The organism is Sphingomonas sp. S-NIH.Pt3_0716, assembly GCF_003950715.1.
GTDB lineage: Bacteria > Pseudomonadota > Alphaproteobacteria > Sphingomonadales > Sphingomonadaceae > Sphingobium > Sphingobium yanoikuyae_A.
In genome coordinates this window covers 57672-114146 of sequence record NZ_QLJK01000001.1, presented here as the reverse complement: position 1 = coordinate 114146, position 56475 = coordinate 57672, and the positions used below count along the sequence as shown (strand labels likewise).

At 65.2% G+C, this 56475-nt stretch carries 54 protein-coding genes (2 of these 54 running past the window's edge); 33 read left to right on the top strand and 21 right to left on the bottom strand.

The features are described 5' to 3' along the window. Together groL and BRX37_RS00500 are read left to right on the top strand one after the other, a co-directional pair. A protein-coding gene (gene groL, locus BRX37_RS00505; protein WP_004211302.1) for a chaperonin GroEL crosses the window boundary here: on the top strand, nt 1-1395 show its 3' portion. The gene continues 249 nt to the left of window position 1, outside the view; only the last 1395 of its 1644 coding nucleotides appear in the window; the start codon falls outside the window, past its left edge; it ends in the stop codon at nt 1393-1395. Between the two features lie 276 nt (nt 1396-1671). Further along, on the top strand, nt 1672-3663 hold the full coding sequence (locus BRX37_RS00500) for a putative bifunctional diguanylate cyclase/phosphodiesterase (RefSeq protein ID WP_125985137.1): 1992 nt from the start codon (nt 1672-1674) through the stop codon (nt 3661-3663). A 3-nt stretch (nt 3664-3666) separates the two neighbouring features. On the opposite strand, the gene BRX37_RS00495 is transcribed toward BRX37_RS00500, so the two are convergent. Continuing rightward, nucleotides 3667-4602, bottom strand: coding sequence for a crotonase/enoyl-CoA hydratase family protein (locus tag BRX37_RS00495; RefSeq protein WP_125985136.1), 936 nt, complete (start codon nt 4600-4602; stop codon nt 3667-3669). Nucleotides 4603-4837: 235 nt separating this feature from the next. Here BRX37_RS00495 and BRX37_RS00490 point away from each other — a divergent pair, with 235 nt between their 5' ends. Both BRX37_RS00490 and tgt read left to right on the top strand, forming a co-directional pair. Beyond that, nucleotides 4838-5020, top strand: coding sequence for a hypothetical protein (locus BRX37_RS00490; protein WP_004211308.1), 183 nt, complete (start codon nt 4838-4840; stop codon nt 5018-5020). A gap of 59 nt (nt 5021-5079) precedes the next feature. Next, complete coding sequence (gene tgt / locus BRX37_RS00485) at nt 5080-6210, top strand: tRNA guanosine(34) transglycosylase Tgt (protein ID WP_125985135.1); 1131 nt, start codon at nt 5080-5082, stop codon at nt 6208-6210. Nucleotides 6211-6217: 7 nt separating this feature from the next. On the opposite strand, the gene BRX37_RS00480 is transcribed toward tgt, so the two are convergent. Together BRX37_RS00480 and BRX37_RS00475 are read right to left on the bottom strand one after the other, a co-directional pair. Beyond that, nucleotides 6218-7771 (bottom strand): sensor histidine kinase, encoded by a 1554-nt coding sequence (locus BRX37_RS00480; protein WP_004211311.1) that lies wholly within the window; start codon nt 7769-7771, stop codon nt 6218-6220. A 59-nt stretch (nt 7772-7830) separates the two neighbouring features. Then, nucleotides 7831-8025: a NepR family anti-sigma factor gene (locus BRX37_RS00475; RefSeq protein WP_004211312.1), complete on the bottom strand. Its 195-nt coding sequence runs from the start codon at nt 8023-8025 to the stop codon at nt 7831-7833. A gap of 332 nt (nt 8026-8357) precedes the next feature. Here BRX37_RS00475 and BRX37_RS00470 point away from each other — a divergent pair, with 332 nt between their 5' ends. The 8 genes from BRX37_RS00470 to BRX37_RS00440 all read left to right on the top strand — a co-directional run bounded on the left by BRX37_RS00470 (nt 8358) and on the right by BRX37_RS00440 (nt 17617). Then, nucleotides 8358-9152 carry a response regulator gene (locus tag BRX37_RS00470; RefSeq protein WP_004211315.1) on the top strand — a complete coding sequence of 265 codons (795 nt, stop codon included), beginning with the start codon at nt 8358-8360 and terminating at the stop codon, nt 9150-9152. Nucleotides 9153-9244: 92 nt separating this feature from the next. After that, nucleotides 9245-9376 (top strand): hypothetical protein, encoded by a 132-nt coding sequence (locus BRX37_RS27190; protein ID WP_004211316.1) that lies wholly within the window; start codon nt 9245-9247, stop codon nt 9374-9376. Between the two features lie 82 nt (nt 9377-9458). After that, nucleotides 9459-10208 (top strand): sigma-70 family RNA polymerase sigma factor, encoded by a 750-nt coding sequence (locus BRX37_RS00465; protein WP_004211318.1) that lies wholly within the window; start codon nt 9459-9461, stop codon nt 10206-10208. A gap of 82 nt (nt 10209-10290) precedes the next feature. Then, nucleotides 10291-10548: a hypothetical protein gene (locus tag BRX37_RS00460; RefSeq protein WP_004211319.1), complete on the top strand. Its 258-nt coding sequence runs from the start codon at nt 10291-10293 to the stop codon at nt 10546-10548. Between the two features lie 205 nt (nt 10549-10753). Further along, nucleotides 10754-12142, top strand: coding sequence for a TIGR03013 family XrtA/PEP-CTERM system glycosyltransferase (locus BRX37_RS00455; RefSeq protein ID WP_125985134.1), 1389 nt, complete (start codon nt 10754-10756; stop codon nt 12140-12142). 10 nt (nt 12143-12152) lie between these two features. Further along, on the top strand, nt 12153-14234 hold the full coding sequence (gene prsK / locus BRX37_RS00450; protein ID WP_125985133.1) for an XrtA/PEP-CTERM system histidine kinase PrsK: 2082 nt from the start codon (nt 12153-12155) through the stop codon (nt 14232-14234). Next, on the top strand, nt 14234-15598 hold the full coding sequence (gene prsR, locus BRX37_RS00445; protein ID WP_004211323.1) for a PEP-CTERM-box response regulator transcription factor: 1365 nt from the start codon (nt 14234-14236) through the stop codon (nt 15596-15598). Before prsK ends, prsR begins: the two co-directional genes overlap by 1 nt. Nucleotides 15599-15601: 3 nt before the next feature. Continuing rightward, on the top strand, nt 15602-17617 hold the full coding sequence (locus BRX37_RS00440; protein WP_125985132.1) for a tetratricopeptide repeat protein: 2016 nt from the start codon (nt 15602-15604) through the stop codon (nt 17615-17617). A gap of 29 nt (nt 17618-17646) precedes the next feature. Here BRX37_RS00440 and BRX37_RS00435 read toward each other — a convergent pair whose 3' ends face one another. Further along, nucleotides 17647-17991, bottom strand: a complete 345-nt coding sequence (locus BRX37_RS00435) for a GntR family transcriptional regulator (protein WP_004211328.1) — start codon at nt 17989-17991, stop codon at nt 17647-17649. Nucleotides 17992-18064: 73 nt separating this feature from the next. Continuing rightward, a complete protein-coding gene (locus BRX37_RS00430) occupies nt 18065-18643 on the bottom strand; it encodes a nitroreductase family protein (RefSeq protein WP_125985131.1) in 579 nt (192 codons plus the stop codon). A 164-nt stretch (nt 18644-18807) separates the two neighbouring features. Between BRX37_RS00430 and BRX37_RS00425 the strand changes: the two genes are divergently transcribed. The 4 genes from BRX37_RS00425 to BRX37_RS00410 all read left to right on the top strand — a co-directional run bounded on the left by BRX37_RS00425 (nt 18808) and on the right by BRX37_RS00410 (nt 23374). Continuing rightward, nucleotides 18808-20337 (top strand): peptide MFS transporter, encoded by a 1530-nt coding sequence (locus tag BRX37_RS00425; protein ID WP_125985130.1) that lies wholly within the window; start codon nt 18808-18810, stop codon nt 20335-20337. After that, nucleotides 20334-21737, top strand: a complete 1404-nt coding sequence (locus BRX37_RS00420) for an amidohydrolase (protein WP_010337381.1) — start codon at nt 20334-20336, stop codon at nt 21735-21737. Before BRX37_RS00425 ends, BRX37_RS00420 begins: the two co-directional genes overlap by 4 nt. Then, a complete protein-coding gene (locus tag BRX37_RS00415) occupies nt 21734-23047 on the top strand; it encodes an amidohydrolase family protein (RefSeq protein ID WP_125985129.1) in 1314 nt (437 codons plus the stop codon). Before BRX37_RS00420 ends, BRX37_RS00415 begins: the two co-directional genes overlap by 4 nt. Nucleotides 23048-23176: 129 nt before the next feature. After that, the gene (locus BRX37_RS00410; protein ID WP_004211334.1) at nt 23177-23374 is read left to right on the top strand and encodes a hypothetical protein; all 198 of its coding nucleotides are present in this window, start codon (nt 23177-23179) and stop codon (nt 23372-23374) included. A gap of 250 nt (nt 23375-23624) precedes the next feature. Here BRX37_RS00410 and BRX37_RS00400 read toward each other — a convergent pair whose 3' ends face one another. The 3 genes from BRX37_RS00400 to BRX37_RS00390 form a co-directional block, all read right to left on the bottom strand. Beyond that, on the bottom strand, nt 23625-24161 hold the full coding sequence (locus BRX37_RS00400) for a CAP domain-containing protein (protein ID WP_125985128.1): 537 nt from the start codon (nt 24159-24161) through the stop codon (nt 23625-23627). A gap of 40 nt (nt 24162-24201) precedes the next feature. Then, nucleotides 24202-25206, bottom strand: coding sequence for a hypothetical protein (locus BRX37_RS00395; protein WP_125985127.1), 1005 nt, complete (start codon nt 25204-25206; stop codon nt 24202-24204). A gap of 467 nt (nt 25207-25673) precedes the next feature. Then, complete coding sequence (locus BRX37_RS00390) at nt 25674-26171, bottom strand: SH3 domain-containing protein (protein WP_004211336.1); 498 nt, start codon at nt 26169-26171, stop codon at nt 25674-25676. Nucleotides 26172-26273: 102 nt separating this feature from the next. Here BRX37_RS00390 and BRX37_RS00385 point away from each other — a divergent pair, with 102 nt between their 5' ends. From BRX37_RS00385 to BRX37_RS00350, 8 genes are all read left to right on the top strand, one after another. Further along, nucleotides 26274-27272 (top strand): 2-hydroxyacid dehydrogenase, encoded by a 999-nt coding sequence (locus tag BRX37_RS00385; protein WP_010337376.1) that lies wholly within the window; start codon nt 26274-26276, stop codon nt 27270-27272. A gap of 71 nt (nt 27273-27343) precedes the next feature. Continuing rightward, entirely contained in the window at nt 27344-27529 is a 186-nt protein-coding gene (locus BRX37_RS00380) for a DUF1328 domain-containing protein (protein WP_017502243.1), read from the top strand. 5 nt (nt 27530-27534) lie between these two features. Next, a complete protein-coding gene (locus tag BRX37_RS00375; RefSeq protein WP_004211342.1) occupies nt 27535-27738 on the top strand; it encodes a DUF5818 domain-containing protein in 204 nt (67 codons plus the stop codon). A gap of 54 nt (nt 27739-27792) precedes the next feature. Then, nucleotides 27793-29547 carry a DUF885 domain-containing protein gene (locus tag BRX37_RS00370; RefSeq protein ID WP_125985126.1) on the top strand — a complete coding sequence of 585 codons (1755 nt, stop codon included), beginning with the start codon at nt 27793-27795 and terminating at the stop codon, nt 29545-29547. Nucleotides 29548-29865: 318 nt separating this feature from the next. After that, nucleotides 29866-32535, top strand: coding sequence for an aconitate hydratase AcnA (gene acnA / locus BRX37_RS00365; protein ID WP_125985125.1), 2670 nt, complete (start codon nt 29866-29868; stop codon nt 32533-32535). Between the two features lie 79 nt (nt 32536-32614). Beyond that, entirely contained in the window at nt 32615-32872 is a 258-nt protein-coding gene (locus BRX37_RS00360; RefSeq protein WP_125985124.1) for a CBU_0592 family membrane protein, read from the top strand. Then, entirely contained in the window at nt 32869-33540 is a 672-nt protein-coding gene (locus tag BRX37_RS00355; protein WP_125985123.1) for a cyclase family protein, read from the top strand. Before BRX37_RS00360 ends, BRX37_RS00355 begins: the two co-directional genes overlap by 4 nt. A 123-nt stretch (nt 33541-33663) precedes the next feature. Then, nucleotides 33664-34398: a Bax inhibitor-1/YccA family protein gene (locus tag BRX37_RS00350; protein WP_122129377.1), complete on the top strand. Its 735-nt coding sequence runs from the start codon at nt 33664-33666 to the stop codon at nt 34396-34398. 83 nt (nt 34399-34481) lie between these two features. Here the strand turns inward: BRX37_RS00350 and BRX37_RS00345 are convergent, their stop codons facing one another. The 7 genes from BRX37_RS00345 to BRX37_RS00310 all read right to left on the bottom strand — a co-directional run bounded on the left by BRX37_RS00345 (nt 34482) and on the right by BRX37_RS00310 (nt 43630). Beyond that, on the bottom strand, nt 34482-35111 hold the full coding sequence (locus BRX37_RS00345; RefSeq protein WP_125985263.1) for a glutathione S-transferase family protein: 630 nt from the start codon (nt 35109-35111) through the stop codon (nt 34482-34484). A gap of 62 nt (nt 35112-35173) precedes the next feature. Next, nucleotides 35174-37237, bottom strand: a complete 2064-nt coding sequence (locus BRX37_RS00340) for a S9 family peptidase (protein ID WP_125985122.1) — start codon at nt 37235-37237, stop codon at nt 35174-35176. 109 nt (nt 37238-37346) lie between these two features. After that, complete coding sequence (locus BRX37_RS00335; protein WP_125985121.1) at nt 37347-38585, bottom strand: hypothetical protein; 1239 nt, start codon at nt 38583-38585, stop codon at nt 37347-37349. A gap of 115 nt (nt 38586-38700) precedes the next feature. Beyond that, a complete protein-coding gene (locus tag BRX37_RS00330; RefSeq protein ID WP_125985120.1) occupies nt 38701-39435 on the bottom strand; it encodes a hypothetical protein in 735 nt (244 codons plus the stop codon). Between the two features lie 99 nt (nt 39436-39534). Further along, complete coding sequence (locus tag BRX37_RS00325; protein ID WP_125985119.1) at nt 39535-40215, bottom strand: esterase/lipase family protein; 681 nt, start codon at nt 40213-40215, stop codon at nt 39535-39537. Nucleotides 40216-40954: 739 nt separating this feature from the next. Next, nucleotides 40955-43276, bottom strand: a complete 2322-nt coding sequence (gene clpA / locus BRX37_RS00315; RefSeq protein WP_125985118.1) for an ATP-dependent Clp protease ATP-binding subunit ClpA — start codon at nt 43274-43276, stop codon at nt 40955-40957. A 156-nt stretch (nt 43277-43432) separates the two neighbouring features. Continuing rightward, entirely contained in the window at nt 43433-43630 is a 198-nt protein-coding gene (locus tag BRX37_RS00310) for a DUF1192 domain-containing protein (RefSeq protein WP_004211362.1), read from the bottom strand. A 102-nt stretch (nt 43631-43732) separates the two neighbouring features. Between BRX37_RS00310 and BRX37_RS00305 the strand changes: the two genes are divergently transcribed. The 7 genes from BRX37_RS00305 to BRX37_RS00275 all read left to right on the top strand — a co-directional run bounded on the left by BRX37_RS00305 (nt 43733) and on the right by BRX37_RS00275 (nt 50391). Then, a complete protein-coding gene (locus BRX37_RS00305) occupies nt 43733-44740 on the top strand; it encodes an NAD(P)H-quinone oxidoreductase (RefSeq protein ID WP_122129379.1) in 1008 nt (335 codons plus the stop codon). Between the two features lie 116 nt (nt 44741-44856). Continuing rightward, a complete protein-coding gene (locus BRX37_RS00300; protein WP_125985117.1) occupies nt 44857-45720 on the top strand; it encodes a UDP-2,3-diacylglucosamine diphosphatase in 864 nt (287 codons plus the stop codon). A gap of 14 nt (nt 45721-45734) precedes the next feature. Then, a complete protein-coding gene (locus BRX37_RS00295; protein WP_125985116.1) occupies nt 45735-46763 on the top strand; it encodes a glycosyltransferase family 4 protein in 1029 nt (342 codons plus the stop codon). A 115-nt stretch (nt 46764-46878) separates the two neighbouring features. Further along, nucleotides 46879-47562 carry a DUF1013 domain-containing protein gene (locus tag BRX37_RS00290; RefSeq protein WP_010337928.1) on the top strand — a complete coding sequence of 228 codons (684 nt, stop codon included), beginning with the start codon at nt 46879-46881 and terminating at the stop codon, nt 47560-47562. Nucleotides 47563-47710: 148 nt separating this feature from the next. Continuing rightward, nucleotides 47711-49432, top strand: a complete 1722-nt coding sequence (locus tag BRX37_RS00285; RefSeq protein ID WP_029547759.1) for a long-chain-fatty-acid--CoA ligase — start codon at nt 47711-47713, stop codon at nt 49430-49432. A gap of 45 nt (nt 49433-49477) precedes the next feature. Next, on the top strand, nt 49478-50011 hold the full coding sequence (gene msrA, locus BRX37_RS00280; RefSeq protein ID WP_004211369.1) for a peptide-methionine (S)-S-oxide reductase MsrA: 534 nt from the start codon (nt 49478-49480) through the stop codon (nt 50009-50011). A gap of 113 nt (nt 50012-50124) precedes the next feature. Beyond that, nucleotides 50125-50391 carry a hypothetical protein gene (locus BRX37_RS00275; protein ID WP_004211370.1) on the top strand — a complete coding sequence of 89 codons (267 nt, stop codon included), beginning with the start codon at nt 50125-50127 and terminating at the stop codon, nt 50389-50391. 14 nt (nt 50392-50405) lie between these two features. On the opposite strand, the gene BRX37_RS00270 is transcribed toward BRX37_RS00275, so the two are convergent. Then, entirely contained in the window at nt 50406-51362 is a 957-nt protein-coding gene (locus BRX37_RS00270) for an L-threonylcarbamoyladenylate synthase (RefSeq protein ID WP_125985115.1), read from the bottom strand. A gap of 110 nt (nt 51363-51472) precedes the next feature. Here BRX37_RS00270 and BRX37_RS00265 point away from each other — a divergent pair, with 110 nt between their 5' ends. Next, nucleotides 51473-52288: an ATP-binding protein gene (locus BRX37_RS00265; RefSeq protein WP_004211373.1), complete on the top strand. Its 816-nt coding sequence runs from the start codon at nt 51473-51475 to the stop codon at nt 52286-52288. Nucleotides 52289-52291: 3 nt separating this feature from the next. On the opposite strand, the gene BRX37_RS00260 is transcribed toward BRX37_RS00265, so the two are convergent. From BRX37_RS00260 to BRX37_RS26560, 3 genes are all read right to left on the bottom strand, one after another. Continuing rightward, a complete protein-coding gene (locus BRX37_RS00260) occupies nt 52292-52630 on the bottom strand; it encodes a hypothetical protein (protein WP_230588606.1) in 339 nt (112 codons plus the stop codon). Between the two features lie 128 nt (nt 52631-52758). After that, nucleotides 52759-54087 carry a PQQ-dependent sugar dehydrogenase gene (locus tag BRX37_RS00255; RefSeq protein WP_125985114.1) on the bottom strand — a complete coding sequence of 443 codons (1329 nt, stop codon included), beginning with the start codon at nt 54085-54087 and terminating at the stop codon, nt 52759-52761. Nucleotides 54088-54148: 61 nt separating this feature from the next. Continuing rightward, nucleotides 54149-54319 (bottom strand): hypothetical protein, encoded by a 171-nt coding sequence (locus BRX37_RS26560; protein WP_010337933.1) that lies wholly within the window; start codon nt 54317-54319, stop codon nt 54149-54151. Nucleotides 54320-54549: 230 nt separating this feature from the next. Between BRX37_RS26560 and BRX37_RS00250 the strand changes: the two genes are divergently transcribed. Then, nucleotides 54550-54753 carry a hypothetical protein gene (locus BRX37_RS00250; RefSeq protein WP_004211380.1) on the top strand — a complete coding sequence of 68 codons (204 nt, stop codon included), beginning with the start codon at nt 54550-54552 and terminating at the stop codon, nt 54751-54753. Between the two features lie 71 nt (nt 54754-54824). Here BRX37_RS00250 and argC read toward each other — a convergent pair whose 3' ends face one another. Both argC and BRX37_RS00240 read right to left on the bottom strand, forming a co-directional pair. Beyond that, entirely contained in the window at nt 54825-55769 is a 945-nt protein-coding gene (gene argC / locus BRX37_RS00245; protein WP_125985113.1) for an N-acetyl-gamma-glutamyl-phosphate reductase, read from the bottom strand. Beyond that, nucleotides 55766-56475 carry the 3' portion of a C40 family peptidase gene (locus BRX37_RS00240; RefSeq protein ID WP_125985112.1) on the bottom strand. Its footprint extends 199 nt past the window's final position, so the window shows 710 of its 909 coding nt (coding positions 200-909); the start codon falls outside the window, past its right edge; it ends in the stop codon at nt 55766-55768. The genes argC and BRX37_RS00240 overlap by 4 nt, the downstream gene beginning before the upstream one ends.

Sequence of the window (56475 nt, the reverse complement as noted above, 5' to 3'; positions counted from 1 at the left end):
ATCGCCGGTGACGGCACCACCACCGCGACCGTCCTGGCCCAGGCCATCGTGCGCGAAGGCATGAAGTCGGTTGCCGCCGGCATGAACCCGATGGACCTGAAGCGCGGCATCGATCTCGCCGTCGCCAAGGTTGTCGAGGACATCCAGTCGCGCTCGAAGCCGGTTGCCGGTTCGGCCGAAGTTGCCCAGGTCGGCATCATCTCGGCCAATGGCGACAAGGAAGTCGGCGAGAAGATCGCCGAAGCCATGGAAAAGGTCGGCAAGGAAGGCGTCATCACCGTGGAAGAGGCCAAGGGTCTCGACTTCGAGCTGGACGTTGTCGAAGGCATGCAGTTCGACCGCGGCTACCTGTCGCCCTACTTCATCACCAACCCGGAAAAGATGGCCGTCGAGCTGGCTGATCCCTACATCCTGATCCACGAGAAGAAGCTCTCGAATCTGCAGTCGATCCTGCCGATCCTGGAAGCCGTGGTTCAGTCGGGCCGTCCGCTCCTCATCATCGCCGAGGACATCGAAGGCGAAGCGCTGGCGACCCTGGTCGTCAACAAGCTGCGCGGCGGCCTGAAGGTTGCTGCGGTCAAGGCACCGGGCTTCGGCGATCGCCGCAAGGCCATGCTGGAAGACATCGCCGTCCTGACCAAGGGCGAAGTGATCTCGGAAGACCTGGGCATCAAGCTCGAAAACGTCACCCTGGGCATGCTGGGCACTGCCAAGCGCGTCACCATCGACAAGGACAACACCACCATCGTCGATGGCGCCGGTGATGCCGACTCGATCAAGGGCCGTACCGAGCAGATCCGTGCGCAGATCGAAGTCACCACGTCGGACTATGACCGTGAAAAGCTGCAGGAACGCCTGGCCAAGCTGGCTGGCGGCGTGGCCGTCATCAAGGTTGGCGGTGCGACCGAAGTCGAAGTGAAGGAGCGCAAGGATCGCGTCGACGACGCCCTGCACGCGACCCGCGCTGCCGTCGAAGAAGGCATCGTCCCCGGTGGTGGCACCGCGCTGCTCTACGCGACCAAGGTTCTCGAAGGCGTCGCTGGCGCCAATGACGACCAGACCCGCGGTATCGACATCGTCCGCAAGTCGCTGACCGCGCTGGTTCGCCAGATCGCCGCCAACGCCGGCCATGACGGTGCCGTCGTCTCGGGCAAGCTGCTCGACCAGACCGACACCTCGTTCGGCTTCAACGCGTCGACCGACACCTATGAAAACCTGGTTGCCGCCGGCGTCATCGACCCGACCAAGGTCGTGCGCACCGCGCTCCAGAACGCTGCCTCGGTCGCTGGTCTGCTGATCACCACCGAAGCCGCGGTTTCGGAACTGCCCGAAGACAAGCCCGCCATGCCCGCCATGCCGGGTGGCATGGGCGGCATGGGCGGCATGGACTTCTAAAAGCGATCGTAGCGGGTGGGCAACGCCCGCCCGCGGTTCGATCGCGACTTCAAAGAAGTTCTCGCACATGCGACAAGAAAGGGGCCGGTGGAGCAATCCACCGGCCTTTTTCATGCCTGTCGTTTCTGCTGTCCTACAGCCTGTTTCCGGCCCCATATGACGGTGCCTTGGCCGGGAAGGGGTAGGGGATATTGTTGATCGGGCAGCGGAACTGATCTGCTTTGGTGGGCATCTGGTTTACCAAATCTCAAGGCTGATCCGCCACTATGCTGGCACGTGTCACGCCTCGTCCGCCATCTGTGCGCAGTCCTGCGCGCGCGCTTTGCGCCCCGTACCCAGCAGAATGCTGAGGTGCAGGACAGCCTCGTCAAAGCGCTTTACGCCTCCCCGGCATCGCTGCTTTCTGGTGCGATTTCAGGAGGTTCGCTCAGTATCGTGATCGCCTGGCAGGCCCATGTTCTGACCATGCACATCATCGCCGCCCTGGTCCTGATCGTGGGAATCAGTCGCTCCATTTCGGCCGTCTATTTCCAGCGCGCGCTGGCGCATCAGGATGGTCCGGCGCGTCCGATCTGGGGAATTGCCTATGAAATGGGGGCCTGGATCTATGCCGCGCTGCTCGGGCTTCAGTCGCTCGCGACCCTGACGATCAGCCAGGATGCGACCCTGCATGTGCTCGCCGTCGGCATGGTCGCCTCCTATGCGGGCGGCATTTCCGGCCGCAATGCCGGCCGGGTCCATGTCGCGGTCGGCCAGACCTGTTTCACCATGCTGCCGACCTCGATCGGCCTGCTGATCGCTGGTGGCGTCGGCTATGTCGTCCTTGGCGTGCTCTGCTTCCTGATGATCTTCGCCATGGCGGAAATCACCAAGACCACGCACCGCATCGTGCTGGAAGCGATGCAAGGCAAGCAGGAGAAGAGCAACCTCGCGATCAAGTTCGAGCGGCTGGCCCGCTATGACAGCCTGACCGGCGTCGAAAACCGCATGGCGATGCAGATGCGGCTGCGCGACCTGTTCGACAATCGCATTTCCGATGCGGATCAGACCGCCGTCCTGTGGATGGACCTCGACCGGTTCAAGGAAATCAACGACACGCTGGGCCATATCGTCGGCGACCAGCTGCTGTGCCAGGTGGCCGAACGGCTGACCCGTGCGCTCGACCGGCGCGGCCATGTCGCGCGTTTCGGCGGCGACGAGTTCGTGCTGATCTGCCCCGGCGTCAGCCGCATCCAGGCCGAAGTGATCGCCGGCGACATCACCCGCATTCTTGCCGGCGATTTCGAGGTCGGCGGCCATCACCTGACCATTTCCGCCTCGATGGGCATTGCCGTCGCGCCCGAAGATGGCGCCGATGGCGACGAGCTGCTGCAGCATGCCGATCTGGCGCTCTACAAGGCCAAACATGCGGGCCGAAACCGCCATGCCCAGTTCGACTGGACCATGAAGGAGCGGCAGAACCGCACCTATGAGCTGGAGACCGGACTGCGCAGCGCACTCGCCAATGGCGAGCTGCAACTTCATTATCAGCCGATCTTCGATACCGAGACTGGCCGGATCACCATCTGCGAGGCGCTGATGCGCTGGCAGCATCCCGAACTGGGCTGGATTTCCCCGGCCGAGTTCATCCCGATCGCCGAAAGCTCGGCCCTGATCGAGCCGATGACCAACTGGGCGCTGGCCCAGGCGTGCCGCGACGCGATGGGCTGGGACGAGGATATCCGGGTCGCGGTCAATATCTCTCCCGCGCTCATCAAGACCGACGGCCTGCCGCGCGCAGTCATTTCCGCTTTGCTCCAGTCGGGGCTCAAGGCGCGCCGGCTGGAGCTGGAAGTCACCGAATCCATCTTCCTGGAAGATGACCGCCGCACCCATCTGATCCTCAGCGAATTGCGCCGTATCGGCCTGCGCCTGGCGCTCGACGATTTCGGCACCGGCTATTCCTCGCTGGGCGCCTTGCGCACCCATGAGTTCGACACGATCAAGGTCGATCAGAGCTTCATGCGCGGCGTCGGCGAAAATCCCCGCGACCGGGCGATCGCCCAGTCCGTCGCCTATCTGGCGCGCGCGCTGGAGGTGGAGACGGTGGCCGAGGGGATCGAGACCGAGGAACAGTTGCGCTACGCCCGCGAAACCGGCTTCACCAACGTCCAGGGCTTCGTCCTCAGCCGACCGGTCCCGATCGGCGAGTTGCAGGCCCTGCTCAACCGCAACAGGGCCGATGTCCATGACATGGCGGCGCTGATCCGCCAGCGCCGCCTGGCCTGATCCCTATTTGGTCAGGCGCGTCTGGGCCGACGCCAGCCGGCGCATCATGCGGATATCCTTGAGGTCGGTCTTGAGCGCCGAAGCGGCCCAATTCTCGACAATATCCTTCAGTTCGTCATGGTGCAGCGGATCGACCCGGCGCCCGGCTTCATAGACGCCGACATGGCCGGCATGGTGCGGGCGATTGCGGGCGACGAAATCGCGCACCGCCGCTTCCCCCTCGCCATCCTCCACCAGCGTATGGACGATGCCCATGTCGAACATCTCTTCTGCGGTGAAGACCTTGCCCGACAGGATCATGCGCTCGGCCGCCAGCCGGCCCAGCTTGCGCGACAGGATCGAATAGGCGCCCATGCCGGGGAACAGGCCGAACAGCATTTCCGGCAGGCCGAAACGGGCGCTGCGCTCGGCGATCACCACGTCGAAACAGAGCAGCGCCTCGAACCCGCCGCCCAGCGCGTCGCCCTGCGTCAGCGCGATCGACACCACCGGCATATCGCCGTTGCGCCAGGTGCGATGGACCACGTCGATGCAGGCATGGCCATATTGGACCAGGCCGGGCAGGTCGCCGCGCTCGATGCAGCCGGCGAACAGTTCGAGGTCGCCGCCCAGGTTGAACACGCCGGGGAAGCGGGAGCCGGCCACCATATATTTGACCGGCAATTGGCCGGCATCGAACAGCCGCTTGGTCTCGGCATACCAGTAGCGGACGTCGCGCAGCATGGTCATGCTGAAATTGGGTCGATTGGCCGGCGTCATGAACGCCCAGAGCGTTTCTGATTCGGCCTCCCACTGCACGTCGATCTGGCCCAGGTCGAACAGTTGGGAAGGGGCGGGGGATGACGTTACGGCATCCTCGCCAAAGCTTTCGATCTCGAATGCCGCTTCGACCTCGGTCGCGCGCTCGTCAGCAGCACTAAAGCGTCCTGAATCAATCATGTGCGCCCCATTTTTCTCTTGAATCTGAACCTTCGACGGTCGGCGCTTATGATGCAGTGCGGGACAAATAGTTGACAGATCATTAACCATTTTTATCCGCAACTGTTGCCCGGAAAGCGCGGTAAATGCGCCGAAATGGAGATTGTTGTTGCGATATCGCAACAGAAATTTTCGTTTCCCCTTTTTAGCCCGTCTGCTCAGCCCTTTGTTAACCATTGTTAATTAGAGCGATCGCATGGACATGCATCGCCTTCCGGCCCGCAAGAATGTGACACTCACGCTACAGGATGCGCAGGGCCAGCCCTGGACCTTGCGCCTGTCCACCGATTGTCTGCGCTTCATCGGCCGCTATCGCCGGGTCGAGGGGTTCGACATTGACGCGATGACCCTGTTCGACGGCGTCCGCCGGGCCGGCTGAAACGGCGGTCCGGGCGCGCTGCTCTTGTGCGCGCGGGCGTTCGCTCCTAGAGCGCGGCGATGACCAAGCCCCGCTTTTCCTTCTCGATCGCCGCCACCGACGGCAAGGCCCGCACCGGCACGATCCAGATGCGTCGCGGCGAGATCCGCACGCCCGCCTTCATGCCGGTCGGCACCGCCGCCACCGTCAAGGCGATGCGCCCGGCCGAAGTGCGCGCCACCGGTGCCGACATCATCCTGGGCAACACCTATCATCTGATGCTGCGCCCCGGTGCCGAACGGATGGCGCGACTGGGCGGACTGCACGGCTTCATGGGCTGGGACCGGCCGATCCTGACCGACAGCGGCGGCTATCAGGTGATGAGCCTCAGCGCCCTTACCAAGATGAGCGAGGAGGGCGTTGCCTTCTCCAGCCATCTCGACGGCTCCAAGCATATGCTCAGCCCCGAGCGCTCGATGGAGATCCAGCGACTGCTCGACAGCGACATCGTCATGGCCTTTGACGAATGCACCAAGAATGGCTGCACCCATGACGAGGCCGCCAAGTCGATGGAGCGATCGATGCGCTGGGCCAAGCGCTCACGCGACGGCTTCGATGCGGGCGGCGACCATGCCGAGCGTGCGGCGCTGTTCGGCATCCAGCAGGGCTCGCTCAACGAAGGGCTGCGAAGGATTTCGGCGGAAAAGCTGATCGAGATCGGCTTTGACGGCTATGCCGTGGGCGGCCTGGCGGTGGGCGAGGGGCAGGAGGCGATGTTCGCCACGCTCGACTTCGCGCCCGACATGCTGCCGCAGGACAAGCCGCGCTATCTGATGGGCGTGGGCAAGCCCGACGATATCGTCGGCGCCGTGGAACGCGGCATCGACATGTTCGACTGCGTGCTGCCGACCCGGTCGGGCCGCAATGGCCAGGCTTTCACCTGGGCCGGCCCGCTCAACATCCGCAACGCCAAGTTCAACGAGGATCTGGGCCCGCTCGATCCGCGCTGCGGCTGCCCGGTCTGCGCGACCTGGAGCCGCGCCTATCTCCATCATCTGGTGAAGTCGGGCGAGATGCTGGGCGCGATGCTGATGACCCAGCATAACATCCATTTCTATCAGGAACTGATGCAGGGCCTGCGCGACAATATTGCGGCCGGCACATTGTCGACCTTCACGGCCGATTTCCGCCGCGACTATCAGCGGGTCTGACGGTTTTTCAGGGAATGACGCTGATCGCGATGCTGTAGCGGCCCGCGTCGGCATCATGATCGAGCGGGGAGCGGAGCTGGCGCGACAGGCCGGTCAGCACCCGGCCATAGCGTTCGTTCAGCAATAAAGTCATTTCCGGCCCGGCGCATAGCGCGGGCGACGCCATCTGCAACAGGGCGCGGTCGTTCCGATCTGCCTCCAGATGCACCGAAATCCGCATCGTCGCGCGCGGATCGGACAGCATCGCCAGCTCGACCAGTTCGGTCACCAGGAAGGCGACCGGAACGGCGACATCCTGGCTGATGTGCAGATCATCGTCGCTGTCGATCTGGATACCGAAACGGCGCGCTTCATGCGGGGCAGTGCCGCGCAGGCTGGCGGACAATTCGCTGATCAGCGGACGCACGCCGACGCCGCGATTTTCCTCCAACTCGGCAAAATGGTTGCGATGGACGACCGACAGGGCATCGACCCGGCGCTGGATCGATCCATAGGCCGACACCGCTTCGGGCTCATGCGCCGACCGGGCATGCAGGCTGATCAGGCTGGCGATGATCTGCAGGTTGTTCTTGACCCGATGATGCACCTCGCGCGTCAGCTTGCGCTGGGTGTCGAGCGCGGCGGCCATTTCCGCCTCATGGGTGGCGACATCCTCGCTGATCTCGCGGAATGTGTCGCCCAGGTCGCTGATCTCGTGCGCGGGCGTGCGGATGCGGCGCAGCGGCTCCAGCACTTCGCCGGGCTGATAGGCGGCAACCTGGCGCCGCAGCAGCACCAGCGGGCGGATCAGCAGCCGATTGACCACGAACCAGCCGATCGCGGCGGCCGCGAACCACATCACCAGCGGCAGGAACAGCGACAGCAATCGGGCGATCGTCGCCGGCGGCTCGCGCACCGTCATGGTCAGCAATATGTCGGGCGGGTCGAGCCGGGCGGACAGGCTGCTGCTATGGCCGTCGATCCGGCTGCCGGGGCGGCTGACGATCATCTGCCGCTCGCCCTGGCGCAGGCTCAGTTGCCGGTTCTGCAGCGCGGTTGCCGGATCGGCGACGCTTTCGAGATGCGGCCGCGAATAATAGGCCAGCGCCGCGACGCGATTGTCATGGCTGTGGGTGCGCGACAGCAGGAAGTCGCCGGACGACAGCAGTTCGACGCGCGGGCCGATGAAGCGGCGCGTGGGCGGAATGCCGGCCGGCTCCGGCGTGGTCGATCCGCACAGCTTCTTGCCCGACCGGTCGTAGATATAGAATCGGATGCCGCTGCGGTCCTGCGCGGTAAGGAAGAAGGAGAGGCGGTTGCAGATTTCGCCGTCTGCCTTGCCATCGGCCAGCGCATTGACGGTCAGGCCCAGCGCGGTGCGATCGGCGTTGAGATCGGCGGTCAGCTTGCGCGCGCTCTGCGTCACGGCGACACGCAGCAGCGCTTCCTTCTCCAGGTCGGCGGTGCGGATCGCCTGCAGCGATGCCACCAGCGCGATCAGCCCCAGCGGCAGCAGCGCGAGTGTCAGGATGAGGAACATCTTGACGCCGGTGGACCGGAGATAGACGCCGAACATGGTCATGGGGGATCGAGAGGGTCCTTGTATGGGCGGCAGGGAAATGCCGCCCCGACCAGCATTGATCAGTCCAGTTTGCTGAGCAGGTCCAGCATTTCGGCGGGAATATCTTCGTCGACCGTGCGCTGATAGACGGACTTGAGCACCTGGGACACCTGGGCCTCGTCCTTTTTCGCGGCCGTGCGGCGCTTGCGTGGTTCGGGCGCAGTCTTCATGTCGCGGTCGCGGATGGTCGTGCCGACGTCAATATCCCCTCCCATCCTGTCCCGTTCCGTTGTTGAAGAAACCAAAATCAGCCCCTTTGAAGCTAAATCCGTGACGCCAGCCTGTCCGCTATTTCGCCGCAACGCATAGCGGCGTCAATTCACCAAGCTGGGCAAATTTCACCAAAAAGCCGTTACCGTCGAAAAAACCGAACGAGAGTGAAACAAATCTTGGTGTCGATGGTTCCGGCATTCGAAGCATTTTTTGCACCGTCGGTCATTCGGCGGCAGGGGGAGAGGGGCTTGCCAGCGCGGCATCGTCATCCCATCCTCCGGTGGAGCCGATGTTTCGGACAACAGGCCCGACAGGGCAGGGAGAAGACTTACCGATGTCGCTTGGACAGCAACTGCACCCCCATCTTCCTTTCTTGCGGCGCTATGCGCGCGCGCTGACGGGCAGCCAGACTCATGGCGATGCCTATGTCCGCGCCACGCTGGAAGCGATCGTCGCCGCGCCGGAGGAGTTTCCCAGCGGTGTCGATCCTCGCCTCGGCCTCTACAAGACCTTCCATGCGATCTGGTCGTCCTCGCATCTGGATGACGAGCCCGGCTTCTCGGGTTCGATCGGGCAGGAAGCGATCGCCCATGCCCGCCTGGCCCGGCTGACCCCGCTGCCGCGCCAGGCGCTGCTGCTGACCGCGCTCGAAGGCTTCACGACGGAAGATGCCGGCTATCTGATCGGTCTCGACACCGCCGATGTCGAAGCCCTGGTCGAGGAAGCGCTGGAGGAGATCGAGGCGCAGACCCGTGCCAAGGTTCTCATCATCGAGGATGAACCGATCATCGCGATGGATATCGAGACGATCGTGCGCGACCTTGGTCATGACGTGACCGCCATTGCCGTCACCCGCGAGGATGCGGTGCGCGAGGCGCTGGCGGAACGGCCCGGCCTGGTGCTGGCCGATATCCAGTTGGCCGATGATTCGAGCGGCATCGACGCGGTGAAGGATATTCTCGCCGAATTCTCGGTGCCGGTGATTTTCATCACCGCCTTCCCCGAACGGCTGCTGACCGGCGAACGGCCCGAGCCGACCTTCCTCATCACCAAGCCGTTCCAGCGCTCGACGGTCAAGGCCGCGATCTCGCAGGCGCTTTTCTTCGACGAAGCAACCGCCCCGGCCTGACCTGACTGCCCGCCGGCCGATCCTTTGTGACGGTCGGCGGAACCCTCCCGGCTTTAACGCGTTAAATATGCGTAACGATTTGGAGAGGGCCGATGGCCGACGAGGAGCAGCATATCTCCACGCAGGACGCACGGGGCGGCGCCACGCCGCACGTCGTTCGCTATGTGCTGGGCATTTCGCTCGCACTGGCCGTGATCGTGATGCTGCTGGTTCTCTGGCGGTAAGGCAGTGGAAAAAATGGGCGTTTCTAGGGGTGTCTTGGGAATTGGCCTTTGGCGGTAATCGAACTAGGGTGCGGATGCATATATGGCTTTGACGACTTCGGTTCATGCAGCGAGGGCGACAGTCGAAACGGGGGTTGCTGCCGTGGATGAAGGGCTGAACCAGGCGCCGCGCGAGGCACTGTCGGACGGCGAGTTCAAGCGGGAACTGGCCGCGGTCATTCCGCATCTGCGCGCCTTCGGGCGATCCCTGTCGGGCAATCGCGACACCGCCGACGATCTTGTCCAGGAAACCCTGCTCAAGGCCTGGGCCGCCCGTGCCCGCTTCCAGGCCGGCACCAACATGCGCGCCTGGACCTTCATCATCCTGCGTAATCATTATCTCTCGCAGATGCGCCGCTCGCGTTTCCGCGGCGATTGGGACGACCTGACCGCCGACCGGCTGCTTGCCGCGCCTGCGGGGCAGGACAAGCATGTCGAACTCAGCGACATGCAGCGCGCCCTGCTGCAATTGCCCCAGCCCCAGCGCGAGGCATTGATCCTCGTCGGCGCGGGTGGCTTCGCCTATGAGGAAGCGGCGGAAATCTGCGGTGTCGCGGTCGGCACGATCAAGAGCCGCGTGGCCCGCGGTCGCGCCGCGCTCGAACAGATATTGGAGGAGGGCGCGCTGCCCTCGCGCCGGACGCAGGAAACGACCGATACGGCGGTGCTGGACGAGATCATGGACGATGTCGATCGCCTGAGTCGTGGCCGCATTTCCGACAATCTGGTCGACCATGGTGCCGCCGACGACGATGGCGATGACGACATGGGGGGCAAGACCGCCGAGGATTGAGGGCGGGATGCCATTGCCCTGGCGTGATCGGGAACGATCCGCCCGGCTTGTCGGTTGAAAGGCCATGGGAAGGATGGAAGCCATGGGCAGCGACCCGCAACATCGACAGGATCGGACCGGGCGACGCTCGGATCGTCCGCAAGGCAGCGGCGGCATCGTCTTCGCGCTGGTGGCGCTGGCCCTGATCCTGGCGATCGGCTTCTTCTACCTCACCAACGAAAGCCGAGAGGATCGGCGCGCCGACGCCATTACCCAGGCGGCGGATTCGGTCGACAATGGTGCCCGGATCGTGGGTGAAGCCGCGCGCAATGCCGCGGACAAGCTGCGCAACAACAACTGAACCTCCTTGCGATCGGGCGGGACAAGGCGATCCGGTGTCGCCTTGATTTACAGTCACTGGCGCCATCTTCAGATTTTCTTTGCCATTTTCAGGCAGGGTCTGAGCCCTGTCGGATTTCCTTACAGCTTGTTGTAAGGCTGGGCCGACTCCAGTTGGCGGCCCTTCCCGACCGGAGGGGCGGTGCTGCGGGAAGAAGCGCGATACGATGATCAGGCTGTTCAAACATTATGTCCCTCATGCGGTGCTGCTGCTTGGCCTGCTCGATTTCCTGCTGCTGATCGGCGCGGCGGAAGCGGGCTGGATCCTGCGCGCGCATCAGATCGGCATGGATGTCGAGCCGATCGCGACCCGCATCGGCCCGCTGCTGAGCTTCGCCTTCGCCATCCAGACCGGCATGATCGCGGTCGGCGTCTACAGCCCCGAAGCGCTGCAATCGATCCGCTTCGCCTTCGCCCGCCTGCTCGTCGCCATCTCGCTCGGCGTCATCTTCCTCTCGGTCATGTATTTCCTGCTGCCCGGCATCACCCTGTGGCGCTCCAATTCGCTCTACGCGATGGGGCTGGCGATGGGGCTGCTGCTGCTGGCGCGCATGCTGCTGGGCTCGCTGCTCGGCGGGGAGGCGTTCAAGCGCCGCCTTGTCGTGCTGGGGGCTGGCCAGCGCGCCAACCGCATCCGCGACCTGGAACAGAAGCGCGGCGCCGGTTTCCTGGTGGTCGGCTATATCGCCATGAATGATGGCGACCAGGTGGTTGAGGAGGCGATCAACCGCACCGCCATCTACAACATGTCCGATTATGTGGTGCGTCTGAACGCCAGCGAAGTCGTGCTGGCGCTGGAGGAACGGCGCAACGCCATCCCCATGTCCGACCTGCTGCGGATCAAGACCACCGGCGTCCATGTCAACGATCTCTCGACCTTCCTGGAGCGCGAGACCGGGCGCGTCGATCTCGACAGCGTCAATCCCAGCTGGCTGATCTTTTCCGACGGTTTTTCCGCCGGTCGTCGCCTGTCCAGCATCGCCAAGCGCATCTTCGACATCATCGCCAGCTCGATCCTGCTGCTTCTGACCGGCCCGGTCATCCTGTTCGCCGCTTTGCTGGTGAAGCTGGACAGCCGTGGCCCGGCTTTCTACCGGCAGCAGCGCGTCGGCCTCTATGGCCAGGAATTCTGGATCGTGAAGCTGCGCACCATGCGCCAGGATGCGGAGGTCAAGGGCCAGGCGGTTTGGGCGGAGAAGGATGATCCGCGCATCACGCGCCTGGGCTATTGGCTGCGCAAGCTGCGCATCGACGAACTGCCGCAGAGCTGGACCGTGCTGAAGGGCGAGATGAGCTTCGTCGGCCCGCGCCCCGAACGGCGCCAGTTCGTCGAGGATCTGGAACAGCATCTGCGCTATTATGCCGAACGGCACATGGTGAAGCCGGGCATCACCGGCTGGGCGCAGATCAACTATCCCTATGGCGCGTCGATCGAGGATGCCCGCCACAAGCTCGAATATGATCTTTATTATGCCAAGAATTACACGCCCTTCCTGGACCTGCTGATCCTGATCCAGACGGTGCGGGTGATCCTCTGGCCCGACGGCGCACGCTGAGCGGCAGGCCATGAGCGCGCTGCTGCAATTCATCGGTGACTGGGGCCATGCACTGGCCGCGGTCCTGTTTGCCGCGCTTGGCATCTTCATCCTGCGGCGCCGGGACGATGCGGCCGAGCCGCGCATGCTCGCCAGTGCGCTGCTGCTGACCTCCTGCTGGGCGCTCTATGTCTCGTTCGGCGGCGTCGACAAGCCGCTCTCGGGTATCGGGGAAAGCGTCCGCAACGCCGCCTGGCTGATGCTGCTGTTCGTCATGCTGCGGCGCGGCCCGGCCTCGCGCAGCGGCGCGCTGGTCGCCGTCGGTCTCGTCTATCTCGCCGTTGCCGGCCTCATCTTCCTCCAGACCTCGACCGATCTCACCTGGCGGCAATTGCCGGTCCGCAGCGATCTGCATCAGATGCTGGTGGCCGTGTCGCTGGTGCTGCGGATGATGACCGCGATCGGCTGCCTGCTGCTGGTCCATCATCTCTACACCGCCTGGCCCTCGCGCGATCGCGGGCGGGTGTCGCTGTTGCTCGGCGCGCTGGCGGCGATGTGGACCTATGACCTCAATCTCTATGTCATCGGCTATTTCGCGATGGACCGGGTCAACGAGCTATACGCGCTGCGCGGGCCGCTGATGGCGCTTCTGGCGCCGGTGATCGCCATCGGCATGCGCAAGGAAATGGCTGGGCGGCTGCAATTGTCGCGCACCATCGCCTTCCAGTCGCTCTCGCTGGTCGCGGTCGGCCTCTATGTCGTGGTGCTGACCGCGGCGGCGGTGCTGATCGAGATGATCGCCGGCCCCTATGCGCGGGTGGTGGAGATTGGCGCGGTCTTCTTCGTCGCGGTGACCGCGCTCGTCCTGCTGCCCTCGCCACAGATGCGCGCGCTATGGAAGGTGCAGGTCGCCAAGCATTTCTTCCAGCATCGCTACGATTATCGCACCGAATGGATGCGCTTTGGCGAAACCATCGGCCGGCCGGGCGAAAATGCCCCGCCGCTGGGCGAGCGGGTGGCCAAGGCGGTCGCCGACATCACCGATTCCCCCGCTGCCTTGCTGCTGCTGCGCACCGATGACGGTCGGCTGGCGTTCGAGGCGCAATGGAAATGGCCGCAGGAGCCGATTGCCGGCCTGTCCCTGCCGCTCGACCAACTGGAAAGCTGGGAAGGGAGCGGCTGGATCGTCGATGTCGGTCGCATCCGCGATGGCGACGCCACCTTCGACCTGCCGCTTTGGCTGATCGAGGATGCCCATGTCTGGGCGCTGGTGCCGCTGCTCCATTATGGCCGGCTGATCGGCGCGATCCTGCTTGCGCCGCCGCCGATCGACCGTCGCCTCGACTGGGAGGATTTCGACATGCTGCGCGCCGCCGGGCGCCAGGCGGCGACCCATATCAGCGAGGCGCAGGGGCAGCAGGCGCTCGACGACGCCCAGCGCTTCGACGAGTTCAACCGCCGCTTCGCCTTCATCGCGCATGACATCAAGAATCTGGTCAGCCAATTGTCGCTGCTCTCGCGCAATGCAGAGCGGCACGCCGACAATCCCGATTTCCGCGCCGACATGCTGCTGACGCTCAAGGAGTCGGTGGGCAAGATGAACGACATGCTGGCCCGCCTGTCGCAGCATAACAAGGGCCGGCCCGAAGAGCCGCGCCCGGTGGCACTGGGGCCGCTGGTCGATCAGGTCGTGCGCAGCCGCGCCCGCCTGCGCGCCATCACCGTCAGCGGTGACGTGCCGGTCGCGCTCGCCGATCCGGCGCGGGTCGAGCAGATACTGGTTCATCTGCTGCAAAATGCGATCGACGCCAGTGATGCCGATTGCCCGGTCGAACTGCATCTGGGCAGCGCGCATGGCCAGGCGACATTGGCGGTGGTCGATCAGGGCTGTGGCATGACCGCCGAATTCATCCGCCGCGATCTGTTCAAGCCCTTTTCGTCCAGCAAGGCCGGCGGCTTTGGCCTCGGCGCCTTCGAGGCGCGGAGCCTGGCCGAGGCGATGGGCGGTCGGATCGACGTGGAAAGCAAACCCGGCGTGGGGAGCCGTTTCACCCTGCGCCTGCCGCTGGCGCCCGCGCCGGCGCGCGATGATGTTCAAGGAAAGGCCGCCTGATGAGCGACACCCGCCCCAAATTGCTGATCGTCGAGGATGATCCCGGCCTGCAGCGGCAATTGCGCTGGGCCTATGAGGATTATCAGCTGTTCATCGCCGGCGACCGGCTCGAAGCGATCGAGATGCTGCGGATGGAGGCGCCCGATGTGGTGACGCTCGACCTGGGTTTGCCGCCGGACCCGGACGGCACCAGCGAGGGCTTCGCCACGCTGGAGGAGATATTGCGCATCAAGCCCGATACCAAGGTGATCGTGGCATCGGGTCATGGCGCGCGGGAAAGCGCGCTCAATGCCATTTCCGGCGGTGCCTATGATTTCTACCAGAAGCCGGTCGACATTGACGAACTGGGCCTGATCGTGCGCCGCGCCTTCCACGTCCACGCGCTGGAGCAGGAAAATGCGCGCCTTGCCGAAGCCGCGCCGGAGGGGGGCAGGGTGCTCGGCCGGATGATTACCGGCGCGCCGGAGATGATGCGGGTCGCCCGCACGATCGAGCGGGTCGCCAGCGCCGATGTCTCGGTCATGCTGCTGGGCGCCAGCGGCACCGGCAAGGAATTGCTGGCGCAGGGTCTGCATGATGCCAGCCCGCGTCGCGGCGGTGCCTTCGTCGCGATCAATTGCGCGGCCATCCCCGAAACCCTGCTGGAATCAGAACTGTTCGGGCATGAAAAGGGCGCCTTCACCGGTGCGGTCAAGACCACCCCCGGCAAGATCGAGCAGGCGCAGGGCGGCACCCTGTTCCTGGACGAGGTCGGCGACATTCCGCTGCCCTTGCAGGTGAAGCTGCTGCGCTTCCTGCAGGAACGGGTGATCGAACGGATCGGCGGGCGCCAGCCGATCGCGGTGGATACGCGCATCGTCTGCGCCACCCATCAGGATCTCGACGCGATGATTGCCGCCGCCAGCTTTCGCGAGGATCTCTATTATCGCCTTGCCGAGATCGTCATCCGCATCCCCGCGCTGCGCGACCGGCCGGGCGATCCGGCGCTGCTCGCGCGCCATTTCCTCACCCGCTTCGCGCAGGACATGAACCCGCAGGTCAAGGGCTTCGCCCCCGATGCGCTCGCCGCACTCGACGCCTGGGGCTGGCCGGGCAATGTGCGCGAGCTGGAAAATCGCGTGAAGCGCGCGGTCATCATGGCCGATGGCAAGCATGTGACGGCGGCCGATCTCGATCTCGACGGCGATCGGGCCGAAGGCAGCGAGGTCGTCAATCTCAAGGCCGCCCGCGAAATGGCCGATCGTCGCGCCATCCGCCGGGCGATCGCGCGCACCGACGGCAATATTTCCAGTGCCGCCAAGATATTGGGGATCAGCCGGCCGACCCTCTACGACCTGCTCAAGCAATATAAGATGCAGGGCTGATCGATGCGGCGCGCACGCCTGATCCTGCTGGCGGGCCTCGCCCTGCTGCTGCTGGCGCTGGCCGGCCTGTGGCAGTGGCGCGTGCATGAGGCGGACGGCAGTGCGGCGCTCGCGCGTGGGCTGGCCGCGCTGGATGCCGGCGATGCGCGCACCGCCCGGATCGAGCTGATGAACGCCATTCGCGGCAATCCGGCGTCGCTGCCGGCGCGACTGGGCCATGCCCGCGCGCTGGTGCAGTTGGGTGATGGCGCCGGGGCGCAGGCCGATCTGCTGCGCGCGCGCAAGCTGGGCGCCAGCGTCGGCGACACGAATGGACTGCTGGCGCAGGCGCTGCTGTTGCAGGGCGATGCCGATGGCGCCCTGCGCGCCGTGCAGGCGGGCGAAGGCAAGTCGGCCGAGGCTTCCCGTGTCGCCGCCCGCGCCTGGCAGGCCAAGGGCGACAATGACGCCGCGCAGCGCGCCTTTGACGATGCGCTGCATCTCGCCCCGCGCGCAGCCCGGACCTGGGTCGATCTTGGCCGGTTCCGCCTGACATTGGGCGATCAGGCCGGGGCGATTGCGGCCGCGGACAGGGCGCTGACGCTGGCACCGGGCGATCCGGATGCGCTGACCCTGCGCGGCATGCTGATCCGCGATCAATATGGGCTGGTGGCGGCGCTGCCCTGGTTCGAACGGGCGCTGGACGATCATCCCAATGCGCTTGCCCCGCTCACCGAATATGCCGCGACGCTGGCCGATGCCGGCCGCGCGAGCCGCGCGCTCAGCGTCAGCCGGCGCATCCTGGCGCTCGATCCCGGCAATCCGCGCGCCTGGTTTCTTCAGGCGGTGATCGCTGCCCGCGCCGGCCAGGTCGATCTTGCCCGCACCCTGCTGGCGCGCACCGATGGCCGGCTGGATGGCGAGCCGGCGACCCGGTTGCTGCGCGGCGTGCTGCATCTGTCGGATGGCAATGCCGTGCTGGCGGCCGATGCGCTGGGGCCGCTGGTGGCGATGCAGCCCGACAATCGCGTGGCGCGCACGCTGCTCGCCCGCGCTTCCTATCTGACCGGCGACTATGCCGGCACGGCGGCGACGCTCGCGCCCCTTGTCGATCGCCATGATGCCGATCCCTATGTGCTGACGCTGGCGGCCCGCGCGCAGGAGCAACTGGGCGATCGCGCGCAGGCCGACGCGTTGCTGGCCCGCGCGTCCTGGCCGGTGCGTCCCTCGTCGGACCTGCTGGGGGGCACGAACGCCGTCATGGCGCCGCCGGCCGATATCGCCACTGCGGCCGACAATATCCCCTATATCCGCGCGCTGCTGATGCAGGGCCGCACGGGTGAGGCGGTCGACCGCGCCGCGCTGCTGGCGCGCGCCAATCCCGGCGCGCCGGCCGCCCATGTCGTGCTGGGCGATGCGCTGGTCGCTGCCGGTCGGCCCGCCGATGCCGCCCGCAGTTTCGAGGCGGCGGCCAATATCCGGTTCGATCGCAATGCTGCGCTGCGGCTGGTTGCGGCCTGGAGCGCGGCGGGCGATCCTGCCCGCGCGCTGCAACTTATCCGCCTGTTCCTGGCGCAGAACCCGATGGATGTGGAGATGCAGCGACTGGCGGCCGGGGCGGCGATGCAGGCGCATGACTGGCGCGGCGCGCTGCGCCTGTTGCAGGCGGTGCAGGCGCAGACGGGCGGCCATGATGCGCTGCTGATGGCCGACCTGGCCCGCGCGAGCCTGGAAGCCGGTGCGCCCGACAAGGCGCGCCTCTATGCGGCCCAGGCCTATCGTCTGATGCCGGCCAATCCGGTCACCGCCGACATCTATGGCCTGGTGCTGCTGCGCACCGATGCGAAGGGGCCGGCGGCGATCGACCTGCTCGAAAAGGCGGTCGCCCTCGCGCCGCAAAACCCGCCCTTCCAGCTCCATCTGGGGCAGGCCTATGCCGCCGCCGGGCGCAAGGCGGAGGCGAAGCGCGCTTTGTCGCACGCGGCAGCCGCCCATTTCCCCGATCGCCAGCAGGCGGTGAAGGCGCTCGCTTCATTGTAAAAAAAAAACGCCCCGAGGGGCGCTCTTCTTCAGACCTTCTGGCTGTCCAGTTCGTCGAGCCGGATGCCCAGCCGCCGGATTTGCGCTGCGACCGGCGGCCACACGCTTTCCAGGAAGCGGCTGCGTTCCGCCTCGCGCAGCTTGCGGGTCGCGCCATCGGCGACGAACATGCCCACGCCGCGTTTCACGACGACCAGCCCGTCATCCTGGAAGCTCTGATAGGCCTTGGCCACGGTCAGCGGATTGGCGCCCTGCTGCGCGGCAAAGGCGCGGACCGAGGGGAGAAGGTCGCCATCGCGATAGTCCCCATCCAGAATGGAGGCGGCAATGATCTCGCGGAGGCGGAGATAGACGGGTTTGGATTCGTCGCTCATAAGTGCATCAGTGCCATAATACAGCCGTGCAGGTCAATGGACCTTGTTACGTGAAAGCCCGTATTTTCGGCAATTATCTGTCCCATGTCGATACGATATCGTTATAATCTGGCCGGGGCCGTTCTTCCAGCGCGCGTGAGGGCGTGCCGATGAAGACGAATCCGGCCAGCCGCTCGTCCGCGCTGCCAAAGGCGTCGCGCACATCGTCATTGAAGCTCGGCCATCCGGTCAGCCAGCCGCCGGCAAAGCCCAGCGCATGGGTGGCGTGCAACAGGTTCATGATCGCGGCGCCGGCCGACAATTCCTGTTCCCAGACCGGGATCTTGCTGCTCGCGATCGGCTTGGACAGCGCCACCACCAGGGTCGGCGCCTGATGCGCGAACTGGTGCATCGCCTCGATCTCCAGCCGCCCGGCCTCCGGCTTCTCGGCGCGATAGGCGGCCTCCAGCAGCGCGGCCAGCTTTTTCCTTTTGTCCTGCGGCACGATCACGAAGCGCCAGGGCGCCAGCTTGCCATGATCGGGCGTGCGCAGCGCGACTTCGAGGATCTGGCGCAGCTGCGCATCGTCCGGGCCGGGCGCGATCAGGTCGCGCGGCTTGCCGGAACGGCGGGTCTGCAGCAGGGCGAGGGGGCTGGAAAGGTCGTTGAACATCGGTTGCCAAATGGGACGCTTTGCCGCCGGGCGCAAGGGCGAAGGGCGCACTTCCTATCGCCTCAGCCCCTCTTTGACTCTGCCCACCTTTCCCCTCTAGGGTCCGTGCCATAACGCCGCCGCTTTCGCCGGCCGGCACAAAAAGACAATTTCAAGGGGGTCCGATGGCGACCGCAATCACCGTACCGGCGGAGGCAGGCAAGACCTGGCTCGGCCATCCGCGCGGCCTGTTCCTGCTGTTCTTCGCGGAAATGTGGGAACGTTTTTCCTATTATGGCATGCGTGCCATCCTGATTTTCTACCTCACCAAACATTTCCTGTTCGGCGAGGACAAGGCCTATATCCTCTACGGCGCCTATACCTCGCTGGTCTATATCACCCCGGTGATAGGCGGCTATCTGTCCGACCGGTTCCTGGGGCCGCGCAAGGCGGTGCTGGTGGGGGGCGTGTTCATTGCCATCGGCCATTTCCTGATCGCCATCACCGAAGGGCCGGGGGGGCAGGATGCCTTCTATCTCAACGGCTTCTATCTGGCGCTGGCCAGCATCATCGTCGGCACCGGCTTCCTGAAGGCCAATATCTCGGTGCTGGTGGGCGAACTTTATGCCCGTGACGATCATCGCCGCGACCCGGCCTTCTCCATCTTCTACATGGGCATCAACCTGGGCGGCGCCAGCGGACCGATCGTCTGCGGCCTGCTGGGCGAGCTGTGGGGCTGGAGCTGGGGCTTCGGCGCCGCCGGCGTCGGCATGCTGCTCGGCCTCGTCATGTTCGTCTGGCTGCGGCCCTGGCTGCTGGGCAAGGGCGAGCCGCCCGCACCGGAAAAGCTGCGCGCGCCGGCGATCGGCACGATCTCGCAGGAATGGACCATCTATGCCAGCGCCGCGCTGGGCGTGGCGGCGATCTGGATGGTCATCCGCTATGCCGAACTGCTGGGCTATACGCTGCTGATCTTCTCGGCCCTGACCGTCGCCTACATCCTTTGGCGCTCGGTCACGGTGCTGACCAAGGTGGAGCGCGACCGGATGTTCGCCGCGCTCTTCCTGATCGCGCTCAATCCGCTCTTCTGGGGCCTGTTCGAACAGACCGGTTCCTCGCTCAACATCTTCACCGACCGCAATGTCGATCGCGTCATCCTGGGCTGGGACGTGCCGGCCTCGCTGTTCCAGTCGGTCAATTCCATCTACATCATCCTGCTCGCGCCGCTGTTCGCGGTGCTGTGGACCTTCCTCGACAAGCGCCGGCTGGAGCCATCCTCGCCCGCCAAGTTCGGCATCGGCCTCATCCTGTGCGGCGCCGGATTCCTGGTGCTGGTCGCGGGCGCGGCGATGGCCGGCCAGTCGCTGACGCCGGTGATCTTCGTCTTCCTCATCTATCTGCTCCACACCATGGCGGAACTCTGCTTCTCGCCGGTCGGCCTGTCGGCGATGACGCGCCTGTCGGTGTCGAACATGGTCGGGCTGGTGATGGGCACCTGGTTCCTGGCGATGGCCGCGGGCAATTTCATCGCCGGCCTGATCGCGCGCGCCACCGGCAGCGGCGAGGCGGGTGACGTGACCCAGGTGCTGGACGTCTACAGCCGCATCGGCTGGTTTTCCGTGGTGGTCGGCGGCCTGGTGCTGCTGGTCTCGCCCTATGTGAAACGCATGATGCATCTCGATCTCATTGCCGCTGAAAAGGGGAAACAGGCATGAACGCACGCAGCAAGCTGCTGCTGGGGCTGGCGCTGGTCGCGACCGGCATGACGGCGCCGGCGGTCGCCAAGAAGGAAAAGGATCAGCCCGCACCGGCGTCGCAGGGCAGTTCGGCCGAGCCGGACAATCCCTATCCTTCGACCTACAAGCCCTATCCGGGCGTGGCGACCGCGATCCGCGGCGCGACCATCTTCGATGGTGAAGGCGGGCGGATCGACAAGGGCGTCGTCTTCCTATCGGGTGGCAAGATCACATCGATCGGCGGCCCCGACACGCCGATCCCGGCCGACATCGCGGTGTTCGACGGCACCGGCAAATATGTGACGCCCGGCGTCATCGACATTCACAGCCATCTGGGCGTCTATCCCTCGCCTGCTGTGGACGCACATTCGGACGGCAATGAAATGACCTCTCCGGTCACGCCCCATGTCTGGGCCGAACATTCGGTCTGGCCGCAGGATCCGGGGTTCGGTCGCGCACTCGCCAATGGCGGCGTCACCACGCTTCAGATCCTGCCGGGGTCGGGCAATCTGTTCGGCGGCCGCAGCGTGATCCTGAAGAATGTTCAGGCCCGCACCATGCAGGGAATGAAATTCCCCGGCGCGCCCTATGGCCTGAAGATGGCCTGCGGCGAAAATCCCAAGCGCGTCTACGGCGCCAAGGGGCGCGAGCCGAGCACCCGCATGGGCAATATGGCGGTCGATCGCCAGACCTGGATCAAGGCGCGCGAATATCAGAAGAAGCGCGCCGCCGGTAAGGACCAGACCCGTGACCTGGGCATGGAGACGCTGGCCGATGCGCTGGAAGGCAAGATCCTGGTCCAGAACCATTGCTACCGCGCCGACGAGATGGCCAATGTGATCGATATGTCGAAGGAGTTCGGCTACAAGGTCACCGCCTTCCATCACGCGGTCGAGGCCTACAAGATCGCCGATTTGCTGCGCGAGAACGGCATCTGCGCCGCCATGTGGGGCGACTGGTATGGCTTCAAGATGGAAGCCTATGACGGGATCAAGGAAAATGTCCCGCTCGTCCACCAGGCCGGCGCCTGCGCCATCGTCCATTCCGATGACGAGAATGGCATCCAGCGCCTGAACCAGGAAGCGGCCAAGGCATTGGGCGCGGGCCGTCGCATGGGCATCAATATCCCTGACGAGATCGCCTGGACCTGGCTCGCCATCAACCCGGCCAAGGCGATGGGCATTTCCGACCAGACCGGCAGCCTGAAGGTCGGCAAGATGGCCGACGTCGTGCTGTGGAACGGCAATCCGTTCAGCACCTATACCCGGCCGGAAAAGGTCTGGGTCGACGGCGCCTTGCTCTATGACGCCAATGATCCCAAGCGGCGCCCGGTAACCGATTTCGAACTCGGTCAGATCGGCGCGGGAGACGTGAAATGACGATGAAGACCGCAATCCGCGCCGCCGCCGCGCTGCTGGCCGTTGCCGCCTCGCCCATGGCCCTGGCCCAGACCATCGCCATCACCGGCGCCACTCTGGCGATCGGTGACGGGTCGGAACCGATCCAGAATGGCACCGTGGTCATTTCCGCCGGCAAGATGGTGGCCGCCGGGGCCGGCGTTGCCGTGCCGGCCGGCGCCAAGACCATCGACGCCAGCGGCAAATGGGTGACGCCCGGCATCGTCTCGGGCTTCTCGCGCGTGGGCCTGGCCGAAGTGCCCGGCGTCAAGGAAACCAACGACATCAACGCCCGCACGCCCTTCTCGGCCGCGATCGATGTTGCGCCGGCGATCAACCCGCTGGCCAATCCGATCGCGATCAGCCGCACCGCCGGCGTGACCCGCGCGGTGGTCGTGCCCGCGACCGGCAACGGCATCTTTGCCGGGCAGGGCGCGGTGGTCGATCTGGGGGCCGACATGGACCCGATCACCAAGGCGCGCGCCTTCCAATATGTCGAGATGGGCGAAGAAGGGGCGGAGGATGCCGGCGGCAGCCGACCGGCCGCTTACCTCACCTTCAAGATGATGCTGCGCGAGGCGCAGGATTATGCCAGGGCCCCGGCCAGCTATGATGGCCGGTCGAAGGATGCGCTGCTCAACCGGGTCGATGCCGAGGCGCTGGTCCCGGTCGTCACCGGCGCCATGCCGCTGATGATCCATGTCGAAAGCGCGCGCGACATTCTCGGCGTGCTGGCGCTCCGGAAGGACTTCCCGGCATTGAAGCTGATCCTCGCCGGCGCGACCGAGGGCTGGATGGTCGCCAGCCAGATCGCTGCCGCCAAGGTGCCGGTGATCGCCGGCGGGCTCGACGACCTGCCCTCCAGCTTCGAGAAGCTGGCCGCGACCCAGAGCAATGTCGGCCGCATGGTGAAGGCGGGCGTGCCCGTTGCCATGGGCCTGATGGACCGGGACGAAGCGCTGCAACTGCGCCTCGCCACCCAGCAGGCGGGCAATATGGTCGCCCTCAACAAGGTGCCTGGCGCCACCGGCCTCAGCTGGGGGCAGGCGCTGCGCAGCATCACCTCCGCCCCGGCCGAGGCGATGGGGCTGGGTGACCGGATCGGCTCGCTCAAGGCCGGCAAGGCGGGCGACGTGGTGATCTGGGACGGCGACCCGCTGGAAATGGAATCGGCGCCGGTCGCGGTGTGGATCGACGGCATTCAGCAGCCGATCGACAATCGCCAGACCAAGCTGCGCGACCGCTACGCCACCCCGACCGAGGGCAGCCTGCCCAAGGCCTATGAATGGTAAGATGGGGAAGGGGGCCACGGCCCCCTTTTTCATGCCGCGCACATCTGCCGGCAAAATGCGGGGGCCATGGCACCAAAGGCGACCTCGCCTCGTTGGAGCGGGACGCAACCGCGATATAGGAGAGGCCCCATGCCCGATGAACTGAATGAAGCCCTCGAGCGGTTCCAGATGTTTGCCGCCCGCTTCAAACTGGATGATCTGATCGATGCCGAAAGCGGCTTCACCGGCAACGACGCCGCCCTGCTGGCCGGCGAAGTCGAAATGGCCATCCAGACCAGAGGCATGCAAGACAGCCCCGAGCCGGATATAGACGGCAGCCTGTTCTAGGGGCCGTGAATCCAGCTGGGCGACGATAGAAGCGCACTATCTGGGCAAACTGCCCCCGGACGTAGCGGCAAGAACAATCAGCTATTCATGGAAGTCGTGCTGTGGACTGTTCGAAAGGGCAGTCCATGGCGCGACCTGCCGACCCATTCGATTAACCGGGAAAGGCGCCGCCTCTGGCTCTCGGTCATGGTCGACTTCTGACAGGAATGCTGCCCTCCCTGCGCGACAGGCGCCGCATGATCACGCGCGATTAGTAGGTCATCTGGCCGGTGACATTGCCGCCGTCGAGATAGCGGCAGACCAGCACCTCATCCTCGCCGCTGGCCACGGTGACGAGCGCACATCCCACCTGCGTCGTGTCGCGCCAGATCACCTGCGTGTAATGGCCGACATCTTCCCACTGGCCCGATGTGCTCACATCGGTGAACACGCCGTTCTTGAACGCCGCCTTCTCGTCGATCCACATGGTGACCATGTCTTCGGGCGTATAGGCGCCCTTGCTGCCCCGCCACAGATTCTCGCCCTCGGCGACCAGCGAACCATCATGTTCGAGATAGCTCAGCGTCTGGAGATTGGCGCCCCATCGCGCCGCGTCGGCGGCAAGCGCCGGGCTCCAGCTAAGGTTGGGCACGCCAATCTGGCCACGCTCCGCATTATGGGCGGCCAGGACGCGCTGGTCGAAATTGTCGAGCCGGTTCTGGGCCTGTACCGGTGATGCGGCGATAAGGCCCAGCAGAATGGCGGCTGACCGTTGTATCGAGGGGCGCGTGAGAAGCTTCAGCATCATCAACCTCTCCTTGCTCTGATGGTGGATCGGGCGCGGGGCATCAGCCGAATTTTTCGAGCAGATATTGCGAAACCCATATCTGGGTGCCGGCCAATTGGGGCAGCGCCAGCCTGGTCCGCTGGTCAAAGCGCAACTGCCGCGCCAGCCCATCGCCGATGGCCGCCCCGGCGGCCATCTCATGCGGGTTGAAACTGTTCCGCACCCGGCGCAGGGCGTCGCGCACGCGGTCGCCTTCCTCGCCGGCCAGGGTCGCGGGCAATGGCCCACCATAAGGGGTGCCGCTTGCGATCAGGCCGAGCAGGTTCGCAAAATCATCGGGTTGCATCTCTACCCAGTGATGAGGGTGGATAATGGCCTTCGGGCGGAAGATCACGGCGGTTGCCGTCACGATCCCTCCCGTCAGATAGAGGTTCGGGCGTTGCCGGGGCGGGGGTTCCGTTGCAATCTGTGGCGCCAGCACTGGCGCCACCGTATCGCCGTAAAATTCCGACGCCCTTTGGCCGACGGTGGCGGTGCGGATGTCCGGCCAGCGAAGCTTGACCGCACCGGCCATCGTCTTGGGTCCATAGGGCGCCGAAAGGGCGACAAACTGGCCATGCTGGTCATAATAGCCGCCCTTGATAGTGCCGCTGGCGATGTTGACGTGCATCACATTGCGGCGATCAGCGGGGCGCACGATCCAGTCATAGCCCAGCCGGGCCTGGTCCTTGATCGATATGATTTCGGGGGTGATGCCCGTTCGTGCGGGCAGGGCGGCGATGAATTGCTCCACCCGGCCCGGCGCGAAGTCGATCAGGCCGCCCGAAACCAGCACGGCAATGTCGCTGGTCTGCAATCCATGCTGGGACTTCAGCCGATCGATATGGCCGGCCACGATGTCGACGCTCTGGGCGGCCATGGCGTCATCCGCTGCGGGGCCGAGCGGGCTTGCCAGTTCGGTTTCGACGAACGCCTTGCCGCTAGGCTCTGGCGCCATGCGTTCGAAGCCGGAAAGCCTGCGTTGGCCCAGCCGGTCGCGGTCGAACCGGTAGGCTGCGACGCTCATTCCGCCTCGTCGGATTTCGACGACGCCATAGGTTTTTTGCCGGTTCGCCCGCGCATTCGCCCTGGCTGGTATCAGGCCCGGTATCAGGGACAGGCCTGTGACCGATGCTGCCGTTGCGCCGATGAATGCGCGCCTGCTCCAAGCCATCGCTGTCCCCCATGTCCAGGCAGATGTCGGGGCCAATCCCGGCGCGCTGCGACAAACGGATTGCTATGACGATGTCGGGTGCGAAACAATCGGGCTATTCCGGATGGCCGATGGCGGAAAATCCTTAGGGGCGATGGCGCCGGGGCCGTGGCGTCTGTCCTACAGCGCCGGCTTTCCGCTATACCGTCGCCGGCTCTTTCCCATCGTCCGCGCGCGTCCTCGGCCTCGCACGATAATTTCCATCATCGGCACGAAAATGTCAGGATGTGCGGGAAATATGCGAAGTTAAGCGCGGCATTTCCTATTTTGCCGCGCCGGGCTCAGCCGCTGGTGGCGCCCCATACGTCGCTGGCCTTCACGAAGCCTTTCTGGCCCTTCACGTCGAACGCGCACCAGCCGCTTGAGCAGGAACCGATCCGGCCGACCACGCCCTTTTCGGCGCGGAACAGGGTGCGGCTGGTTTCGCTCGCGCCCTCATGCATAGGTGCTTGCGCCGCGGTGACGATCGCCGTGGCGGTATCGCTCAGCAGGCGGACATGCATCCAGCCCTGGGCACCGTCAGGGTCTTCCACCTTGCGCCACAGGCCCAGCACCTGCACCACCTTCACCGGCAGGTCGCGGCGCTGATAGACCCAGTTGGACGGGTAATCGAGGCTGGGGCCGACGCGCATCCGCGCCTCGTCATGCGACAGCGACGCCCAATAGGGCACCGGCTTGGCCGGGGCCGCCGCCGCGCCGCTCATGTTGGTCAGTGCCGCGATCATGCCCGCGCCCAGCAGCAGGCGCTTCATGCCCGACCCTTTGCCCATATCACCCATGATCTTTCCATACGCTTGTCCAGCCGGTCGCGACAAGCTTTCAATCGCAGGCAGCCGCATATCCGCTTGACCGGCGGGGCAGGCGGGAATAGCGGCCATGCTATGGCCAGGAAACCGCGCCCCGCAACGCCGCGCGTCATCGTGACGCGCCGCCTGCCGCCCAATGTGGAGGCGCGCATGGCCGAACTGTTCGACGCCAGCTTCAATACCGGCGACATCCCCATGAACCGGGCCGAACTCGCCGCCGCCATGGCGCAGTGCGACGTGCTGGTGCCCTGCATCAGCGACCAGATCGACGCGGAACTGATCGCCGGCGCGCCCGACCGGTTGCAACTGATCGCCAGCTTCGGCAGCGGCGTCGACCATATCGACCTCGCCGCCGCGCGGACCAGGGGCGTGATCGTCACCAACACGCCCGGCGTGTTGACCGAAGATACGGCCGACATGACCATGGCGCTGATCCTCTCCGTGCCCCGCCGCCTGGCAGAGGGAGAGAAGCTGGTGCGCTCGGGCCAGTGGCATGGCTGGAGCCCGTCGGGCATGCTCGGCCATCGCATCGGCGGCAAGAAGCTGGGCATCATCGGCATGGGCCGCATCGGTCGCGCCGTCGCCCGCCGCGCCAAGGCGTTCGGCCTCTCCATCGCCTACCATAACCGCCACCGCCTGCCTTTCGAGGTGGAGCAGGAACTGGAGGCCAGCTGGCATGACGATCTCGACGCGCTGCTGCGCGAATGCGACATCGTCTCGATCCATTGCCCGCTCAACGCCGATAGCCGCGGCCTGATCGATGCGCGGCGGATCGGCCTGATGCGGCCCGACGCCTATCTCATCAACACCTCCCGCGCGGAAATCACCGATGAGCCGGCACTGATCGCTGCGCTCGCCGAAGCACGGATCGCCGGCGCCGGGCTTGACGTCTACACCCATGAGCCGGCGGTCGATCCGCGGCTGCTGGCGCTCGCCAACGTCACCCTGCTGCCCCATGTCGGCTCGGCGACCTTCGAGGGGCGCGACGCCACCGGTGCCCGCGTCATCGCCAATATCCGCACCTGGGCCGATGGCCATCGCCCGCCCAATCAGGTGCTCGAAGGCTGGGTCTGATCGCTGCGCGCGCGGAACAATGCGCGCCTTCCTCCGTTTGGAAACATCAGAGAAACGGAAGGAATCCCACCATGATTCGTCTTGCCATCATTGCCCTCGTGATCGCGGCCGTGCTCGCCGTCCTCGGCTTCGGCGGCGCCGCCGGCACCTTTGTCGGCATCGCCAAATTGCTGTTCGGCGTTGCCATCGCCCTGTTCCTGATTTTCCTTGTCCTGGGCCTTCTGGCTGGCAAGGGCATCAAGGACGCGATAGACTGACACGCATGATCGAGATTGGCGCTGGAGTGGATGAAACCGGGCGGTTGCTGCGCGATGAGGCCGGCTTCCTGCTCCAGCGCGATCTTGGCGGCACCTGGCGATTGGTGCTGCTGCGGGTGCCGGTCGACCATGTGGAAAAGCGGGTCCGGGTGCGCGGCTATTATGCCGGCGACGACATTGTCGAAGCGGACGGCGTAGCCGCCGCCTGAACCGGCATCGGGCCATCTTGCCAGAATCGTTGCGCCGCGCGATCAGTTGCGCCCATGCGCAAGATCATTTCCCTGATGCTCGCCGTTGCGGCGCCCGCTCTGGCTCACGCCCAGACGCCCCATGACCAGCTGACCAAGGTGATCGACGATCACTGGGCATGGTATCTGTCGGTCCATCCGGTGGAAGCGACCGCACGCGGCGTGCGCGACTATGACGACCAGATTTCGGACCTGTCGCTTGGCGCGCGGGATGCGCAGATCAAGGTGGAGCAGGGTTTCGTCACGCGCCTCGACGCCGTTCCCGAGGGCGGGCTGGACGCGGCCGACAAGGTCAATCGCGCGGTGCTGCTGTGGATGCTGCGCGACGATATCGCCAGCGACAGGCATCAGGCCGAGCGGCTGATGCTCTTCACCACCTATTATAGCTGGCATCAGGGCTTTTCCGGCATGGCCGACGGCCTGCCTTTCTACACCCGCGCCGATTATGAGAGCTATCTGAAGCGTCTCGCCCTTTACCCGAAACAGAATGGCGACGGCATGGCGATCACCCGCCAAGCGATCAAGGGCGGTTACGTGCTGCCCTGTTCGGTGCTGGGCGGCTTTGCCAAGGGGATCAGCGGCATCGTCGCTGGGCCGCCGGAAGGAACGCGCTTCTACGAGCCCTTCACGCGCGCCAAGCCGCGCGACATCAGCGACGCCGACTGGGCGGCGCTGCAGGCGCGCGCGGTGGCGGTGATCCGCGATGTCATCACGCCCGAATATGGCAAATGGCACGACCTGTTCGTGGCGGACTATCTGCCCAAATGCCGCAAGAGCGACAGCGCCTCGACCCTGCCGGGCGGGGCGGCCTGGTATGCCAGTCGGGTGCGCACCCACACCACGACCGACCTGACGCCCGATCAGATCCACCAGATCGGGCTGGATGAGGTCGCCCGCATCGGCAAGCGGATGGACGAGATCGCGGCCAAGGCGGGCTATCCCAGCCGCGCCGCCTTCATCCAGCATCTGCGCACCGACCCGAGCTATTACGCGAAGACGCCCGAGGAACTGCTGCGCATCGCCGCGCGCCAGGCCAAGGCGATCGACGGGCTGCTGCCGCGTTATTTCGCCACGCTGCCGCGCCTTCCCTATGGCGTCAAGCCGATCCCGGCGGCTGAGGCGGAAGGGACGACTACCGCCTATTATGGCCCCGGCGCGCCCGAGGCAGGAATTTCCGGCACCTATTGGGTCAACACCTCGAAGCTCGACCAGCGGCCCTTCTGGGAATTGCCGGCGCTGACCGCGCATGAGGCGGTGCCGGGCCATCACAATCAGATCGCGTTGCAGCAGGAATTGCCGCTGCCGCCCTTCCGCAAATATCTCGCCGGTTTCACCGCCTATGTCGAGGGTTGGGCGCTCTACACCGAATATCTGGGCGAGGAGATGGGCCTCTACGACACGCCCGAGAAGATGATGGGCCGCCTGTCCTATGAGATGTGGCGCGCCTGCCGCCTGGTGGTCGACACCGGCATCCATGCCAAGGGCTGGGACAAGGCGAAGGCCGTCGCCTTCATGAAGGCGAACAGCGCCCTGAGCGACGCCAATATCGATGCCGAGGTCAATCGCTATATCAGTTGGCCGGGACAGGCGCTGGGCTACAAGCTGGGCGAGATCAAGATCCGCGAACTGCGGGCGCGGACGGAACAGCAGCTTGGGCCCAAGTTCGACCTGCGCCGTTTCCATGACGCGGTGCTGTCGCAGGGGGCGGTGCCGCTCACTGTGCTGGAAAGCCAGATCGACGGCTGGATCGCAGCGGAAAAGGCACGCTGAAAAGAGCGCCGATAAAGGCAAGATGTGGGGCGGGGCGGGCGTGATTTCCACGCCCCGCGCACAATAAAAGTGCGGCCCTTGTGCGCGTCGTTGCGAATGATTTTCAGTAAGCAAAAATGGCGGAAATAAAGGCGGTTTCGACCATTTTGTCCCTTTGACTTGGCGGTGGCAATCTGTATGCCACCGCTCATCGGGACACACTTGCTTCGACCATCGGTTGGGGCGCCTCCCTCCACCTTGCCGCGTCTTCGTGGCTTCTGGTGGGAACGCGACGCTTCCTTCCGCATGGCCGGGCCTATGCGAGGAGACGCATATCTTATGACCGCCACCGGACAGGATACTCTCGGCACGCGCGACACGCTCAATGTCGGCGGCAAGGACATCGCCTATTATTCGTTGGAAAAGGCCGCTGCGAAGCTTGGAGACGTTTCGCGCCTGCCTTTCTCGATGAAGGTGCTGCTCGAAAATCTGCTGCGCTTCGAGGATGGCGTGACCGTCACCACCGACGATATCCAGGCGATCGTCGACTGGCAGAATGACAAGGGCAAGGCCGAGCGCGAGATCCAGTATCGCCCGGCGCGCGTGCTGCTGCAGGACTTTACCGGCGTGCCCTGCGTCGTCGACCTGGCCGCCATGCGCGACGCGATGAATGCGCTGGGCGCCGACGCCAGCAAGATCAACCCGCAGGTGCCCGTCCATCTCGTCATCGACCATTCAGTCATGGTCGACGAGTTCGGCACGCCCCGCGCGTTCCAAGACAATATGGAGATCGAATATCAGCGCAATATGGAGCGCTACGACTTCTTGAAATGGGGCAGCAAGAGCCTCGCCAATTTCTACGCCGTGCCGCCGGGCACCGGCATCTGCCATCAGGTGAACCTGGAAAATATCGCCCAGGGCGTCTGGTCGAGCGAGGGCGCCGACGGCGCGACCATCGCCTATCCCGACACCTGCGTCGGTACCGACAGCCACACCACCATGGTCAATGGCCTGGGCGTGCTGGGCTGGGGCGTCGGCGGGATCGAGGCGGAGGCCGCGATGCTGGGTCAGCCGGTATCGATGCTGATCCCCGAAGTGGTCGGCTTCAAGTTCACCGGCAATTTGAAGGAAGGCGTCACCGCGACCGATCTGGTGCTGACCTGCACCCAGATGCTGCGCGCGCGCGGCGTGGTCGGCCGCTTCGTCGAATATTTCGGCCCCGGCCTTGCCACCCTTTCGCTCGCTGACCGTGCGACGCTGGCCAATATGGCGCCCGAATATGGCGCGACCTGCGGCTTCTTCGGCATCGACGACAAGACGCTCGACTATATGCGCCTCACTGGCCGCAGCGACGAGAATATCGCGCTGGTCGAGGCCTATGCCAAGCAGCAGGGTTTCTGGATCGATCCGTCGGTCGAGCCGATCTTCACCGATACGCTGGAACTGGACCTGTCCACGGTCGTGCCGAGCCTGGCTGGTCCCAAGCGCCCGCAGGACCGCGTCGCGCTGCCCGAAGTTGATGATGTGTTCAACGCCGACATGGTGAATACCTACAAGAAGGCGCAGACCCGCGTTCCGGTCGAGGGCAAGGATTATGACATTGGCGACGGCGACGTCACCATTGCCGCGATCACCAGCTGCACCAATACCTCCAACCCCAATGTCCTGATCGCCGCCGGCCTGGTCGCAAAGAAGGCAAACGAGCTGGGCCTCAAGCCCAAGCCCTGGGTCAAGACCTCGCTGGCGCCCGGTAGCCAGGTCGTCACCGACTATCTGGAAAAGGCGGGCCTTCAGGCGCATCTCGACGCGATCGGCTTTAACCTCGTCGGCTATGGCTGCACCACCTGCATCGGCAATTCCGGCCCGCTGGCCGAGCCGATCAGCAAGGCGATCAATGAAAATGGCCTGGTCGCTGCCGCCGTCATTTCGGGCAACCGCAACTTCGAAGGTCGCGTCTCGCCCGACGTGCGCGCCAACTTCCTCGCTTCGCCGCCGCTGGTCGTCGCCTATGCGCTCAAGGGCACGGTGATCGAGGATTTCATCACCACCCCGATCGGCACGAGCAAGGATGGCGAGGCGGTCTATCTCAAGGACATCTGGCCGACCAATGACGAGGTCGCGACCACCCTGGCGGGGGCGGTCGACCGGGAGATGTTCCGCGCCCGCTACGCCAATGTCTACAAGGGCGACGCCCATTGGCAGGCGATCGAGGTGACCGGGTCGGACACCTACAAGTGGCGTGCCGGGTCGACCTATGTCGCCAACCCGCCCTATTTCGAGGGGCTGACCATGACCCCGGCGCCGGTCACGGACATCATCGGCGCCATGCCGCTGGCGATCTTCGGCGACTCGATCACCACCGACCACATCTCGCCGGCCGGTTCGATCAAGGCGACCTCGCCCGCAGGCAAGTGGCTGAGCGAGCATCAGGTCGCCCAGGCCGACTATAACAGCTATGGCTCGCGCCGTGGCCATCATGAAGTCATGATGCGCGGCACCTTCGCCAATATCCGCATCAAGAATCTGATGCTCGACGGCGTCGAAGGCGGCATGACCAGCTATCAGGGCGAAGTCATGCCGATCTATGACGCGGCGATGAAGCACAAGGCCGACGGCACGCCGCTGGTCGTGATCGGCGGCAAGGAATATGGCACCGGATCGTCGCGCGACTGGGCGGCCAAGGGCACCAACCTGCTCGGCGTGCGCGCCGTGATCGTCGAAAGCTTCGAGCGCATCCACCGCTCGAACCTGGTCGGCATGGGCGTGCTGCCCCTGGTGTTCAAGGATGGCCAGACCCGCGACACGCTGGGCCTCAAGGGCGATGACAGCTTCACCATCGCCGGCGTCGCCGACCTCAAGCCGCGCCAGGATGTCGAAGTGCAGGTCACCCGCGCCGACGGTTCGACCTTCAGCTTCACCGCGCTTTGCCGCATCGATACCGTCAACGAGCTGGAATATTTCCTCAACGGCGGCATCCTGCAATATGTGCTGCGCAAGCTGGCCGCCTGAGCGCTTGATCGCTTGACGCGCTGAGCTAAGGAATGAGGGCTTCTCCCGGAAGGGAGAGGCCCTTTTCATTTGGGGGTGGATGGTGGCGCTGTTCGTGGAGATCGTCGGCTGGGCCGGCGCGATATTGGTGCTGATCGCCTATGTCGGCGTCTCGACCGGGCGGCTGTCGGGTGGATCGGCGACCTTCCAGTGGCTCAACGCCGTCGGCGCCGCCTTCTTCATCCTCAACACCTGGTGGCACGACGCCTTTCCCTCGATGGTGCTCAACATCATCTGGGCGGTCGTCGGCTTTTCCACCCTGTGGCGCATCTTTCGCCGGAGAATATCCCCGTCATGACCCGTTTCATCGACCTGAGCCACGCCATCGAACATGGCATGACCACCTATAAGGGCGTCGCCGCGCCGCATATCTGCGATTACTGGACCCGCGAACAGTCGCGCGCCAACTATGCCGATGGCAGCGCGTTTCAGATGGGACGGATCGACATGGTGTCGAATACTGGCACCTATCTCGATGCGCCCTTCCACCGCTTCGAGGAGGGGGATGACCTCTCGATGCTCGATCTCGACCGGCTGGCCAGCCTGCCGGCGATCGTCGTGCGGCGGCCGTTCGATGCCATCGGCCTCGCCACCGACGCCGCCGATCTCGACGGCATCGACGTCGCCGGCCGCGCGGTGCTGGTCCACACCGGCTGGGACCGCCACTGGCGCACGCCGACTTATTTTGAGGATCACCCCTACCTGACCGAAGCGGCGGCGCAGATGCTGGTGGCGCGCGGCGCCCGGCTGGTCGGCATCGACAGCCATAATATCGACGATACCCGCCCCGGCACCGGTCGCCCGGTCCATCGCGAGCTGCTGGGGGCGGGCGCGCTGATCTGCGAGCATATGACCAATCTGGGTGCGCTGCCGGATGCCGGCTTCGCCTTCACCGCCGTGCCGCCCAAGATCGTCGGCATGGGCACATTCCCGGTGCGGGCCTTCGCGCAAGTCGATCCGGCATGATCTTGTGATGTCGCGCTGAAGCATGACATCGCTGTTAGGCTTCGGCTTTCACTTGAACTGAGAGGCGTTAGCGCCGATACTATGACGATCGGCCGAGAAAGGCCGTCCAAGGAGATTTTACCCATGGCCAATTGGTCCGACCCCCGTTCCGACATCGCAGGCTTTGGCAATGCCAGCGCCGCGCGCAGCGAGGCGTTCGATGCCGGGCTGCGCAAATATATGCTGTCGGTCTATAATTATATGGCGAGCGGCGTGCTGCTGACCGGTGTCGTCGCGATGCTGTTCGCGTCGAGCGGTCTGGCGCTCCAGATCCTCGCCGGCCCCGGCATCCTGAAATATGTCATCATGTTCGCGCCGCTGGCTTTCGTCATGGTGATGAGCTTTGGCATCAACAAGCTGTCGACCGTCGCGATGCAGAGCCTGTTCTGGGCCTATGCCGCCGTGATGGGCCTGTCGCTGTCGTCGATCTTCCTGGTCTATACCGGCACGTCGATCGCGCAGACCTTCTTCGCGACCGCTGCGGCCTTCGCCGGCCTCAGCCTGTTCGGCTACACCACCAAGAAGGATCTGTCGGGCTTCGGCACCTTCCTGATCATGGGTGTCGTCGGCCTGCTGGTCGCCAGCCTGATCAACCTCTTCCTGCGTTCCAGCATGATGGATCTGGTGATCAGCTTCGTCGGCGTGCTGCTGTTCGCGGGCCTGACCGCCTATGACACGCAGAAGATCAAGAGCATCTACAGCTATGTCGCCGGCACCGACATGATGGGCAAGTCGGTGGTGATGGGGGCGCTGAACCTCTATCTCGACTTCATCAACATGTTCATGTTCCTGCTGCGCTTCATGGGCGATCGCCGCTGATCTCCAGCGAACGGAACGAAGACAGGAAAAAGGCCCGGCGGACATCTCCGCCGGGCCTTTTGCTTTGTTGGGAAGGGGCAGGCTCAGCCCTGTTTCTGCATCTCGGCGATCAGGGCGTTGTCGATCTCCTTCTGCCTCTTATAGGCTGGGCGTTCGCGCAACCGGGCGGCATAGGCCTCGAATGCCGGGCGGCTGGGGATGGTGCCGAAGGTGAGCCCCCAGTCGATCTGCGCGCCGACATAGACGTCCGCTGCGGTGAAGGTGCCGCCGCAGATCCAGCCGCGGCCGGTGACCGCCGTTTCCAGCGTGTCGAGCGTGTCATCGAGCGAGCCATAGCCCGCGCTGCGTTCGCGTCCCTCTGGCAGGACGAAGCCCATCGCCTTGTTGGTGACCGCGGCCTCCACCGGACCGGCGGCGAAGAAAAGCCAGCGATAATAGTCGGCCCGATCATCGGTCGCCGGCGCCAGGCCGGCGGCGGGGAAGGCATCGGCCAGATAGGCGCAGATGGCGGCGCATTCGGTCACCACCTTGCCGCCATGAACGATCGCCGGCACCTTGCCCATCGGGTTGATCGCGCGATAGTCGGCGGTCTTCATGCCGCCGGCATAATCCAGGATCACCGCCTCATAGGGCGCGCCGACCTCCTCCAGCATCCATCGGGCAATCTGCCCGCGGGACATGGGGTTGGTGTAGAGAAGAACCGGGTCCGCCATCATGCATCCTCCTTGGAAAGTGGCAGGAACATATCATGAACAATATGCTCCGGCCAGCCGGATCATTGAGCCGGTGCGGTGGCCGCCGCCGCAGGCTTGTCGCGATAGCGATCGAACCAGGCGATGATCGCCGCCGCCTTGGCCGCCGATTGCGACGGGCGGGCGGCGATGCCGCCATGGCTCGCACCCGGCACCTTCACCAGCGCGGTCGGCACGCCCCGTATCTGCAGCGCGCCATAATATTGCTCCGCTTCGCTGACCGGGGTGCGATAATCCTCGCTGCCCACGACCACCAGGGTCGGCGTCTTGACGTTGCCAACCAGGCTGAGCGGCGAGCGGTTCCAATAGCCCATCGGATCTTCCCAGGGCTTGGCCGGGAACCAGTAGCGCGAGGTGAAGAGGGTATTGTCCATGGTCAGCGCTTCGCTGATCCAGTTGATCACCGGCTTCTGCGTGGCGGCACCCTTGAACCGGTCGGTCTTGCCGATGATCCAGCTGGTCAGCACGCCGCCGCCCGAACCGCCGGTAACGAACAGATTGTCCGGATCGGCCACGCCCGTCGCGATCGCGGCATCCACCGCGGCCATCAGGTCGCCATAGTCGTCGCCGGGATATTTGTGATGGATCAGCTGGGCAAACTCTTCGCCATAGGAGGTGGAGCCGCGCGGGTTGGTGTAGAGCACGGCATAGCCGGCGGCGGCATAAAGCTGGTCGTCGGTCGAGAAATGCGGGCCATAGGCGGTGTGCGGACCGCCATGGATTTCCAGCAGCAGCGGCACGCGGGTGCCGGGCTGATAGCCGGGCGGGGTGACGAGCCAGGCCGGCACGGTGCGGCCGTCAGGCGCGGTGACGGCCAGTTCCTTCACCTGTCCCAGCGCCTTGTGGCCCAGGAAATCCTCATTGAGGCGCGTGAGCTGGCGGCTCTTGCCGCCGCTGCTGACCGACAGGTCGGCCGGGCGCAACGCCGATCCGCTGGTGAAAGCGAGCGTGCCATTGGCCGCGACGCTGAAATCGCCGCCGCTATAGGGCCGGTCGAACGCCGTGCCGGTAAGGCCGCTCGCCAGTTCGGTGACATGGCCGTCGAGGCTGATGCGGGCAAGGCGATTGACGCCGCGCTCGTCATATTGGGCGTAGAGCGACTTGCCGTCGGCCGCCCAATAGGCGCGATCGATGCTGCGGTCGAAACTGGCGGTGATCGCATGGGCGCCGCTGCCGTCGCGGTTCATGATGTAGAGATAAGTGTTCTGGTAGGACAGGCGCTTGTCGTCATAGCCGAGATAGGCGATCTTGCTGCCGTCGGGCGAGACGACCGGCGCGACATCGGGCCCGCCGCGGCTGGTGAGCGGGCTGATCGCGCCCGAGGCGATGTCGAGCGTGTAGATTTCCGGATCGAATATCTTCTGCTGCCAGTCGGGCTTGCGCACCGCGCTGAACAATATGGCGCGGCCATCGGGCGTCCAGCTCAACGGGCCGCCATCCTGATAATCGCCAAAGCTCAGCTGCCGCGCCGGGCCGCCATCGGCCGCCACTAGGAAGATATGGTCATAGCCGGCCTGGACATAGCCGCCGCCATCATTGCGATAATCGACCCGGTCGATCACCTCCAGCGGCTTGGCCCATTCGGCGCCCTCCGGCTTGTCGGGCGCCTTGCCCAGCTTCATCGGGTCGGCGGGCACACGCATGATATAGGCGAGGGACTTGCCGTCGGGCGACCAGGTGACCGACTGCGGGCCGTCTGGCAGGGTGGTGACGCGCACGGTGGCGCCGGTGTCCAGCCAGCGCACGAACAGCTGCGGCTTGCCCGCATCGGCGGCGATATAGGCGATGCGCTTGCCATCGGGCGACCAGCGCGGCTGGCTGGCGTCGGTGACCAGCGGGCGCTGCGCGCCGGTGGCGGTGTCGACCAGCCAGATCGCGCCCTTCTGCCGGTCGGTCATGATGTCGCCCTGACGGCGGACATAGGCGACGCTCTTGCTGTCGGGGCTGATCTGCGGATCGGTCGCGACCTGCAGCGCGAAGATGTCGCGGCCCTCGAACCTGGACGACGGGGCGGCCGACTGGGCGGCGAGCGGCAGGGGGGAGAGGGCGGCGCCGAGCAGCAGCGCGGCCAATAGCTTGTGTCGCATGAAAACCTCGAAACGGAAGAATGGCACGAGACTTGCCGGATTTTCCTTTCGTTTCAAGTGCAAGTCGTGGCCGGGGCGCGATAGCTGGTGCCGCGCCCCGACCAGAGCTTCAGCAGCCCGCGCCCATCGCGCCGGCCAGCATGCCGCCAAGGCCGCCCTTGCATTTCTTCTTCTTGGGCGGCGGATTGTCGCCGGAGGCTTCGGCGCTGTCGTCACTGCCCTGGCTCATCATCGATCCCATGTCCGGGCCATTGAGCATCCACATGGTGTTGGAGCGATAGCGCACGCGGGCGATCCATTCCGGTTTCCAGGCGATCTTGGGATCGGCCGGGCGCGGCGGATAGGCGAAATTGGCTTCAGGCCCATAGGCATAGAGGCTGCCCATCAGCATGTCGCCGCCCGACTGCACCACCTGCGAGGGCACGGTGCAACTGGTCTGGCTGGGCGGCATCACGATCTTGTCGCCGATCAGCTTGCGCACGGCACCGGGGGATAGCCAGTCCCACACTGGACCGCCAAAGGCCTGACTGGCCGAGGAGGCCCACCACACCATGTCGCCGCCCTGCTTGGCCGCGAACACCCAGGCATAATAGCCGGTCGCATTGGGCACCGCGTTCCAGCTCAACTGGGTGGCGCCGCCCGCCGCCGGGCTGGCGCGCCCCGTGATCGGCGGCATGAAGTCCTGGTTCAGCGCGAACTTGATCTCGGGCGAATAATTGCCGGCGATGCGATGGTCGCCGATCAGCGAGGAATTGCCCGACAGTGTCTTGCGCGTCTGGCCATTGGGCCATTCGCCATAGGTCTTGCTGTTGGTGAAGCGGACCTGCCATTCCTGCGGGATCGTCGCGCCGGTCATGTAGAGGCCGGGCGGAAACTGGCCGCGCGCGACCTTGGCGAAATCGATCACCACCGGCTGGTTCGGCCCGGCGGTCGCGCCGCATCCCCAATAGATGAGCAGCCGCCCCTTGGGCTTCTCGCCGGGCAGCGCCGGCTCGTCGCTTGGCGTGACCTTTGGCGTGACCAGCGGGACGGAGGCACCCAGCCGGGCGCCGGCGGGCATATAATGTTCGGCGGCCGGCGAACCGCTCGCGGCCTGGGTCGATCCCAGGCGCAGTACCAGTTCATGGATCGGCTGGTTGCCGCCGCCCATCATCATCGACATGGCCCCGCCCATGCCGCCGCCGCCCGCCATTGCGGCCATGCCGGACATGGTGCCGGCATCCATCGAATAGCGGGCGATCGGTCCGCCGGCCTGCTGGCTGGCGCCGGGCGTGGCGAGAAGGACGAAGCTGATGCTGAGCAGCGCGGTGCGTGGCGCGGCGGACCGCAGATGAAGCGAAGTGGACATGCATTCCCCTATGAAAGCGTGGAAGACATGCGACCTTTCTGTTCTGGAGTCGGCTTAGCAGTTTTTGCGGGCGGCGGGGAGAGGGGCGCGACGCTAGGCGACCTGCCTTACCGTTTTAGCTTTTGTCAGCCTTGCCCTTGCCGCTGGCCGGGAAATAGCCGCCGCAGCGCCGTGTGCCATACAAAGTGGAACCGGTGCCGAATGTCGCGGGAGTGAAGGCGACGGCCTGCACCGGCACGCTGACGCCGGGCACGCGGCGCGCCAGCATGGTCTGCACGGCGGCGATCTGGGGCGCATCCACCGGCGCAAAGATCGGTCCCTGCGGCAGGTCGAAATAATCGACGAAGCCACCGCCGCGAATGCTGGTATTGCCTGATGCGATCGCCTGCCTGGTCAATTGCTGCCGATGGGAGAGCGCGTCGAACCGGCCGAGATAGACGACCTGGCCCGGCTTCGCCTCAAACTGGAGCGAGGCGGCGTTGAAGCAGAGCACCCAGCTATCCTGTTGCGAATAGCTGCGCACGACCCAGCGCCCCGGCTTGACGGGAACCATCAGATAGCCGTCGAGGAAATTCTTCTGCTTGGCTTCGAACAGCGCGGTGCCGCTGAAAGGCCCACTGGAAAGCCGGGCTTCCGCATCGACATAGGTGGAGAGCAGCAGCTTGAATGCCGAGTGCATCGACGGCGCCGGTTGCCACCAGTCGGTCTTGATGATGACCAGCGCCTCTTCGGATTGGGGCGTGAGAATGATCTGGCCGGGCGCCTTGGCGTTGGCGACATGCGGCGATAGCGCGCCGCCCAGCGCAACAACTGCACCGAGCGCTGCCGCCCATTTTCCAATCATGACCATGTTTTCCCCAATCCCACTGAACCCGATCCGTCCTGCCGATCTGACCGCAATTCCCTAATAATTGCGCAACGGCCGCCGCAAGCATGTGGGGCGGGGGAATCAGGTCCGTGCGAACTGCCCATGGCGCAGGAAATGCGCGACCTGATCGACGACGGGGCGGGTGTAGATCATCGCGGTATGGGCGACAGGCAGGGTGATATGATCGCTTTCGCCCGGACAATGGGTGGCGGCGACGCTGACCTTGCCGTCATTGGGCGCGCGGAAGATGCGGCTGGGGAGCAGGCCGTTCATCGGCCGGTCGCCCGCGATGATGCCGAGCGGATAGTCGACCTCGCCCAGCGCCGCTAGCGTGGCCGCGTCGCGGCGGGTGCGCAGCAGCGCGCCGGCCTGGTTCAGGATCAGCGGATGGAGGCGCAGGCGGTAGAAAAGGTCGGCAATCTCGCTGCCGCCATTGGGCGTGCCGAGCATGACGACGCGGCCGAGATGATCGGGGCGATGGCGCGCGAGCCAAGCGCGCAGCATGAGGCCGCCCATCGAATGGCCGACGCAATGGACGGTCGTGGCGGCGTAGGCCGGGCTGGCGATGATGCGGGCGTGGAGATGATCGATGACGCGGGGCAGCGGCCAGCGCCAGCTGGGATAGCCGATATTGGCGACGATGAAGCCTGCATCGCGCAGGCGGCGGGCGAGGAGGGCAGTCTGCACCTGATGCCCGCCAAAGCCGTGGAGGAGGAGGATGGACTGGGTGTGGGGCAGCATGATGGCATGGGTGTCATGCAACGCTGACGCAGGCAAGGGCATGTGGGTGTAGGGGGAGGGGGCTGACCACCAGAAGCGGCTGTGAATTCCTCCCCTGCAAGGTTCGGCAGAAGCACGCGACTCTGCCGAACCTTGCAGGGGAGGATGGTCTGGAAGCGACCACCCCCGTCATCGCGAGCGACGATGCCGGCCTTTGACGGCTGACGACCAGAAGCTACCTTCACCATCTTCGTCATCCCGGACTTGATCCGGGATCCATTCAGCGCTCCCCATCCGCCGTAGCGCAGAATGGATCCTGACTTCCGTCAGAATGACGGTGGCTGTGACTGGCAAGTAACGACCAGAAGCGGACGTTTCCTACTCCCCTCCCTTCCAGGGAGGGGCCGGGGGTGGGTGCGCCGCGTAGCGGCGGTCTACGGTCGATAGGGCAGAAGCTCGCTACGCTCGCAACCCACCCCAACCCCTCCCTGGAAGGGAGGGGCTATGTCTTGTTCCCACCCAAGTTGGCCTTCCCTTTTCTTCTCCGCGCCTCCGCGTGATTCATTTTCGCGCGGAGCCGCGGCGGCACGGAGATAGTGGATGAGGGCTAACCGCCTGTGCGGCAATGACGGCAAAAGAGGGGGGAGTAGCGGTGCTGGGATGCGGCTCTTTGTGGCGCGTGCCCCTCCACCGTGCTGCGCACGGTCCCCCTCCCCGTGCCGGGGAGGAATAAAAAAGGCGGCCCTCTCGAGCCGCCTTTCCCATGGGCCTGTGAAGCCGCTTATTTCGTGCCTTCCGGCGTCTTGGCCTTGCCGCCCTTCTTGCCACCCTTCTTGGGCGCGGCGGGGGTGATCTGGAAGGCCAGGGCCTCATCCTTCATATGGACATGGACCTCGCCGCCATGGACCAGCTTGCCGAACAGCAGTTCTTCGGCCAGCGGCTGCTTGATTTTTTCCTGCATCAGGCGGCCCATCGGGCGGGCACCATAGAGCTTGTCATAGCCCTTCTTGGTGAGCCAGGCCTTGGCATCATCGTCCAGGGTGATGTGGACGTCGCGGTCGGCCAGTTGCAGTTCCAGTTGCAGCACGAACTTGTCGATGACGCGGGCGACGATTTCCGGCGGCAGATAGCCGAACGGCACGATCGCATCGAGGCGGTTGCGGAATTCGGGGGTGAAGAGCTTCTTCACCGCGTCTTCCTGCACATCCTCGCGGGTCAGCTCGCCAAAGCCGATCGATTCCTTCGCCATGTCCGACGCACCGGCATTGGTGGTCATGATGAGGATGGTGTTGCGGAAATCGACGGTCTTGCCGTGATGATCGGTCAGGCGGCCATTGTCCATCACCTGCAACAGGATGTTGAACAGGTCCGGATGCGCCTTCTCGATCTCGTCGAGCAGCAGCACGCTGTGCGGCTGCTGGTCGACGGCGTCGGTCAGCAGGCCACCCTGGTCATAGCCGACATAGCCCGGAGGGGCGCCGATCAGGCGGCTGACCGAATGGCGTTCCATATATTCCGACATGTCGAACCGCTGCAGCGGGATGCCGAGCAGGGTTGCGAGCTGGCGCGCCACCTCCGTCTTGCCGACGCCGGTCGGGCCGGAGAAGAGATAGTTGCCGATCGGCTTGTCCGGATCGCGCAGGCCGGCACGCGACAGCTTGATCGCGGACGACAGCACCTCGATCGCCTGATCCTGGCCGAAGACGACGCGTTTCAGATCGGTGGTCAGCGATTCCAGCACGCTCTTGTCGTCCGACGACACGGTCTTGGGCGGGATGCGCGCCATGGTGGCGATGACCGCCTCGATCTCCTTGGGGGTGATCGTCTTCTTGCGCTTGGAGGGCACCACCAGCATCTGCATCGCGCCGACTTCGTCGATCACGTCGATCGCCTTGTCCGGCAGCTTGCGGTCGTTGATGTAGCGGGCCGACAACTCGACTGCCGCCTTGATCGCGTCCGGCGTATATTTGACGTGATGATGTTCCTCGAACGCGGTGCGCAGGCCGGTCAGGATCTTGATCGTATCCTCGACCGAAGGCTCGTTCACGTCGATCTTCTGGAAGCGACGCAGCAGCGCACGGTCCTTCTCGAAATGATTGCGGAATTCCTTGTAGGTGGTCGAACCGATGCAGCGGATCGTCCCGCCCGACAGGGCCGGCTTCAGCAGGTTCGAGGCGTCCATCGCGCCGCCGCTGGTCGCGCCGGCACCGATCACGGTGTGGATCTCGTCGATGAAGAGGACCGCGTGCGGCATCTTCTCCAGTTCGGTGACGACCGCCTTCAGCCGCTCCTCGAAGTCGCCGCGATAGCGGGTGCCGGCCAGCAGCGCGCCCATGTCGAGCGAGTAGATGACCGCTTCCTTGAGCACGTCGGGCACTTCGCCCTCGACGATCTTGCGCGCCAGGCCTTCCGCGATCGCGGTCTTGCCGACGCCCGGATCACCGACATAGAGCGGGTTGTTCTTCGAACGGCGGCACAGGATCTGGATGGTGCGGTCGACTTCCGACGACCGGCCGATCAGCGGATCGACCTTGCCGCGTTCCGCCTTCTCGTTGAGGTTGACGGTGAACTGCTCCAAGGCACTGTCCTTCTTGCCCTTGCCGTCCTGCACCTTCTTTTCCTCCTCGGCTGCCCCCTTGGTCTCCTGACGCTCGGGCGTGGGCGTGCCCTTGCCGACGCCGTGGCTGATATAGCTGACGGCATCGAGGCGGCTCATGTCCTGCTGCTGCAGGAAATAGACGGCATAGGATTCGCGTTCGGAGAAGAGCGCGACGAGGACATTTGCGCCCGTCACTTCATCCTTGCCGGACGACTGGACATGGAGGATGGCGCGCTGGACGACGCGCTGGAAGCCGCTGGTGGGCGAGGGGTCGCTGGCGCCCTCCACCTTCAGGCTGTCAAGTTCGGTGTCGAGATACTGGGTGACGGCATCGGCCAGTTCGCCCAGTTGCACGCCGCACGCCTGCATCACCTTCGACGCATGTTCATCGTCGATCAGCGCGAGAAGCAGATGCTCCAGCGTCGCATATTCATGCTTGCGCTCGGACGCATGGGTCAGCGCATTGTGCAGGGTGGTTTCAAGGGCGGCTGCGAAAGATGGCATGTCTTTTCTACTCCTGGCCCCGGTTAGGGGCTGACTTGAACCTTATGTCGGCATTGCTCGACGACGGTTCAAGGGAGAGGCCCTGACCGCCGGAATTGCCAGACTGCCCATGCCCGGTGGAGCCCTTGGTCGGGCCGTCAGGGGCGAGGCGCGGGTTCATCGCTTGAATAACGCCTCGGCAGTTGCCTTATGGTTAACGGCGCTTTCAATTTTTGTTCGAGTGCGGGTGATTTCGGTTTCCAGCGCCCTGATGCGCGCTTCCAGTTCCGCAACGGACAGGGGACCCAGATCCTGTCGGAGCAGTTGGGCCAGCGGATCATCGGCCTTTCTCGGCAGATCATTGTCCATGTCCATAAAGGGTAATGTTGACCCTGTAGGCTAGTCTGTCAATAAGAAGCGAAGCTCCGTCCGTCGATTTTGGGTGCGGCGCAATATCTCTGGCCCGGGGGGGCGCATATGATCCTCGACAGTTTCACGATTCCATCGCAGATGACGGCCATCGGCATCCCGGTGCCGGGCGGTCCCGACGCCCTGGTGCCCGAACAGCGGCCGGTGCCGGTACCGGGCGAGGATGAGGTGCTGATCCGCGTCGCCGCCGCGGGCGTCAACCGGCCCGACGTGCTGCAGCGGCAGGGCAAATATCCGCCGCCGCCCGGCGCATCCGACATTCCCGGACTCGAGGTGGCGGGCACGATCGTCGCCGCCGGCCGGTCCGCCGACATGCTGGTGGGCCAGCGCGTCTGCGCGCTGCTGCCGGGCGGGGGTTATGCCGAATATGCGATTGCGCCGGCCGGCCAGTGCCTGCCGGTGCCGGCGGACTATGACCTGGTCGAGGCGGCGGCGCTGCCCGAAACCCTGTTCACCGTGTGGACCAACCTGTTCGAGCGCGCCTATGTGGTCGGCGGCGACCGGGTGCTGGTCCATGGCGGCACCAGCGGCATCGGCACCATGGCGATCTCGCTCTGCCGCCTGTTCGACATAGAGATCATCGTTACCTGCGGCAGCGACGACAAATGCGCCCAGGCGCTCGAATGGGGCGCTTCCCATGCGATCAATTACAAGAGCCAGGACTATGTCGCCGAGGTGAAGCGCATCACCGGCGGGCAGGGGGTGCAGGCGGTGCTCGACATGGTCGGCGGCGACTATGTCCCGCGCAACATCGAATGCATGGCGGAAGATGGCCGCCATGTGTCGATCGCGGTGCTGGGCGGGGCCAAGACCAGCATCTTCCTGCCGACGGTGATGTCCAAGCGCCTGACCCTGACCGGATCGACCCTGCGGCCGCGCTCCTCGGGCTTCAAGAGCCTGGTCGCGGACGAGATCATGCGCACCGTCTGGCCCTTCGTCGAACAGGGCAAGCTGCGCCCGGCGATGGACCAGCGCTTTGCCCTCGCCGACGCGGCCAAGGCCCATGCCCGCATGGATGCGGGCGAACATTTCGGGAAGATCGTGCTGACGGTGTGAGGGGTGGCGGGGAAAACCCGCCAAACCGTAGCATTTCCGTCATATTCGGTGCGGAGTTGTAACAGAGCGGCGCTAAGGATTCGGCCTCAAGGACAACAGCCCTTGAGGACGTAGACATGGACGCCATCACGCGCTTGCCCTTCCTGAGCGAACTGGAAGAGGGGGCTGACGACCGCTTCCACATCCCCGAGCGGGAAGGCGCGCGTCGCCGCTATCGCACCATCTGGATTTCCGACATTCATCTGGGGACGCGCGGCTGCAACGCGACGATGCTGATCGATTTCCTGGACAGCGTCGACAGCGACACCATCTATCTGGTCGGCGACATCATCGACGGCTGGCGGCTCAAGAAGCGCTTCTACTGGCCGGCCGCGCATAATGACGTGCTGTGGCGGATCATGAAGCGGGCCAAGCGCGGCACCCGTGTCGTCTATATCCCCGGCAATCATGACGAGATGTTCCGCCAGTTCACCGGCATGAATTTCGGCGGGGTCGAGATCCGTCGCAAGGCGATCCACGAGACCGCCGACGGGCGCAAGCTGCTGGTGCTGCATGGCGACGAGTTCGACACGATCATGCTGGCGCATCGCTGGCTCGCCTTCGTGGGGGACGCGGCATACACCACCCTGATGCGCCTCAACGTGGTGGTCAACGCGGTGCGCCAGCGCATGGACCTGCCCTATTGGTCACTGTCCAAGATGGCCAAGCACAAGGTCAAGAATGCCGTGTCCTTCATCTCCCGCTTCGAGGAAGTGGTGGCGCATGAAGCCGGCGCGCGCGGCGTCGACGGCGTGGTGTGCGGCCATATCCACAATGCCGAGATGCGCGAGATCGAGGGCATCGAATATTATAATGATGGCGACTGGGTGGAGGGCTGCACCGCGCTGGTCGAACATGCCAGCGGCGCGATGGAGGTGCTGCACTGGGCCGACGAGATCGCCAAGCGCGGCGAAAAGGCGCCGGCGCTGATGGCGGCCTGACGCGGAGAGGGGCCATGCGGATCGCGATCGTCACCGACGCCTGGACGCCGCAGGTCAATGGCGTGGTGCGCACGCTGCAGACGATCCAGGCCGAACTGGAGCATATGGGCCATGAGGTGAAGGTGATCTCGCCCGATCTCTATGGCTCCATTCCCTGTCCGACCTATCCCGAAATCCGGCTGGCACTGGTGCGATCGGGCGTGGTGGGGCAGGCGATCGCCGCCTTCCGTCCCGATGCCGTCCATCTGGCGACCGAAGGGCCGCTCTGCTTTGCCGCCCGGCGCTGGTGCCTGCGCGGCAATGTGCCCTTCACCACCGCCTATCACACCCATTTCCCCGATTATGTGTCGCAGCGCACCGGGCTGCCGGCGGCCTGGTTCTGGCGCTATATTCGCTGGTTCCATGGCCCGGCGCAGGCCGTGCTGGTGTCGACCCGGTCGGTGCGGCAGCAATTGCGCGCCCATGGCGTCGCTAATGTCCGCAAATGGGGCAGGGGCGTGGACCTCAACACCTTTGCCGGGGATGTCGCCCCCTCGGCCCTGCTGGCGGACTTGCCGCGCCCGATCCAGCTCTATGTCGGCCGGGTCGCGGTCGAGAAGAATCTCGAGGCCTTTCTGGCCAGCGAGCATCCCGGAACCAAGGTGATCGTCGGCGACGGCCCGGCACGCGGGGCGCTGGAGCGGGCCTATCCCGATGCCCGTTTCATGGGCGCGCAGTTCGGTGCCGATCTGGCGGCGATCTATGCCGGCGCGGACGTGTTCGTCTTCCCCAGCCGCACCGACACGTTCGGGCTGGTGATGATCGAGGCGCTGGCCGCCGGCACGCCGGTCGCAGCCTATCCGGTCACCGGGCCGATCGATATCGTCACGCCGGAAACCGGCGCGCTGTCGGAGCGGCTGGAAGATGCCATCGCCGCCGCGCTGCTGTGCGATCGGGCTGCCTGTGCCGCCTATGGCCGCAGCTTCAGCTGGGAACGCAGCGCGCAGGAATTCCTGGCCGGATTGCATCCGATCGATCCGGTGGTGATGGACAGCGCCGCCTGACGCTTTTCCTTGCCGCAAGCCCCGCGATGCTCTATCCCTGACATGTCGTGGCCGCCCTGCTTGGGCGGCCCTTATCGTTTTTAGAGCCGGAGAAGACCCCGTGTCCCAGCCCCTCATGCCCCATGCGACCGCCAGCTGGCTGGTCGACAATAGCGCTCTGAGCTTCGACCAGATCGCGGAATTCTGCGGGCTCCACATCCTGGAAGTCCAGGCCATCGCCGATGACACTGCCGGCATCAAATATACCGGCCGCGATCCGGTGCGCGCCCATGAAATCACCATGGACGAAATCCACAAGGGTGAGAGCAATCCCGACTACAAGCTCAAGATGCTCAAGGGCCCCGAACCGGTCCGCCGCACCAAAGGGCCGCGCTACACCCCGGTCAGCAAGCGCCAGGACAAGCCCGATGGCATCGCCTGGATCCTGCGCAACCATCCGGAGATTTCGGACGGCGCGATCGGCAAGCTGATCGGCACCACCCGCACCACCATCGCCGCGATCCGCGATCGCAGCCACTGGAACATCAGCAACATCACGCCCAAGGATCCGGTGACGCTGGGCCTGTGCTCGCAGCGCGAACTGGATGCGCTGGTCAGCAAGGCGGCGAAGAAGGCCGGCATCGAGATGCCGACCGATTCGCGTCTGGATGGCGATCGCGAGGCGCTGATCGAGGAACTGCGCCGCGAGCGCGAGGATAATGCGCGCCGCATCGAGCAGGCGCTCAAGAGCGAGTCCGAGCTGATTTCGGGCGCCGCGACGATCCTCGATCCGTTCAGCAGCAACAAGGGCGAGGTCTGAAGACGTAGCGTCATCCGACGCTCTTTCCGACCCGCTGCAATGCAGCATTTCCAAGGGCCGCGCCGGCTTTCCGGCGCGGCCTTTTTGCTACAATTCAGACACAGGTTGACGCTTGCGTAAAGCGCTCGGGCCACTTACACTTCTGTAAATGGAGAGCAGAGAAAAGATCTGGCGCGAGCATTATCAGCACCCTACGCCGTGGGAGCAGACGTTCCCGCCGATGTCGATGGGGGACATGGTAACGCAGAGCGCCACCGCCCACCCGCAGGCCCACATGATCGACTTCATGGGGCGCAAGTTCAGCTATGGCGCGATGATGGACGACATCAGGCGCATCGCTTGCGGATTGCAGGCCATGGGCGTGAAGAAGGGGGACCGGGTCGGTCTCTATCTGCCCAACACCCCCCATTATGTCGCGGCCTATTATGGCGCGCTGCTGGCCGGCGCGATCGTCGTCAACTTCTCCCCCCTCTACACCGCCGCCGAACTGGAGCATCAGGTCGAGGATAGCGGCACCAAGATCCTGTTCACCCTGTCGGCCAAGGCACTGCTGCCGACCGCGCTCAAGGTGCTGGACAATAGCAGCCTCGAAAAGCTCGTGGTCGGTTCGATCGCCGAGGTGCTGCCGACTGCCAAGAGCATCCTCTTCCGCCTGTTCAAGCGCGGCGAGACGACGCCGCTGCCGCATGATCCGCGCGTCATCCGCTACGACCGGCTGATCGCCAATTCCGGCGAATGCATCGTGGCCGACATCGATCCGGTCAATGACGTTGCGCTGCTGCAATATACCGGCGGCACCACCGGCACGCCCAAGGGCGCGATGCTGACCCACCAGAATCTGACCGCCAATGCGCGCCAGGCGCAGGCGATCGACCCGCATGCGGGCGAGGGCGACGACCGCATCATCGCGGTGCTGCCCTTCTTCCACGTCTTCGCCAATACCTGCACGCTGAACCGGACCGTGATGAATGGTGGCGAGATGGTGATGCTGCCCCGGTTCGAGGCGGTGCAGGTGCTTTCGGCGGTGCAGCGGACCAAGGCGACGTCGCTGCCCGGCGTGCCGACCATGTATCAGGCGCTGCTCGATCATCCGGCCCTGCCGAACATCGATTTCTCGTCGCTGCGCACCTGCATTTCGGGTGGCGCGCCGCTGCCGATGGAGGTGAAGCAGAAGTTCGAGGCGGTGACCGGCGCGCGCCTGATCGAGGGCTATGGCCTCACCGAAACCAGCCCGATCGTCTGCGCCAACCCCTATGAGGGACTGAACAAGACCGGCACCGTCGGCCAGCCCGTGCCCGGCACCCGCGTCAAGATCGTCAGCCGCGAGGATCCGACCCAGCCCCCGCCAGAAGGCGAGCCGGGCGAACTGATGTTTGCCGGCCCGCAGATCATGAAGGGCTATTGGAACCGGCCGGATGCGGACGCGCAGGTGTTCGTGGGCGAATTCCTGCGCACCGGCGACGTTGGCGAGGTCGATGACGACGGCTATGTGCGGATCGTCGATCGGCTCAAGGACATGATCGCCGTCGGCGGCTTCAAGGTGTTCCCGAGCCAGGTGGAATCGGTCCTCTATCATCATGAATCGGTGAAGGAGGCGCTGGTGATCGGCGTGCCCGATCGCTATCGCGGCGAGCAGCCCAAGGCGTTCGTGACCCTGAACGAAGGCGCGACCATCGACGGGCCGGGGCTCAAGGATTGGCTCAACCCGCAACTGGGCAAGCATGAGCGGGTCTGCGAGGTCGAGGTGCGGGCCAGCCTGCCCAAGACGCTGGTCGGCAAGCTGTCGCGCAAGGAACTGGTCGCCGAAGAACGCGCCAAGGCCGAACAGGCGATGGCCCAGAATGCGGCGCAGACTGGAACCGCGGCCTGATTGCTCCTATCTAGCGCGCCAAAGCTGGATAAGGATTATCGATATATGGCGCAGGAAATCGCAACGCTGGCTGGTGGCTGCTTCTGGTGTACGGAAGCAGTCTACCAGACGCTCAAGGGCGTGGAATCGGTCCAGAGCGGCTATATCGGCGGGACCAAGGTCGATCCGACCTATGAGGAGGTCTGCACCGGCAATACCGGCCATGCCGAAGCGATCCGCATCGCCTTCGACCCGGCCGTCATCAGCTATGCCGACCTGCTCGACATCTTCTTCGCCACCCACAATCCGACGACGCTGAACCGCCAGGGCAACGACATCGGAACGCAGTATCGTTCGGCGATCTTCCCCCATTCGGCCGAGCAGCAGGCCGAGGCGCTGGCCGGCATCGCGCGGGCGCAGGTGGACCAGGTCGATCCGGTGGTGACCGCGATCGAGGCGGACGCCCCCTGGTATCCGGCGGAGGATTATCACCAGAAATATTGGGAGCGGGTCGGCGACCAGAATCCCTATTGCATGGCGGTGATCCCGCCCAAGCTGGCCAAGCTGCGCAAGGGTTTTGCCGCGCGCATCGAGGAATAATCCTCGGTCTGGCCGATTTTCCGACGGCTCGTCCCGTTTCGCCGCGTTCTTAGCTTATGGTTAATGTCGACCATGGCAGATGCAGCGCAACGGACGAGTCGGGGGACTTTGAAATGACCAAGACGATCATGCTGCTGGCGCCGGCGATGCTGTTGATGCTGCCGGGCTGTATTGCCAGGACGGCGGTGGATATCGTGACCCTGCCGGTGCGCGCAGGTGCGCAGGCGGCGGACTGGGCGACGACCAGCCAGGACGAGGCCGACCGCAACTATGGCCGCAAGATGCGCAAGCAGGAGGCCGAGGAAGGCAAGGCGCGCAAGAAGGCCGACGAACAGCGCCGCCGCGAATGCCGCAAGGCCGGCTACGATAATTGCGGCTGAGCCGGATCGACCGGTCAGGCCGCGGCGCGGCGTAACCGGTCGTTGATGGCGGTGCCGATCCCCTCGTCGGGGATGGGGGCCACCGCGATCCGCTCCTGGGTGCTGGCGTCGGCGACGTGCAGCGCAGCGAACAGATTGGCTGCCGCCTCGCGCAGGTCCGCATCGGCGCTCAGGTTCAGATGGCAGGGCATCAGCCCGAAGCCGATCAGATATTCATCCTTCTCCGCCCGCAGCGCGTTGAGCCGCACCGGTTTCGACGGCGCATAATGGCTTTCGAGCTGGCCGGGTGCTTCGATCTTCGCATTGTCCTTCCCCGTGATGACCGGCAGGCCACTTGCCTCCTCCAGCATCGCGGCCGTGACCGGGCCGGGGCGCAGCAGGCGGATGCGGTCCGCTTCGGGGGCGGCAATGGTCGATTCCAGCCCTTCGCTGGTCGGGCCTTCGTCCAGGATCATGCGGATCTTGCCGTTGAGGCTGGCCAGCACATGCTCGGCCCGGCTGGGGCTGATCGATCCGCTGCGATTGGCCGAAGGCGCAGCCAGCGGCCGGCCACTCTCGCGGATCAGCGCGCGCATCGCGGGATGGGCCGGCAGGCGCAGGGCCACGGTCGGCAGGCCAGCCATCACCAGCGGCGACAGGCCGCTATCGGCCCGCACCGGCAGCACCATGGTCAGCGCGCCCGGCCAGAAGCGGGCGGCAAGCTGTTCGGCCTGGGGCGAGAAATCGGCCAGCCGCCGCGCCATTTCCATGTCGGCGACATGGACGATCAGCGGGTTGAAGCTGGGCCGCCCCTTGGCGCTGTAGATGCCCGCGACCGCCTGGGAATCGGTGGCATCGGCCGCCAGGCCATAGACGGTTTCGGTGGGAACGGCGACGGGCTCGCCGGCGCGGATCAGCAAGGCTGCCTCGCGAAGCGCTTCCGCGCCATAGCGGCAGACCCTGGTGGAAAAGGCTGGATTTGGGATAGTCACGACCCCCGCGATATAGACCCCGGAACGCTGCAGTAAAAGGCCATTGCGACAGTGACATGACATTGTTGGCAAAGCTTGCCGCAACGGCGCGGCCCGGCTAATCCCGCGCCATGAACGACGCCCTGCTGACCCGTATCGCCGAAGCGCTGGAACGGCTCGCGCCGCCGCCGGCTTCCTCTGCCGACCTTGCGGCTGCACCCGCCTATGTGTGGGACGGGGTGGCGATCCGCGCTGTGGATGCGTTCGACCCGGTGGATTATGATCTGCTGACCGGCATCGATGCGCAAAAGAGCGCGCTGCTGGACAATAGCCGCCGCCATGCCGCCGGCCATGCCGCCCATGACGTGCTGCTGTGGGGCGCGCGCGGCACCGGCAAGTCGGCGACCGTCGCATCCGTGGTGGGCAAGCTGCAGGCGGAAGGGCAGGACATCGCCCTGCTGCAATGCGCGATCGACGAACTGGCCAGCCTGCCGGCGCTCTTCACCCTGCTGCGCAGCACGACCCGGCCCTTCATCCTGTTCCTCGACGATCTGGGCTTTGACGAAGGCGTGGGCGATGCCCGTGCGCTGCGCTCGCTGCTCCAGGGCGGCACCGCCGCGCGTCCGGCCAATGTCCGCCTCTATGTGACGTCCAACCGCCGCCATATCGTGCCGCGCAACCTGTCGGAACAGGATGATCCGATCAATCCGCGCGACGTGGTCGATGACAAGATGGCGCTGTCGGACCGGTTCGGCCTCAGCCTCGGCTTCCACGCGCTCGACCAGGATGCCTATGTCGCCATTGTCGAGGGCTATGCCCAGGCGCTGGGTCTTAGTGTCGAGCCGCTCGACGCGATCCAGTGGGCAACCCAGCGCGGCAGCCGCTCGGGCCGGGTCGCCTGGCAATATGTGGTCGAACTCGCCGGCCGTCACGGCCTTTCGGTCTGATTCTCAGTCGCCATCCTTTTCGGCCAGGCTCAGAAATTCGTCGACCAGTCGGTCCAGTTCCTTGCGGCAACGCGGCGGATCGACGGCGGTGTCGCATAGCGGCGCGGCATCGGCCATCGTCTTGATGACGCGGGCCAAGCTTAGCGTGTCGCTGTGACGTTGTCGATGGGCGAGGGCGGCGAAGGTGTTGAAATACATTTCCGCCAGCCGCCGATCATGCTCCAGGTCATAGCCTTGTCGTCGGTCCGGCTGGCCCAGCGCTTCCATGCGCAAGTGATGAAGGGATCGCCGCGCGCTGTCCGCCCGCAGCTGATATAGCTCCGCCGGTTCGATCGGTTTCATCTTGGACGCCTGTCGCATGACGCATCAGCGCGCGAACGAGGCAATATATCCCGGCTGTTGCCCGGCCGAAATTAAGCGTCTGGTCTTGCGAACAAGTTTTTTTCGACGCATCGGCCGGGCGCCCAAGATTATTGTGCGCGGGTCACCCGCCAGACGACACCGCCGACATCGTCCGCCACCAGTAGCGCGCCCTTGGCGTCCACGGTCACGTCGACCGGCCGGCCACGCGCCGCGCCCTGTGCGTCCAGGAATCCGGTCAGCACGTCGGTCGGCTTGGCCTTGCCGACTTCGCCATTATCCTCGAACGGAATGAACACGACCTTGTAGCCGGCGGCCGGCTTGCGGTTCCAGCTGCCATGCAGGCCGACAAAGGCGCCATTGCCATAGGCGGCGCCAAGCTGCGCATCCTTGGAGAAGCTCAGGCCCAGCGGCGCGACATGGTTGCCCAGCGCATAGTCGGGGCGCTTGGTATATTCGCGGATTTCCGGCCGCTGCGGCTGGACCCGGCGATCCTCATAGCCGCCCCAGTAATTCCACGGCCAGCCATAGAAGGCGCCGAACTCGACGCGGGTCAGATAGTCGGGGACCAGGTCGCCGCCCAGCATGTCGCGCTCATTGACCACGCCCCACAATACGCCGCTCCTGGGTTCGAACGCCAGGCCGACCGGGTTGCGCAGGCCCGACGCATAGATGCGATAGTCGCCGGTCTTGGGATTGACCTCCAGCACGGCGGCGCGGTTCGCTTCGCTTTCCAGGCCATTCTCGCCGATATTGCTGTTCGATCCGACGCCGACATAGAGCAGCCCGTTGGGGCCGACGGTCAGGCTGCGGGTCCAGTGCATGTTCGGCGCCTGGGCGGGCAGGTTCAGGATCTTGCGACCCTTGTCGCTGATCTTGGTCTCGCCTTCCTTATAAGGGAAGGCCATCAGCGCATTGGTGTTGGCGACATAGAGGGTGTCGCCGATCAGCGCCATGCCATAGGGCGAATAGAGGCCGCTCAGGAACACCGTCTTGGTGTCCGCCTTGCCGTCGCCATCGGTGTCGCGCAGCAGGCTGATGCGGTCGGGCGAGGGGGCGCCGGCGCCGGCCTTGTTCATCAGGAAATTCATCACCCGGCTGACGATGCCGGTCTGCGGACGCGGCTGGCTGTTGGTCTCGGCCGTCAGGATGTCGCCATTGGGCAGGCGCAGCAGCGATCGCGGATGGCTCAGCCCCTCGGCGAAGCGCTCGACCACCAGTCCCTTGGCGGCGACCGGCTTTTCCCCGGCCTTCCACGGCTTCACTTCGGCGATGTTGACCGTCGGGAAAAACTCGTTGCGCGGCGTGGTGAAGCGCGGTTCCCGGCCGACATCGGCACCGGCCGGCAACTGGGCCGTGTCGCCCTGCGCGAAGTAGAGGAAGGCGCCGCCGGCAATGACCAGCGCGACGAGGGGGATGGCGATGAAATGCTTCTTCATGTCGCCACATCTATGCGGCGATGCGACGCCCGGCAAGGCGCTCCGTTGCGCGGGTGGTTAGTTAAGCCTTTCGTTCGCGCAGCCACAGCAGCAGGGCGATCAGGATACCGGCCCCGGTGCCGACCAGCAGGCCGATGCTGGGCTGGCCCAGCAGGCCGCCGCCGATCGCCCCGGCCATGATCAGCAATGCGATGATGGCGCCCGCGCCGGTCGGATTCTTCGCCTTGTTCATGGTCCATCCTTGCCATGGCCCGCCGCCCATGGCCAGTCGCTTGTCGCCCGCGTCTCCCCTGTCCCGGATCGGAACGGCTGGCGTCCCGAAATGGCGCGTCTGTCCCGCTGCGGGACTTGGCTAACCGGCTGTTCACCCTCGTCATCGGCCTGCTGCGCCAAAGCGCCAAACTGGCATGGGGGTTGATAGGGGAGGGGAAAGGGCGCGCAAAAATCGGGGGTCGCATGCACATGCCATATCTTTCGGATCGAAAGAGCTATGAGGATGCGACGGAACTGATCGCGACCTTCGGCGCCAATGCCGGCTATGAGGCGGCGGCGCGGGCCGATCGCAGCCGTGACCTCGGCAACCACATCCATTTCTGCCACTGGCGCCAGATCGAGCGGCTGATCGTGCTGCTCGCCCATCACCAGCCGCTTGGCACGATCCACTGATAGTCTGAACGCAAAAGGGCCGGAGCGTCATGGAACGCTCCGGCCCTTTTTGCTGTCTGGCTGACGGCGATTTAGAGCCGCAGGCCGGCGGTTTCCGGCAAGCCGGCCAGGATGTTGAGATTCTGCACGGCGGCGCCCGCAGCCCCCTTGCCCAGATTGTCGAGCGTGGCGACCAGACGCGCCTGGCCGCTCTGCGCATTGCCGAACACCGACAGAGATAGGCGATCGGTCGCGCCGACATGCTCGACCTCAATCTGTGCCATGGCGCTGCTGTCGGCCAGCGGCGTCACGCTGACGATCGGCGATCCTGCATAGGCGGCGGCCAGCGCGGCATGGATGTCCGCCGGGGATGGGGTGCCGGGGATGGCGCGCAGTTGCAGCGGCACTTCCACCAGCATGCCACGATAGGCGTTGGCGACGGCCGGCGCGAACAGCGGCGGATGGGCCAGGCCCGAATAGCGGGTCATTTCCGGCACATGCTTGTGCGCCAGGCTAAGGCCATAGGCGCGGAAGGCGGTCGGCGCGCCATCGGCGCCCTCATATTCCGCGATCATCGCCTTGCCGCCACCCGAATAGCCCGATGCGCCCGATACCGTCACCGGCCAGTCGGCCGGCAGCAGGCCGGCCAGCACCAGCGGACGGACCAGACCCAGAAAACCGGTCGGCCAGCAGCCGGGATTGGCGACGAAGCGGCTGTTGGCCAGCCGCTCGCGATGGCCCGGCTCCAGTTCGGGGAAGCCATAGGTCCAGCCGTCGGCGACGCGGTGCGCGGTCGATGCGTCGATCACGCGGGTGCGATCATTGTCGATCATCGACACGGATTCGCGTGCGGCATCGTCGGGCAGGCACAGGATCACGATGTCGGCCGCGTTCAGCGCGTCGCGCCGGGCCGCCATGTTGCGGCGATCCTTCTCGTCGACCGTGATCAGCGACAGTTCGGGCCGGTCGGCCAGGCGATCGGCAATCTCGATGCCGGTGGTACCATGGCCGCCGTCGATAAAGATCTTCGTGGTCACAGGGCAATCCTCCGCCGCGCGATGATCGGCTGTTCATGGTCGGGCGCCAGTCGGGCGACGACATCGGCCAGCGGCTCGACCACCACGGCCATCCAATGGGCGTTGGCGTGCAGCATATGGGTGGCGTCGGTCATGATCCCGACATGGCCGGGGAAGAAGACCAGGTCGCCGCGCTGCAACGGCGCGCTCGCCTCGATCGGCGCGCCAATGCCCTCGCATTGCAGGTCGGTGTCGCGTGGCACGGCGATGCCGCATTCGCCCAGCGCAACCTGCACCAGGCCCGAACAGTCGATGCCGCGATGGCCACGGCCGCCCCAGACATAAGGCTGGCCCAGATAGCGCTGCGCCACCGCGGCCCAGTCGCTTTCCGGCGAGTCGATCGGGGCGGCATGGCGGCCATGGATGAAGCCGTCGCCGGTCGCGAGGAAGCTGTCCTCGGCCTCGCCGCCGAAGCGGGCGCCCAGCGGCCAGTGATCGGCGATCGGCGCCTTGATGTCGGCGCGGCTGAACAGCGGCGCGCTCTGGTTGACGATGCGGTGGCTGACCGCTTCCTTCACGTCCAGCGCGTCGCGGCGGATATAGCCGACATAGCCATCATGCCCGCAAAAGCCCCAGGCCCAGTCGGTCGTGACGTCGAGCGCATGGAAGCTTTCGCCGCGCAGCAATTCGCTGACCGCCTCGGCATTGTGCGAGGGCTGGGACAGGA

Excerpts from the sequence above, each read along its gene's own strand:
- BRX37_RS00345 (WP_125985263.1), bottom strand. The coding sequence starts at position 35,111 with ATGGCGGACCCGGTTCTTCTCTACACCAACCCCATGTCCCGCGGGCAG.
- BRX37_RS00430 (WP_125985131.1), bottom strand. The coding sequence starts at position 18,643 with ATGTTCAACGACCTTTCCAGCCCCCTCGCCCTGCTGCAGACCCGCCGT.
- BRX37_RS00455 (WP_125985134.1), top strand. The coding sequence starts at position 10,754 with ATGATCAGGCTGTTCAAACATTATGTCCCTCATGCGGTGCTGCTGCTT.
- BRX37_RS00490 (WP_004211308.1), top strand. The coding sequence starts at position 4,838 with ATGGACATGCATCGCCTTCCGGCCCGCAAGAATGTGACACTCACGCTA.
- BRX37_RS00310 (WP_004211362.1), bottom strand. The coding sequence starts at position 43,630 with ATGGACATGGACAATGATCTGCCGAGAAAGGCCGATGATCCGCTGGCC.
- BRX37_RS00385 (WP_010337376.1), top strand. The coding sequence starts at position 26,274 with ATGGCCAGGAAACCGCGCCCCGCAACGCCGCGCGTCATCGTGACGCGC.
- msrA (WP_004211369.1), top strand. The coding sequence starts at position 49,478 with ATGGCGCAGGAAATCGCAACGCTGGCTGGTGGCTGCTTCTGGTGTACG.
- BRX37_RS00420 (WP_010337381.1), top strand. The coding sequence starts at position 20,334 with ATGAACGCACGCAGCAAGCTGCTGCTGGGGCTGGCGCTGGTCGCGACC.
- BRX37_RS00305 (WP_122129379.1), top strand. The coding sequence starts at position 43,733 with ATGATCCTCGACAGTTTCACGATTCCATCGCAGATGACGGCCATCGGC.
- BRX37_RS00275 (WP_004211370.1), top strand. The coding sequence starts at position 50,125 with ATGACCAAGACGATCATGCTGCTGGCGCCGGCGATGCTGTTGATGCTG.
- BRX37_RS00355 (WP_125985123.1), top strand. The coding sequence starts at position 32,869 with ATGACCCGTTTCATCGACCTGAGCCACGCCATCGAACATGGCATGACC.
- BRX37_RS00260 (WP_230588606.1), bottom strand. The coding sequence starts at position 52,630 with ATGAAACCGATCGAACCGGCGGAGCTATATCAGCTGCGGGCGGACAGC.
- BRX37_RS00360 (WP_125985124.1), top strand. The coding sequence starts at position 32,615 with ATGGTGGCGCTGTTCGTGGAGATCGTCGGCTGGGCCGGCGCGATATTG.
- BRX37_RS00335 (WP_125985121.1), bottom strand. The coding sequence starts at position 38,585 with ATGTCCACTTCGCTTCATCTGCGGTCCGCCGCGCCACGCACCGCGCTG.
- BRX37_RS00470 (WP_004211315.1), top strand. The coding sequence starts at position 8,358 with ATGTCGCTTGGACAGCAACTGCACCCCCATCTTCCTTTCTTGCGGCGC.
- BRX37_RS00480 (WP_004211311.1), bottom strand. The coding sequence starts at position 7,771 with ATGACCATGTTCGGCGTCTATCTCCGGTCCACCGGCGTCAAGATGTTC.
- BRX37_RS00495 (WP_125985136.1), bottom strand. The coding sequence starts at position 4,602 with ATGATTGATTCAGGACGCTTTAGTGCTGCTGACGAGCGCGCGACCGAG.
- BRX37_RS00295 (WP_125985116.1), top strand. The coding sequence starts at position 45,735 with ATGCGGATCGCGATCGTCACCGACGCCTGGACGCCGCAGGTCAATGGC.
- BRX37_RS00415 (WP_125985129.1), top strand. The coding sequence starts at position 21,734 with ATGACGATGAAGACCGCAATCCGCGCCGCCGCCGCGCTGCTGGCCGTT.
- BRX37_RS00460 (WP_004211319.1), top strand. The coding sequence starts at position 10,291 with ATGGGCAGCGACCCGCAACATCGACAGGATCGGACCGGGCGACGCTCG.
- tgt (WP_125985135.1), top strand. The coding sequence starts at position 5,080 with ATGACCAAGCCCCGCTTTTCCTTCTCGATCGCCGCCACCGACGGCAAG.
- clpA (WP_125985118.1), bottom strand. The coding sequence starts at position 43,276 with ATGCCATCTTTCGCAGCCGCCCTTGAAACCACCCTGCACAATGCGCTG.
- BRX37_RS00250 (WP_004211380.1), top strand. The coding sequence starts at position 54,550 with ATGCCATATCTTTCGGATCGAAAGAGCTATGAGGATGCGACGGAACTG.
- BRX37_RS00410 (WP_004211334.1), top strand. The coding sequence starts at position 23,177 with ATGCCCGATGAACTGAATGAAGCCCTCGAGCGGTTCCAGATGTTTGCC.
- BRX37_RS00330 (WP_125985120.1), bottom strand. The coding sequence starts at position 39,435 with ATGGTCATGATTGGAAAATGGGCGGCAGCGCTCGGTGCAGTTGTTGCG.
- BRX37_RS00340 (WP_125985122.1), bottom strand. The coding sequence starts at position 37,237 with ATGCGACACAAGCTATTGGCCGCGCTGCTGCTCGGCGCCGCCCTCTCC.
- BRX37_RS27190 (WP_004211316.1), top strand. The coding sequence starts at position 9,245 with ATGGCCGACGAGGAGCAGCATATCTCCACGCAGGACGCACGGGGCGGC.
- BRX37_RS00395 (WP_125985127.1), bottom strand. The coding sequence starts at position 25,206 with ATGAGCGTCGCAGCCTACCGGTTCGACCGCGACCGGCTGGGCCAACGC.
- BRX37_RS26560 (WP_010337933.1), bottom strand. The coding sequence starts at position 54,319 with ATGAACAAGGCGAAGAATCCGACCGGCGCGGGCGCCATCATCGCATTG.
- BRX37_RS00400 (WP_125985128.1), bottom strand. The coding sequence starts at position 24,161 with ATGATGCTGAAGCTTCTCACGCGCCCCTCGATACAACGGTCAGCCGCC.
- BRX37_RS00255 (WP_125985114.1), bottom strand. The coding sequence starts at position 54,087 with ATGAAGAAGCATTTCATCGCCATCCCCCTCGTCGCGCTGGTCATTGCC.
- BRX37_RS00370 (WP_125985126.1), top strand. The coding sequence starts at position 27,793 with ATGCGCAAGATCATTTCCCTGATGCTCGCCGTTGCGGCGCCCGCTCTG.
- BRX37_RS00390 (WP_004211336.1), bottom strand. The coding sequence starts at position 26,171 with ATGGGTGATATGGGCAAAGGGTCGGGCATGAAGCGCCTGCTGCTGGGC.
- BRX37_RS00440 (WP_125985132.1), top strand. The coding sequence starts at position 15,602 with ATGCGGCGCGCACGCCTGATCCTGCTGGCGGGCCTCGCCCTGCTGCTG.
- BRX37_RS00350 (WP_122129377.1), top strand. The coding sequence starts at position 33,664 with ATGGCCAATTGGTCCGACCCCCGTTCCGACATCGCAGGCTTTGGCAAT.
- BRX37_RS00380 (WP_017502243.1), top strand. The coding sequence starts at position 27,344 with ATGATTCGTCTTGCCATCATTGCCCTCGTGATCGCGGCCGTGCTCGCC.
- BRX37_RS00375 (WP_004211342.1), top strand. The coding sequence starts at position 27,535 with ATGATCGAGATTGGCGCTGGAGTGGATGAAACCGGGCGGTTGCTGCGC.
- BRX37_RS00285 (WP_029547759.1), top strand. The coding sequence starts at position 47,711 with ATGGAGAGCAGAGAAAAGATCTGGCGCGAGCATTATCAGCACCCTACG.
- BRX37_RS00290 (WP_010337928.1), top strand. The coding sequence starts at position 46,879 with ATGCCCCATGCGACCGCCAGCTGGCTGGTCGACAATAGCGCTCTGAGC.
- BRX37_RS00300 (WP_125985117.1), top strand. The coding sequence starts at position 44,857 with ATGGACGCCATCACGCGCTTGCCCTTCCTGAGCGAACTGGAAGAGGGG.
- acnA (WP_125985125.1), top strand. The coding sequence starts at position 29,866 with ATGACCGCCACCGGACAGGATACTCTCGGCACGCGCGACACGCTCAAT.
- BRX37_RS00435 (WP_004211328.1), bottom strand. The coding sequence starts at position 17,991 with ATGAGCGACGAATCCAAACCCGTCTATCTCCGCCTCCGCGAGATCATT.
- prsR (WP_004211323.1), top strand. The coding sequence starts at position 14,234 with ATGAGCGACACCCGCCCCAAATTGCTGATCGTCGAGGATGATCCCGGC.
- BRX37_RS00425 (WP_125985130.1), top strand. The coding sequence starts at position 18,808 with ATGGCGACCGCAATCACCGTACCGGCGGAGGCAGGCAAGACCTGGCTC.
- BRX37_RS00475 (WP_004211312.1), bottom strand. The coding sequence starts at position 8,025 with ATGGGAGGGGATATTGACGTCGGCACGACCATCCGCGACCGCGACATG.
- prsK (WP_125985133.1), top strand. The coding sequence starts at position 12,153 with ATGAGCGCGCTGCTGCAATTCATCGGTGACTGGGGCCATGCACTGGCC.
- BRX37_RS00265 (WP_004211373.1), top strand. The coding sequence starts at position 51,473 with ATGAACGACGCCCTGCTGACCCGTATCGCCGAAGCGCTGGAACGGCTC.
- BRX37_RS00465 (WP_004211318.1), top strand. The coding sequence starts at position 9,459 with ATGGCTTTGACGACTTCGGTTCATGCAGCGAGGGCGACAGTCGAAACG.